Annotated in this window: 39 protein-coding genes and 1 pseudogene; 33 read left to right on the forward strand and 7 right to left on the reverse strand. The window is 72.0% G+C overall.

Translation table 11 applies throughout. The features are described 5' to 3' along the window. From TR48_RS00005 to TR48_RS00045, 9 genes are all read left to right on the forward strand, one after another. The coding region (locus tag TR48_RS00005; RefSeq protein ID WP_052442287.1) for a RelA/SpoT-related domain-containing protein at positions 1-1,818 on the forward strand (1,818 nt) is incomplete at its 5' end. Positions 1,819-1,845: 27 nt separating this feature from the next. Next, positions 1,846-3,390 carry a GTPase HflX gene (gene hflX, locus TR48_RS00010; protein WP_042363677.1) on the forward strand — a complete coding sequence of 515 codons (1,545 nt, stop codon included), beginning with the start codon at positions 1,846-1,848 and terminating at the stop codon, positions 3,388-3,390. A gap of 344 nt (positions 3,391-3,734) precedes the next feature. Next, the gene (locus TR48_RS00015) at positions 3,735-5,306 is read left to right on the forward strand and encodes a diaminobutyrate--2-oxoglutarate transaminase family protein (RefSeq protein ID WP_084728671.1); all 1,572 of its coding nucleotides are present in this window, start codon (positions 3,735-3,737) and stop codon (positions 5,304-5,306) included. A gap of 503 nt (positions 5,307-5,809) precedes the next feature. Beyond that, positions 5,810-7,390, forward strand: coding sequence for a pyridoxal phosphate-dependent decarboxylase family protein (locus TR48_RS00020; protein WP_063770857.1), 1,581 nt, complete (start codon positions 5,810-5,812; stop codon positions 7,388-7,390). Beyond that, positions 7,387-9,381, forward strand: coding sequence for an IucA/IucC family protein (locus TR48_RS00025; RefSeq protein WP_063770858.1), 1,995 nt, complete (start codon positions 7,387-7,389; stop codon positions 9,379-9,381). Before TR48_RS00020 ends, TR48_RS00025 begins: the two co-directional genes overlap by 4 nt. Then, on the forward strand, positions 9,378-10,154 hold the full coding sequence (locus TR48_RS41460; RefSeq protein ID WP_052442288.1) for a GNAT family N-acetyltransferase: 777 nt from the start codon (positions 9,378-9,380) through the stop codon (positions 10,152-10,154). Before TR48_RS00025 ends, TR48_RS41460 begins: the two co-directional genes overlap by 4 nt. A 212-nt stretch (positions 10,155-10,366) precedes the next feature. Further along, the gene (locus TR48_RS00035) at positions 10,367-12,043 is read left to right on the forward strand and encodes a lysine N(6)-hydroxylase/L-ornithine N(5)-oxygenase family protein (protein WP_063770859.1); all 1,677 of its coding nucleotides are present in this window, start codon (positions 10,367-10,369) and stop codon (positions 12,041-12,043) included. Between the two features lie 33 nt (positions 12,044-12,076). Next, a complete protein-coding gene (locus TR48_RS00040) occupies positions 12,077-12,931 on the forward strand; it encodes a carbon-nitrogen hydrolase family protein (RefSeq protein WP_042363678.1) in 855 nt (284 codons plus the stop codon). A 12-nt stretch (positions 12,932-12,943) separates the two neighbouring features. Further along, positions 12,944-15,061, forward strand: coding sequence for an ATP-dependent DNA helicase (locus TR48_RS00045; protein WP_084728640.1), 2,118 nt, complete (start codon positions 12,944-12,946; stop codon positions 15,059-15,061). Positions 15,062-15,375: 314 nt separating this feature from the next. On the opposite strand, the gene lexA is transcribed toward TR48_RS00045, so the two are convergent. Next, the gene (gene lexA / locus TR48_RS00050) at positions 15,376-16,209 is read right to left on the reverse strand and encodes a transcriptional repressor LexA (RefSeq protein WP_152627723.1); all 834 of its coding nucleotides are present in this window, start codon (positions 16,207-16,209) and stop codon (positions 15,376-15,378) included. Between the two features lie 420 nt (positions 16,210-16,629). On the opposite strand from lexA, the gene nrdR reads away from it, so the two are divergent. The 6 genes from nrdR (at position 16,630) to TR48_RS00080 (ending at position 22,809) form a co-directional block, all read left to right on the forward strand. After that, positions 16,630-17,112 (forward strand): transcriptional regulator NrdR, encoded by a 483-nt coding sequence (nrdR, locus tag TR48_RS00055; RefSeq protein WP_042363679.1) that lies wholly within the window; start codon positions 16,630-16,632, stop codon positions 17,110-17,112. Positions 17,113-17,254: 142 nt separating this feature from the next. Then, positions 17,255-20,143, forward strand: a complete 2,889-nt coding sequence (locus TR48_RS00060; RefSeq protein ID WP_042363680.1) for a vitamin B12-dependent ribonucleotide reductase — start codon at positions 17,255-17,257, stop codon at positions 20,141-20,143. 139 nt (positions 20,144-20,282) lie between these two features. Beyond that, positions 20,283-21,059 carry a hypothetical protein gene (locus tag TR48_RS00065; protein ID WP_042363681.1) on the forward strand — a complete coding sequence of 259 codons (777 nt, stop codon included), beginning with the start codon at positions 20,283-20,285 and terminating at the stop codon, positions 21,057-21,059. 75 nt (positions 21,060-21,134) lie between these two features. Continuing rightward, positions 21,135-21,803 (forward strand): DinB family protein, encoded by a 669-nt coding sequence (locus TR48_RS00070; RefSeq protein ID WP_236651933.1) that lies wholly within the window; start codon positions 21,135-21,137, stop codon positions 21,801-21,803. 43 nt (positions 21,804-21,846) lie between these two features. Beyond that, positions 21,847-22,479: a histidine phosphatase family protein gene (locus TR48_RS00075; RefSeq protein WP_042363682.1), complete on the forward strand. Its 633-nt coding sequence runs from the start codon at positions 21,847-21,849 to the stop codon at positions 22,477-22,479. A gap of 30 nt (positions 22,480-22,509) precedes the next feature. Next, positions 22,510-22,809, forward strand: a complete 300-nt coding sequence (locus TR48_RS00080) for a YciI family protein (RefSeq protein WP_042363683.1) — start codon at positions 22,510-22,512, stop codon at positions 22,807-22,809. On the opposite strand, the gene dapA is transcribed toward TR48_RS00080, so the two are convergent. Beyond that, a complete protein-coding gene (dapA, locus tag TR48_RS00085; RefSeq protein ID WP_042363684.1) occupies positions 22,785-23,690 on the reverse strand; it encodes a 4-hydroxy-tetrahydrodipicolinate synthase in 906 nt (301 codons plus the stop codon). The two genes, TR48_RS00080 and dapA, sit on opposite strands and share 25 nt — an antisense overlap. A 107-nt stretch (positions 23,691-23,797) precedes the next feature. Then, on the reverse strand, positions 23,798-25,315 hold the full coding sequence (locus tag TR48_RS00090) for an MFS transporter (protein WP_063770860.1): 1,518 nt from the start codon (positions 25,313-25,315) through the stop codon (positions 23,798-23,800). Between the two features lie 193 nt (positions 25,316-25,508). Here TR48_RS00090 and TR48_RS00095 point away from each other — a divergent pair, with 193 nt between their 5' ends. The 3 genes from TR48_RS00095 to TR48_RS00105 all read left to right on the forward strand — a co-directional run bounded on the left by TR48_RS00095 (position 25,509) and on the right by TR48_RS00105 (position 27,689). Further along, positions 25,509-26,111: a TetR/AcrR family transcriptional regulator gene (locus TR48_RS00095; RefSeq protein WP_236651934.1), complete on the forward strand. Its 603-nt coding sequence runs from the start codon at positions 25,509-25,511 to the stop codon at positions 26,109-26,111. 74 nt (positions 26,112-26,185) lie between these two features. Further along, positions 26,186-26,869, forward strand: coding sequence for a ribonuclease HII (gene rnhB / locus TR48_RS00100; RefSeq protein ID WP_042363685.1), 684 nt, complete (start codon positions 26,186-26,188; stop codon positions 26,867-26,869). A gap of 313 nt (positions 26,870-27,182) precedes the next feature. Then, a complete protein-coding gene (locus tag TR48_RS00105) occupies positions 27,183-27,689 on the forward strand; it encodes a hypothetical protein (protein WP_084728642.1) in 507 nt (168 codons plus the stop codon). A 125-nt stretch (positions 27,690-27,814) separates the two neighbouring features. On the opposite strand, the gene TR48_RS00110 is transcribed toward TR48_RS00105, so the two are convergent. Both TR48_RS00110 and TR48_RS00115 read right to left on the reverse strand, forming a co-directional pair. Further along, entirely contained in the window at positions 27,815-28,465 is a 651-nt protein-coding gene (locus TR48_RS00110) for a hypothetical protein (RefSeq protein ID WP_063770861.1), read from the reverse strand. A gap of 240 nt (positions 28,466-28,705) precedes the next feature. Next, positions 28,706-30,916: a RecQ family ATP-dependent DNA helicase gene (locus TR48_RS00115; protein WP_042363687.1), complete on the reverse strand. Its 2,211-nt coding sequence runs from the start codon at positions 30,914-30,916 to the stop codon at positions 28,706-28,708. A 182-nt stretch (positions 30,917-31,098) separates the two neighbouring features. On the opposite strand from TR48_RS00115, the gene TR48_RS00120 reads away from it, so the two are divergent. The 7 genes from TR48_RS00120 (at position 31,099) to TR48_RS00150 (ending at position 39,657) form a co-directional block, all read left to right on the forward strand. Next, on the forward strand, positions 31,099-32,310 hold the full coding sequence (locus TR48_RS00120; RefSeq protein ID WP_052442289.1) for a DUF4192 domain-containing protein: 1,212 nt from the start codon (positions 31,099-31,101) through the stop codon (positions 32,308-32,310). 42 nt (positions 32,311-32,352) lie between these two features. Then, positions 32,353-33,099: an NUDIX hydrolase gene (locus tag TR48_RS00125; protein WP_042363883.1), complete on the forward strand. Its 747-nt coding sequence runs from the start codon at positions 32,353-32,355 to the stop codon at positions 33,097-33,099. Positions 33,100-33,211: 112 nt separating this feature from the next. After that, entirely contained in the window at positions 33,212-34,342 is a 1,131-nt protein-coding gene (locus TR48_RS00130) for an ATP-binding cassette domain-containing protein (protein ID WP_052442290.1), read from the forward strand. A 222-nt stretch (positions 34,343-34,564) separates the two neighbouring features. Next, a complete protein-coding gene (locus tag TR48_RS00135) occupies positions 34,565-35,368 on the forward strand; it encodes a hypothetical protein (RefSeq protein ID WP_042363688.1) in 804 nt (267 codons plus the stop codon). A 220-nt stretch (positions 35,369-35,588) separates the two neighbouring features. Further along, positions 35,589-36,533, forward strand: a complete 945-nt coding sequence (locus TR48_RS00140) for a FadR/GntR family transcriptional regulator (RefSeq protein ID WP_084728644.1) — start codon at positions 35,589-35,591, stop codon at positions 36,531-36,533. Between the two features lie 412 nt (positions 36,534-36,945). Continuing rightward, positions 36,946-38,595 (forward strand): RNA polymerase sigma factor, encoded by a 1,650-nt coding sequence (locus tag TR48_RS00145; RefSeq protein ID WP_042363885.1) that lies wholly within the window; start codon positions 36,946-36,948, stop codon positions 38,593-38,595. A gap of 270 nt (positions 38,596-38,865) precedes the next feature. Further along, positions 38,866-39,657, forward strand: a complete 792-nt coding sequence (locus TR48_RS00150; protein ID WP_042363690.1) for a S1 family peptidase — start codon at positions 38,866-38,868, stop codon at positions 39,655-39,657. Between the two features lie 268 nt (positions 39,658-39,925). Here the strand turns inward: TR48_RS00150 and TR48_RS00155 are convergent, their stop codons facing one another. Next, positions 39,926-40,159, reverse strand: coding sequence for a DUF7455 domain-containing protein (locus TR48_RS00155; protein WP_042363691.1), 234 nt, complete (start codon positions 40,157-40,159; stop codon positions 39,926-39,928). A gap of 594 nt (positions 40,160-40,753) precedes the next feature. Here TR48_RS00155 and TR48_RS00165 point away from each other — a divergent pair. The 4 genes from TR48_RS00165 to TR48_RS00180 all read left to right on the forward strand — a co-directional run bounded on the left by TR48_RS00165 (position 40,754) and on the right by TR48_RS00180 (position 45,579). Next, the gene (locus TR48_RS00165) at positions 40,754-42,859 is read left to right on the forward strand and encodes a DNA gyrase/topoisomerase IV subunit B (protein WP_042363693.1); all 2,106 of its coding nucleotides are present in this window, start codon (positions 40,754-40,756) and stop codon (positions 42,857-42,859) included. A gap of 181 nt (positions 42,860-43,040) precedes the next feature. Continuing rightward, positions 43,041-43,547, forward strand: a complete 507-nt coding sequence (locus TR48_RS00170) for a CcdC protein domain-containing protein (RefSeq protein ID WP_042363694.1) — start codon at positions 43,041-43,043, stop codon at positions 43,545-43,547. 52 nt (positions 43,548-43,599) lie between these two features. After that, positions 43,600-44,751, forward strand: coding sequence for a sensor histidine kinase (locus TR48_RS00175; protein ID WP_042363695.1), 1,152 nt, complete (start codon positions 43,600-43,602; stop codon positions 44,749-44,751). A 42-nt stretch (positions 44,752-44,793) separates the two neighbouring features. Then, positions 44,794-45,579, forward strand: coding sequence for a response regulator (locus TR48_RS00180; protein WP_042363696.1), 786 nt, complete (start codon positions 44,794-44,796; stop codon positions 45,577-45,579). Positions 45,580-45,657: 78 nt separating this feature from the next. On the opposite strand, the gene TR48_RS44155 is transcribed toward TR48_RS00180, so the two are convergent. Further along, a complete protein-coding gene (locus TR48_RS44155) occupies positions 45,658-45,948 on the reverse strand; it encodes a hypothetical protein (RefSeq protein ID WP_052442291.1) in 291 nt (96 codons plus the stop codon). A gap of 33 nt (positions 45,949-45,981) precedes the next feature. Between TR48_RS44155 and TR48_RS41465 the strand changes: the two are divergent. From TR48_RS41465 to TR48_RS00200, 4 genes and pseudogenes are all read left to right on the forward strand, one after another. Beyond that, positions 45,982-46,272: pseudogene (locus tag TR48_RS41465) on the forward strand (DUF485 domain-containing protein); the annotation flags it as partial. Positions 46,273-46,315: 43 nt separating this feature from the next. Then, positions 46,316-47,875, forward strand: coding sequence for a monocarboxylic acid transporter (locus tag TR48_RS00190; RefSeq protein WP_042363697.1), 1,560 nt, complete (start codon positions 46,316-46,318; stop codon positions 47,873-47,875). A gap of 316 nt (positions 47,876-48,191) precedes the next feature. Further along, entirely contained in the window at positions 48,192-49,994 is a 1,803-nt protein-coding gene (locus tag TR48_RS00195; protein WP_063770862.1) for a sensor histidine kinase, read from the forward strand. Next, positions 49,991-50,695 (forward strand): response regulator transcription factor, encoded by a 705-nt coding sequence (locus TR48_RS00200; protein ID WP_042363698.1) that lies wholly within the window; start codon positions 49,991-49,993, stop codon positions 50,693-50,695. Before TR48_RS00195 ends, TR48_RS00200 begins: the two co-directional genes overlap by 4 nt. Positions 50,696-50,873 lie beyond the last annotated feature (178 nt).

Consider the following 50,873-nt stretch of genomic DNA (forward strand, 5'->3'; position numbering starts at 1 on the left):
GGCGTCGGTGCGGGCCGGGGCGTGGCGGACGGCCAGGCGGCCGGGCCGCTGGAGGCGTTCGCCGCCCAGCTGCGCCGCCAGCTGCGGGACGCGCGCGTCTCCGCCGAGGTCAGCGTCCGGCCGCGCCACTGCGTCTCGCTGCAGCGGGCCCGGCTGCGCCGCGGGGTCGAGCTCGGGCCGACGGATTTCGGCCGCCTTCTCGTCGTGGTCGAGGAGAACGCCGACTGCTACGCCGTCCTCGGCGAGCTGCACACCTGCTGGACGCCGCTGCCGGGCGAGTTCAAGGACTACATCGCGGCACCCAAGTTCAACCTCTACCAGTCGCTGCACACCTCCGTCGCGACGGGCCCCGGCGAGGTGGTGGAGGTGCTGGTCCGCACCGCGCGGATGCATCAGATCGCCGAGTTCGGCGTGGTCGCGCTCGGAGCCCCCGGAGCGCTCGGCGCGCTGGGCGCGCTCACTGCGTCCGACGCCGCCACGCCCGGCGGCGGCCAGACGGGAGCGGAGACCGCGGCCGACGGCGCCGCAGACGAGACCGAGGTACGCGACCCGCTGGACCACACCGACCCGGGCCGTCCCGGCTGGCTCGCCCGGCTGCTGGACTGGCAGCGCGACACGCCCGACCCGGACACCTTCTGGTCCCAGCTGACCGCCGACCTCGCCGGCGACGGGGAGATCACCGTGCTCGCCGGCGACGTGGGGGAGGGCGGACGGCCCGCCCGTCTGCAGCTGCCTGCGGGCGCCACCGGCGTCGACGCCGCCTACGCCCCGGGCGAGGAACACGGCCACCGATGTATCGGCATGCGCGTCAACGGCCGCCTCACCGCCCTCTCCACCCCGCTCCACGACGGCGACACCGTCGAGCTGCTCACCGAGCCGCCCGGCGAGGAGACGGCCGGGCCGGCCCCCGAGTGGCTCGCCCACGCCCGCACGCCCGGCGCCCGGATCGCCATCGAGCGCTGGCTGGCCGGACATCCGGAGCCGGAGCAGGCCGCCGGAGCCCCGCCCGCCTCGTCGGCTGACGCGCCGCGCGCCCGCCGTGCGGGTGTCGGAGCGCTGCTCGGCGGCGGGCCGGTCGACGCCGGTCGGGCCGTGATCACCGCTCCGGCCATGCCCGACGCCTCCGTCCGCCTGGCCCGCTGCTGCACCCCCGTGCCGCCGGACGAGCTGCTCTGCTTCGCGATCCGCGGCGGCGGCCTCGCCGCCCACCGCGACGACTGCCCCACCGGAACGGCCATGCACGCCGCCGGCCGCCCGCCCGTCGAGGCGCGCTGGCTGGAGAGCCCGACGCCGACCGGCTACCGGGTCACCATCCAGGCGGACGCGCTGGGGCGCCCGCGGCTTCTCGCCGACCTCACCGCCGCCATGTCCGGAGCGGGCGTGGACATCATCTCCGCCGAGGTCGAGCCCCCTCGTGAGCTGCAGGTCCGCCACACCTACACCGTCGAGCTCCCGGCGGCGGAGGCGCTGCCCGAGCTGATGCGGGCGATGCTGCGCGTCCCCGGGGTCTACGACGTCTACCGCGCCTCGGGGACGGGCGGCCGGGCCTCCGGCCGCGCGGCGGCCGACGCCGAGGCCGAGACGTTGCCGGAGGCCGACGCCCCGGCGGTGACCGCCGGGGTGGTGAGCCGGGCCGCCGGGCCCGCGATGGAGGCCGTCGGCACGCGAAATGATGGTGACCGGAGTCGGAGGGGCGTGCGACCATCGAGGGGAATGCGCGGCAGACCTGCCGCGTTCTCACCTCTGGGGGATTCCTCGGAGCTCCCGGTGGGCCACTCGCAGGACGAGTGCCCGGAGCCGGAGCTGTCGAGGGAGTAGGGCCCCGATCGACTGCCAAAGGATGCAATGACCTCCACGTTCGAAACCCGCGACGCCGACGCGAACGACGGCCGCGGCGCCCGCCGCCCGGCCGATCTGCGCGCAGAGGCACTGATGGACGAGGACCTCGCGGGAATCGACGGGATTCCCGGGCGCCTCTACACCAACGACTACGACGGTGAGCAGTACGACCGCTCCGACCGAGCGTCGCTGCGCCGTGTCACCGGGCTCTCCACCGAGCTCGAGGACGTCACCGAGGTCGAGTACCGACAGCTTCGTCTGGAGCGGGTCGTGCTCGTCGGCGTGTGGACGGACGGCACCGCCGAGGAGGCCGAGAACTCGCTCGCCGAGCTCGCGGCCCTCGCCGAGACGGCCGGTTCCCAGGTGCTCGACGGCGTGATCCAGCGCCGCGAGCGGCCCGACCCGGCCACCTACATCGGCTCCGGCAAGGCCGCCGAGCTGCGCGACATCGTGCTCTCCAGCGGCGCCGACACGGTGGTCTGCGACGGTGAGCTCTCGCCGGCCCAGCTGATCCACCTCGAGGACGTCGTCAAGGTCAAGGTGGTCGACCGGACCGCCCTGATCCTGGACATCTTCGCCCAGCATGCCAAGTCCCGAGAGGGCAAGGCCCAGGTCTCGCTCGCGCAGATGCAGTACATGCTGCCGCGGCTGCGAGGCTGGGGTCAGTCCCTGTCCCGGCAGATGGGTGGTGGCGGCTCCGGCTCCTCCGGCGGCGGCATGGCCACGCGTGGCCCCGGTGAGACCAAGATCGAGACGGACCGGCGCCGGATCCGCGAGAAGATGGCGAAGCTGCGCCGGGAGATCGCGGACATGAAGAAGGGCCGCGACACCAAGCGCCAGGAGCGCCGTCGCAACCAGGTGCCCTCGGTCGCGATCGCCGGCTACACCAACGCCGGAAAGTCCTCCCTGCTCAACCGGCTCACCGGAGCCGGTGTGCTGGTGGAGAACGCCCTGTTCGCCACCCTGGACCCGACCGTCCGCCGCGCCGAGACGCCCGGCGGCCGCGTCTACACCCTGGCCGACACGGTCGGTTTCGTCCGTCACCTCCCGCACCACCTGGTCGAGGCCTTCCGCTCGACCATGGAGGAGGTCGCCGAAGCGGACCTGATCCTGCACGTCGTCGACGGCGCGCACCCCGAGCCGGAGGCCCAGCTGGCCGCCGTGCGCGAGGTCGTCGTCGAGGTCGGCGCGCAGAACGTGCCGGAGATCGTAGTGATCAACAAGGCGGACGTCGCCGACCCGCTGGTGCTCGCGCGCCTGCTGCGCCGCGAGCCGCACGCGATCGCGGTCTCCGCGCGCTCCGGCGCGGGCATCGAGGAGCTGCTCGGGCTCATCGAGTCCGAGCTGCCGCGTCCGTCCATCGAGGTCACCGCGCTCGTGCCGTACACGCGCGGCGATCTGGTGGCCAAGGTCCACCGCGACGGCGAGGTGCTGGGCGAGGAGCACAACGGCGAGGGCACCGTGCTGCGCGCCCGCGTCGGCTCCGAGCTGGCCGCCGAGCTGGAGACCTTCGCACTCGCGCCGCTGGCCCTGGCGGCCGCCGAGGGCTGAGAGCGTTCGGCGCGCTGAGGGCCGAGCACAGCGCTGAGGCCCGCGCGTTCCGGGAACACCCCGGGACACGCGGGCCTCAGTCGTTTTCCGGCCTGCTCGCGTGCGGCTCGGTGCGGCATGGTGCAGCTCGTGTGCGGGGTTTGTGCAAGGCCGTTTCTCCGCGGTGCTCATGGTCGTTAGCCCGATGGAACGTCACCCGAAGGGGGTGCGTACCACCGCAACCGGGGCTGCTCGTTCGGGTGGTTGCCCGTCCGCGAGGAGGTACTGAGCCCATGTCCACCAGGGCCCCCATGTCGTCCACGTCGTCCATGTCGACCGCGATGCCGACCCCCGCCGCGCCCGCGATGCCGACCACCGCCCCGGCGGGGATGCCGCCCACCGCCGCGGCGGGGATGCCGCCCACCGCCGCGGCGGGTGGAAGCGCGGAGGCGATTCTGGGCAGACAGGCCGCTCGCGAGTCCGCCGCCCGCACGTACGCGCGGACCCTGCCGATCGTCCCGGTCCGCGCCCGCGGCATGACCGTCGAGGGCGCCGACGGTCGTCGCTACCTCGACTGCCTGGCCGGCGCGGGGACTCTGGCCCTCGGCCACAACCACCCGGTCGTGCTGGAGGCGATCCGCGCGGTCCTCGACTCCGAGGCCCCCCTGCACGTCCTGGACCTGGCGACACCGGTGAAGGACGAGTTCACCACCGCGCTCTTCGAGACGCTGCCGCCGTCGCTGGCTCGCGACGGGCGCATCCAGTTCTGCGGTCCCGCCGGAACGGACGCGGTCGAGGCCGCGCTGAAGCTGGCCCGCCTCGCGACCGGGCGCAACGGCCTGCTCACCTTCACCGGGGCGTACCACGGCCAGACCGCCGCCTCCCTCGGGGCCACGGGCGACGTGGCCGTACGCGCCGGGCTGGGCGAGGGGGGTGGCGCGGGGGGTTCGGTGACCCGGCTGCCCTACCCCTACTCCTACCGCTGTCCGTTCGGCGTCGGCGGCTCCGCCGGGGCCCGGCTGGGGACGCGGTGGGCCGCCTCCCTGCTGGAGGACCCGAAGGGCGGTGTCGACCTCCCCGCCGGGATGCTTGTCGAGGTCGTCCAGGGCGAGGGCGGCGTCATCCCCGCCCCCGACGAGTGGCTGCGCGAGCAGCGGGAGTTGACCGCGCGCCACGGCATCCCGTTGATCGTCGACGAGGTGCAGACCGGCGTCGGCCGCACCGGCGCCTTCTGGGCCGTGGAGCACTCCGGCGTCGAGCCCGACATCATGGTCGTCTCCAAGGCCGTCGGCGGCAGCCTGCCGCTGGCCGCGATCGTCTACCGCGCGGACCTCGACGTCTGGTCGCCCGGCGCCCACGCGGGCACCTTCCGGGGCAACCAGCTCGCGATGGCGGCGGGCGCGGCGACACTCCGCTTCGTCCGCGAGCAGGGTCTGGCCGCCCGCGCCGCCGAGCTCGGCACCCGCATGCTGGCCCGGCTGCGCGGCATCCAGCGCGAACTCCCCGTCATCGGCGACGTGCGCGGCCGGGGCCTGATGCTGGGCGTCGAGCTGGTGGACCATCAGGCCGCCCCCGACGACCTCGGCGCCCGCCCCGCCGCCCCGGAGCTGGCCCACACCGTCCGCAGTGAGGCGCTCCGTCGCGGCCTGATCCTCGAACTCGGCGGCCGCCACGGCTCGGTGGTCCGCCTGCTCCCGCCGCTGACGATGACGGACGAGCAGGCGGAGGCGGTGCTGGAACGCCTCGCGGACGCGATCGTCTCGGCCGGGCGCCTGCTCTACGGGCCCGGCTGGCTTTCCGCTGCGGCAGCCGCCGTGCCTGTCGCCGCACGGGTGGCCCCGATGCATGGCCCGCCCGTCCAGGCCCCGGTCGGCCGCGTTCCGGCCGCCCGGTCTGCCGCGCCCGAGTCGGTCCCCTGCCCCGGCGGTGCGGAGTGACCGCCGGGGCAGGGGATCGGAGCCGGGCGGACGAGCCTCCCGACACGCAGGCCACCGACACGCAGGCCACCGACACGCAGGCCACCGACACGCAGGCCACCGACGCCGGGTGCGGCGACCCCGGGCGCGGCGACCCCGTCAGGAGACGGCAGGGCGAGCCTCCCCGGGGCGGGGAGTCCCGCGCGTCCGGGCTGCGAGGTCCGGCCGTATCCGGGGGCGTTGCCGGGGTCGGGACCGGGGTCGAGGCTGAACCCGAGGTCGGGGCCCCGGCCGGGGCCGCGCCTGGGGACAGGGCCAGGGACAGGGCCGAGCTCGCGCGCGGGGGCAGTGGCAGGGCCGGAGACAGGGCAGAGCTGGCGCCCGGTCCCGGTCCCGTCCCCGTCGCGGCAGCCCTGCCCGTCACGGGAGACGCCCGCCGTGAGTGGTTGGAGACGCGGGCCGGGGGCGTCCTTGGGGGCGCCGGGACCGGGGGCCTTCCCCACGGGGCGGAGCTCGCGGGCGGGTTGGACGGGCCCGAGGCGCTGGCGCCGCTGTTGGCCCAGGTGCTGGGAGCGCTTCGGGTCGGGGCGGAGGCGCGCGGCGGCCCACTGCCCGCCGGTGGTCCGGCCGGAGTGGCCCGCCTGCTCCGCGAGTTGCTCAGCCCGGGCGCGCTCCTCCCCGAGACCGGCGATCCCGACGCCCTCGTCGAGCTGACCCGTGCGCTGGCGGCCACCGCGGCTGATCCCGCCGATCCCGCGTGCGCCGCCCACCTGCAGGTCCCGTCGCTCGCCGTGGCCGCCGCCGCGGACCTCGCCGTCGCCGCGCTGAACCCCTCCCTCGACTCCTGGGACCAGGCCCCGGGCGCCACCGAGATCGAGACGGCCGTGCTGCGGCTGCTCGCCGAGACGGTGGGCTTCGAACATCCCGACGCCGCGGCCGGCGTCTTCACCACCGGCGGGACCGAGTCCAACCTGATGGCTCTACTGTTCGCCCGAGACGCGGTGCTGGCGCGGGAGTTCGCCGTCCAGGGGGGTGGCGCGATCCCCGCCGAGGCGGCCGGCCGGCTGCGGATCTTCTGTTCGGCCGCCGCGCACTTCTCGCTCGCCCGCGCGGCCGCCGTGCTCGGCCTCGGCCCCCAGGCCGTGGTCCCGATCGAGGTGGCCGAGGACGGAGCCATGGACCCGCGGCTGCTCGACTGGAGTCTGGCCGACGCCCGTACCGGCGGGCACGTCCCGTGCTGTGTCGTCGCGACCGCCGGGACGACGGACCGGGGCGCCGTCGACCCGCTGCGCGCCGTCGCGGCAGTCGCCCGTCGACACGGTGTGCCGCTGCACATCGACGCCGCCTATGGGGGTGGCGCGCTCTTCTCCCGAACCCTGGCACCGCTTCTCGACGGATTGGGCCTGGCGGACACGGTCGGTCTCGACCTGCACAAGCTGGGCTGGCAGCCGGTCGCGGCCGGCGTTCTCCTGGCCGCGGACGCGGCGACGCTGACTCCGCTCGAGCAGCGTGTGGCGTACCTCAACCCGATGGACGACGAGGAGGCCGGGTACAGCTCCCTCCTCGGCCGTTCGCTGCGGACGACTCGCCGGCCGGACGCCTTCAAGGTCGCCGTCACCCTGCGGAGCCTCGGCCGGGACGGTCTCGGCCGCATGGTCGACCGCTGCCATGCGCTCGCCCGTCACGCGGCCCGCGTGATCACTGCCGAGCCGCGCCTGGAGCTGGTCGCCCAGCCGGTGCTGACCACCGTCCTCTTCCGCTACCTGCCCGATCCCGGCCCGGACGACGTCGGTGCCGGTGCTGCTGCCGGCGCTGGCACTGGCACTGGGGCCGGCGGACTGGGCGTCGTCGACCTCGTCAACGCCGAGCTGCGCCGACTGCTGCTCGCGAACGGCACCGCCGTCGTCGGCCGCACCGAACTGCCGGGAGCCGACGGAGGCGTGCGGCTGAAGCTCACCCTGCTCAACCCCCACACCACAGAGGCGGATCTCGACCGCCTGCTCGCTCTGGTCGTCGCGGCGGGCGCCGCGGTCGAGCGTGAACGGGTGGGCCGCGCCGGACCCGACCAGCAACGCCCGAGCAAGACCCAGGAGAAGCACGCGTGACCACCCTTCCCGCGCAGCAGTCCCTCGTCGCGCCGACCTCGACCGCAGCCGACGCCGAGATCACCAAGTTCGCCACCCCCGACCCGTTGCACCATCCTGACCCACTCTCGGTCGCGGACGCCGCCGCGACCGAGAGTCTGCTGCGTTGCTGGGTGCGTGAGACGGGCACCGAGGTCCCGGTTGCGGGGCGGAGCCTGGAGCTCCCGCTGGAGGACGGCCTGCTACTGCGCGCGCCGGTGCGCTACCGGTCGCCTGCCGGGTGGCATCGCTTCGGGCGCGCCGAGTTGGTGCGCCAGGCGGCCCCGGCCGCTTCCGGCGCGCCCACCGGCTCCGCCACCGAGTCGGCTCGCCCGGCCGACGCCGTCACCGTGGCCGCACTGCTGGCACGATCGGCCGTCGGGGACGAAGCCGGGGTGCGGTCCGAGCACGTCGCCGACCTGGCCGGGCGCGTCGCGGACTCGGTGCGGCGGACCGCGCAGTTCGTCGCCGAGAGGAGAGCCGCCGCCGAACCGGGGCCGAGCCTCACCCCGTTCCTCCGCTCCGAGCAGGCGCTGCTGCTCGGGCACCCGCTGCATCCGACGCCCAAGAGCCGAGAGGGCCTGGGTGAGGCCGAAGCCGCCGCCTACTCGCCGGAGTTGCGCGGTGCGCTGCACCTGCACTGGTTCGCCGTCGACCGCGAGCTCGTGGCTGCGGGCGAGGGGGTGCTGCCGCCCTGGGCCTCGTCCGGCGGACGCGACGTCGGCGCTTCGGACGGCCCGTCGGCGGACCTGCTCGGCGTGGCCGGAACGGCCCGGATCACCGCGTCCTTGCGCGGCGCCGACGCTCCGCCGCCGCCGGCGGGAACGGTCCTCCTGCCCCTCCACCCGTGGCAGGCACGGGAGCTGAGCAACCGCCCGGAGGTCCGCGCCCTCCTCGACGCCGGCCGCATGCACGACTTGGGCCAGGCGGGCGGGCTCTGGTATCCGACCTCCTCCGTGCGCACCGTTCACCAGCCGGGGACACCGTGGATGCTCAAGCTCTCCTTGGGGCTGCGCATCACCAACTCCCGCCGGGAGAACCTGCGCAAGGAGCTGCTGCGCGGTGCCGAGGTGCACCGGCTGCTGGAGGCCGGGTTGGGCGCCGAGTGGCGCGGCGCCCACCCCGGATTCGACATCGTCCGTGATCCGGCCTGGATCGGCGTCGACCTGCCCGGCGCGGCGGCGGACCCCGCCCGCGCGAGCGGCTTCGACACCGTCCTGCGTCAGAACCCCTTCGGCGCCCAGGAACGGGCTCACTGCCTGGCCGGTCTCGTGGCCGAACGCCCCTGGCCGGGCGGACACGCCTCGCACCTCGCCGAACTGATCCACCGCCTGTCCGCCCGAACCGGCCGTCCCGTGCCGACCGTGGCGGCGGAATGGTTCCTGCGTTACCTCGACGCCGTGGTGCTGCCCATCCTCTGGTTGGACGGACAGGCCGGCATCGCCCTGGAGGCGCACCAGCAGAACAGCGTGGTCCTGCTCGACGCGGAGGGCTGGCCTGTCGGCGGCCGCTACCGCGACAACCAGGGCTACTACTTCCGCGACTCCGCGGCCGCGGCGCTGGAGCGACGGCTGCCGGGCATCGGCCGTGCCAGCGACACCTTCGTCCCGGACGCCGTGGCGGACGAGCGGTTCGCCTACTACCTGGGCATCAACCACCTCCTCGGCCTGGTGGGCGCGTTCGGGGCCCAGGGGCTGGCGGGCGAGCGGGTGCTGCTCGCCGCGCTGCGGGGCTTCCTGGCGGGGCGGGGCGCGGCCACGGGATCGCCCCTGCCCGCCCGCCTGCTGGAGACGCCCGTCCTGCGCTGCAAGGCCAACCTGCTCACCCGCCTTCACGGCTTGGACGAGCTGGTCGGGCCGGTGGAGACGCAGTCGGTCTACGTCCCCTACGCCAACCCGCTCGTGCTCGCCGCACCGGCGTCGGTGCTGCCGTCCGTGCCGGGAGCCGACGCGCTCGCCGGGGCGGGCGCGTGAGCGACCAGCACCACGTGCGCGGCGCCTTCGGCGCCGCCACGACGCCGGAGGCGGCGCCGCCCACGCCCGCCGCCCCGCCGGTGCCCGCCGAGGCGGTCTCCGAGGGGTTCTCGGGGGTGCCGACGCAGCATCGCGCCTCCGCGCACCCGAGGACCGCTCATCCCCTGTGGCAGCGGCAGCACTGGGCCCGGCGGGGCGACCTCCTCGACGGCGTGGCCCGCTGGGGCGTGATGCCCACCCGGCACGGCGACTTCCGTCTCCAGCCCGTGCGGCTGCCCCGTGATCTGCCGCTGCTCGTGGACTGGATGAACGACCCGGTGGTCTCCGCGTTCTGGGAGCTCTGCGGTCCACCCGAGCTCACCGAGCACCACGTCCGTGCCCAACTCGACGGCGACGGACGCAGCGTGCCGTGCCTCGGCCTGCTGGACGAGCGGCCCATGAGCTACTGGGAGATCTACCGGGCCGATCTGGATCCGGTGGCCCGCCACTACGCCGCCCGCCCGCACGACACCGGCCTCCACCTGCTGATCGGCCCCGCGACGCAACGCGGTCGCGGAGTCGGCAGCTCCCTGTTGGCCGCGGTCGCCCGGCGCATCCTCCGCGAGAGACAGGCGGCCCGGCGCGTCGTCGCCGAACCGGACGTGCGCAACCTCCCGTCCGTGCGCGCCTTTCTGCGGGCCGGCTTCCGTCTCGAAGCCGAGCTGCAGCTTCCGGAGAAGCAGGCCGCGTTGATGGTCTACGACCGGCCCCTGGCGTACGACCGGTCGCGCTGAGCGGGTGGGCCGCCGAAGCCACCTGCTGCCTGGGGCGGCGCCTCGGGGGCACCGACGCGCCGCTGTGCGGGCCGCCGCCGGTCGCTGCCGTTCCGGCTTCTCGTTGCGTGCTTCTGCGCCCCCCTCCGGGCTCTTCCCCTCCCGTCTCTCCCGTCGTGCCTTCCCTTCCCTCCGATCCCTCCTTGCCCGTCACCGTTCGAAAGGAGCAGCCTGTGGACCCCTCGCGTTCACCGGGCGCAGCCGCCGCCCGTCCGTCGGCGCGGCCCCGCGCGTGCGCCGACGACAGCCGCACCGGTGAGGTCCATGACCTCGTCGGCGTGGGTCTCGGTCCGTTCAACCTCTCCCTCGCCGCCATGGCCGACCGGGTGCCGGACCTCAGGTCCGTCTTCCTCGAGGCCAAGCCGGAGTTCAGCTGGCACCCGGGCCTGATGATCGAAGGCGCCCGGATGCAGGTGCCCTTCCTCGCGGACCTGGTCTCGCTGGTGGACCCGACCAGCCCATGGTCCTTCCTCGCCTACCTCGGCGACCGGGACCGTCTCTTCCCCTTCTACTTCTCCGAGCAGTGGCATCTGACCCGCCGTGAGTACGCGGACTACTGCCTCTGGGCCGCCGACCGCCTGCCCAACTGCCGCTTCGACAGCCCCGTCAAGTCCGTCCGCTGGAACGCGGGTCGGAGTGTCTTCGAGGTCGAGGTACCGGGCCGGGAGCCCTACCTCGCCCGCCATCTCGTGCTGGGCGTCGGCACCGAGCCCGTCATCCCACGGGCCTTCGCCGACCTGGTGAACGCCGCCGGTCCGGCCGTCCACTCGAGCGAGTACCTCACCTCTCCCCGCTCACCCCTGACGCTAGCGCGGGGCACTGACAACGGCGGTGGACTCCGTTCGCTCAGGGACGTCACCGTGGTCGGCTCCGGCCAGTCCGGCGCCGAGGTCTTCCTCGACCTGCTGCGGCGTCGCGGCAGTGACGCCGGTCCGCACCTGCGCTGGATCACCCGCACCGCCGCGCTGGCGCCGATGGAGTACTCCAGGCTCGGTCTGGAGCACTTCACCCCGGACTACACCCGGTACTTCCACTCCCTCCCCGAGCCCACCAGGGACGGGCTCGTTTCGCGCCAGTGGCAGCTGTACAAGGCCGCCAGCGCCGAGACCCTGGCGGCAATCCACGAGGCCGTCTACGAGCGCACCACCGCGGGCGGGGCCGCGGACGTGGAGATCGTGCCCGGCACGGAGGTGCTCGCGGCCCGCGGCGGCGAGGGCCGCGCGAGCGGCCAGGGCGGCCAGGGCGGCGAAATCGGCGACGGCGGGATCGGCGGGATCGGCGGGATCGAACTGCGGTGCTCCCACCCGCAGTCGGGCGCCGAGTACGCGCTCCGCACCGACCTCGTGGTGCTCGCCACCGGGTACGCCGCCCGCAGGCCCGCGCTGCTCGACCCCGTCCGAGACCTGGTCCTCTGGGACGCCAAGGGGCGTTACCGGGTCGGCCTGGACCATCGGGTGGCCCTGCGGGCGGACGTCAGCGCCCGCCTGTACGTGCAGAACGCCGAGCTGCACACCCACGGCGTGGGCACACCCGATCTCGGCCTCGGCGCACACCGTGCCGCCGTGATCCTCAACGCCGTCTGCACCGAGGTGCTCGGCCACCCGGTGCACCGGCTCCCGGAGGCCACCGCGTGGACCACCTTCGGCCGTCCGCGCAGCGCACTGGACCTGCCCGCGGACGCCGCCGCGCATCCTGCGGCCCGCTCCGTCGCGCGTGCCGCCACCCGTCCGGCGACTGACTCCGCCGTCCGTTCCACGGCCCACGCACGGACCGCCGATCTCGCCGACGGCACCGTGCACGTCGCGCACCTCGCGGCCCCTGAAAGCCCCGCTGCCCTGGTTCACCCCTGACAGCCCCCCGCCCATGACGCTAGGCTCCGCGCCATGGATGATCAACTGTCCCTGCCCGCCCAGCCGCTGACCGTGGCCGCCGGGCAGGCCGCCTGCGCCTCGCTCGATCTCGTCGCCAACGCGGCCACCGCCGCCGACCTGGTCCGCCGCGCCGCCGATCGCGGCGCCGACCTGCTCGTCCTGCCGGAGCTCTTCCTCACCGGCTACGAGCTTCCGGGCATCACGACCGACCCGGACCGCCACACCACCGGCGCAGACGACCCGCGCCTCGACCCCCTGCGCGAGGCCTGCGCCGCCCACCGCACCGCCCTCGTCGTCGGCGCGCCGACCCGCGCCGAGGACGGCGCACCGCGCATCTCCGCGCTCGCCTTCGACCGTGACGGGAAGCTTGCGGCCACCTACGAAAAGCAGCACGCCACGCCGGGCGAGCGCGTCGCCGGGTTCACGCCGGGGGCCTGCGGCACCACCTTCGTCCTCGACGGCTGGCGGTTCGGTCTCAGCATCTGCTGGGACTCCTCCTTTCCGGAGCACGCCCGCGCCGCCGCCCTGGACGGCTGCCACGCCTACCTGAACGGCGCCATGTTCGGCCCCGACTTCTCGGTCAAGGCGAACTCCTTCCTGTTCCCGGCGCGGGCCATGGACAACACCTCCTACGTGGTGCTGGCCAACCACTGCGGCCCGAGCGGCCCCTACGACGGGGGCGGGCACAGCGCGATCTGGGGGCCGCTCGGCGATCTGCTCGCCGACGCCGGCGAGGCCGATCCGGGGCTGGCTGTCGCCGAGTTCGTCCCCGAGGTGCTGCGCGCGGCCCGCGCGGCGGAACCCGTGCTGGTGGATCCAAGCCTGAGCGCACCCGTCCGGCCGCGATTTGTCGGTGGCGCCCTCTAGGGTGGGAGGGCCATGAGTGACAGCATCCTTGAGCCCGACCCGGCCGATTCCGGCGCCGCCTCCGAGCCGTCCGGCGCGCAGCCCGACGCGTCCGCCGGTGAGGCCGCCCCCACCGGCGCGGACGCCTCCTCGCGCATCCGCGAGCTGCTCCACGCCGCCGTGACGTCCGTGGGCGGGACGGAGCGTCCCGGCCAGGTGGCGATGGCGGAGGCCGTCGCCACGGCGGTCGAGAACGGCGAGCAGTTGCTCGTGCAGGCCGGCACGGGCACCGGTAAGTCACTCGCCTATCTGGTTCCTGCCCTGGCCCACGGCGACAAGGTGGTCGTCGCCACGGCCACGCTGGCCCTGCAGCGGCAGCTGGTCGAGCGCGATCTGCCGCGCACGGTCGACGCGCTGCGTCCCCTGCTGCGTCGCAAGCCCACCTTCGCGATGCTCAAGGGCCGCTCCAACTACGTCTGCCTGCACCGGGTCCACGAGGGCGCACCCAGCGACGACGAGGCCGGCCTCTTCGACCCCGCCGAGGTGCTGGGCGGTCCCAGCAGCAAGCTGGGGCAGGACATCGTCCGCCTGCGCGACTGGGCGGACGAGACGGAGACGGGCGACCGCGACGACCTGTCACCGGGCGTCTCCGACAAGGCCTGGCAGCAGCTCTCGGTCAGCTCCCGGGAGTGCCTCGGTGCGACCAAGTGCCCCTACGGCGGCGAGTGCTTCGCGGAGAAGGCGCGGGAGCGGGCCAAGCTCGCCGACGTGGTGGTCACCAACCATGCCCTGCTCGCGATCGACTCCCTGGAGGGCGCGCCCGTCCTGCCCGAGCACGGCCTGCTGATCGTCGACGAGGCGCACGAGCTGGTCTCGCGGGTCACCGGCATCGCCACGGCCGAGCTCACCACGACGGGGGTGAACCGTGCGGTCAAGCGCGCCGCGAAGCTCGCCAACGAGAAGGCCGTGGACAAGCTCCAGGCCGCCGCGGAGAACTACCACGGCCTGATGGAGATCGCCGACGGAGGACGCGTCGAGGAGCTCCCCGAGAACCTCTACTTCGCGGTCGCCGCGATCCGGGAGGCCTCGCGCGAGGTGATCACCTCGCTCGGCGAGATCCGCGACCGCGGCGTCAGCGACGAGGACGCCGTGCGCAAGCAGGCGATGGCCTCGCTGGAGACCATCCACGACACCACGGACCGGCTGCTCGAGGGCAGCGTCTACGACGTCGTCTGGATCGACCGCAACGACCGGTTCCTGGCAGCCCCGGCCTCGTTGCGGGTGGCCCCGCTGAGCGTCTCCGGGCTGTTGCGCGAGAACCTCTACACCGATCGCTCGGTGGTGCTGACCTCGGCCACGCTCAAGCTCGGCGGCGACTTCACCGGCGTCGCGGCCTCGCTCGGCCTCTCCTCCACGGGCAGGGACGACGTGGGGGAGAAGATCGAGGGCACGGAGGGCGCCCCCGTCTGGCGGGGCCTCGACGTCGGCTCGCCCTTCGACTACCGCAAACAGGGCATCCTCTACGTCGCCCGTCATCTGCCCCCGCCGGGACGCGATCCGGAGCGCCCGGAGATGCTGGACGAGCTCGCCGACCTGATCGGCGCGGCGGGCGGTCGCACTCTCGGTCTCTTCTCCTCCATGCGTGCGGCGCAGGCGGCCGCGGAGGCGCTGCGCGATCGCGTGCCGGGGGAGATCCTGCTCCAGGGCGAGGACACGCTGGGGGAGTTGATCAAGCGCTTCGCGGCCGACGCGGAGTCCTGTCTCTTCGGCACGCTCTCCCTCTGGCAGGGCGTGGACGTGCCGGGCTCGGCCTGTCAGTTGGTCGTGATGGACCGGATCCCGTTCCCACGCCCGGACGACCCGCTGATGAGCGCACGCCAGAAAGCCGTCGAGGAGCACGGCGGCAACGGCTTCATGGCCGTGGCGGCCACGCACGCCGCCTTGCTGATGGCCCAGGGCGCCGGCCGCCTCGTCCGGTCCGCAGACGACCGCGGCATCGTCGCCGTGCTCGACTCGCGCCTGGCCACGGCCCGGTACGGCGGATTCTTCCGCTCCTCGATGCCGGAGTTCTGGTACACCACGGACCGCAACCAGGTCCGTCGCTCACTCGCCGCGATCAACGCCTCGGCGCCACCCGTGCGAGCCCGCTGAGGCAGGGGAATCCGGTCCGGGGGGAACAGGTCCGAGCCGGAACAGGTCCGGGCGGGACGGGTCCGGGCGGGACGGCCTGGTCGCAGCCGGCCTGCAAGAAACTGGCCTGGCCGGACGACGGACGGTGCGGGCTGCCCGGTCGGGGACGAGAACACCCAACGGCATGTGCCCGGAATCTGTGGCGGCCGCGAGCGGAATCCGGAGCGTCCGAAGCACCCGGATTCGGCCGCGCCGTGCTCGCCAGGGTGCCCCGGCCGACATGTGGTCGTCGGTCGGGGCCCAGGTTGTTCGGGCCCCGGAAGAGGAGCCTTGGGTCAGAGGCGGCGCAGGACCGCGACGACCTTGCCGAGAATGGTCGCGTTGTCGCCGGGAATGGGCTCGTACGCGGCATTGTGTGGCATCAGCCAGATATGTCCGTCCTCGCGCTTGAGGCGCTTGACGGTGGCCTCGCCGTCGATCATCGCGGCGACGATGTCGCCGTTCTCCGCGACGGGCTGACGGCGCACGGTGACCCAGTCGCCGTCGCAGATCGCGGCCTCGATCATCGAATCGCCGCTGACCTTCAGTACGAACAGCTCACCGTCGCCGACGAGCTGCCGCGGCAGCGGGAAGACGTCCTCGACGGACTGCTCGGCGAGGATCGGGCCACCGGCCGCGATCCGGCCGACCAGCGGGACGTAGGACGTGGCCGGACGGCCGCTGTTGGCCTCGGGGACCGGGCGGGCCACCTCCATGCCGCGCACCTCGTAGGCGCGTGGGCGGTGCGGATCCCGGCGCAGGAAGCCCTTGCGCTCCAGAGCCATCAACTGGTGGGCGACCGAGGAGGTGCTGGACAGGCCGACGGCCTGACCGATCTCCCGCATGCTGGGCGGATAGCCGCGTCGCTGCACCGAATCCCGGATGACCTCGATGACGCGGCGCTGGCGCTCGGTCAGCCCCGCCTCGTCCGTGCGGATGCCTGGCGGGCGCCCCGGGAGGGAGCGCGCGGGGCTTTCTTGAATATCCAAGGAGTGTCCCGAGGAGTGCGTGACGGAAGGACCGCTAGCCTGGTCCGGAACGAGACCGGAGGCGGGGTTTCGCGATTCTTCCTGGGTGGCGAACTGGGAGCGTTCCTGCACCGGGACGGTGCTGCTTTCGGCGATGGTCACGGCGGCCCCTCTCTACCTACGGACGTTCTCCCTTGAATAGGCCAACGGTAGGTCCTATCGAAAGGTTGCGCCAAACACACGTTCGAGTGAATTATTGCCAGAAACCCTGAACTGATCAAGGTTTCGGGTGTATTTCTACTCGCTCGTACGATCGCTTGTTCGAGTCGAATCCTCTCATGGATCACCTCCGAGCGTGCTCGAAACCCCCTCTTCGCCCCTTTGCGCGCGTCGTTTCGCGGGTCGTCACGGGGGCTCGACGGGTGACCTGCGCCGATCGCGAAGCGTGAGACCACCGACACGACACGCGGTGGCGAGGTGGTGCGTGACACACCAGATCTAGTGGTTAGATAGGGGACCGCAGCCCACAGATTGTGGTCTGCAGCGGAGTGAGCACAGCAACATCCAGGAGGGGAGCGGGACGTGCACTGCCCCTTCTGCCGTCACGCGGACAGCCGAGTCGTGGACTCTCGTACCACCGACGACGGCAGCTCGATCCGACGCAGGCGCCAGTGCCCCGACTGCAACCGCCGGTTCACGACGGTGGAGACCGCTGCCTTGATGGTGGTGAAGCGCAGCGGGGTCACCGAGCCCTTCAGCCGCGACAAGGTGATCAACGGGGTCCGCAAGGCCTGCCAGGGCAGGCCCGTCACCGAGGACGCCCTCGCGCTGCTGGGCCAGCGGGTCGAAGAGGCGGTCCGCTCCACCGGGAGCGCCGAGCTGTCGGCCCACGACGTCGGCCTGGCCATACTGGGCCCCCTCAAGGAACTGGACGTCGTGGCCTACCTCCGGTTCGCCTCGGTGTACCGGGCCTACGACTCGCTCGAGGACTTCGAGGCCGCCATCGCCGAGCTCCGCACCGAGCTCCCCGGCGAGCGGCCCCCCGTGCCCGCGCCCACGCCCTGAACCCTCGGCGCGTTCCAGGGTGCGCGGCACCTTCTCAGCACTTCGTTCGCAGCACGTGGTGCTGAATCAGCCAGACACGAACCAGCAGGCGACCCCGGGAAGCAGCGGGGCGCTCAGGGCGTTTGCCCAGGAGGAGGCGGCAATGACAGACACCACGAGCGGCTCCCGCGCCGGCCGGAACGGGGCGGCCAAGGGCAAGGCCGACGCCAAGGCCAAGGCGGGCGCCGGGCTCACCGTCGAGCGCATCTTCACGACCCCGGGCGTGCACCCCTACGACGACGTGACCTGGGAGCGTCGTGACGTCGTCATGACCAACTGGCGTGACGGCTCGATCAACTTCGAGCAGCGCGGCGTCGAGTTCCCCGACTTCTGGTCGGTGAACGCGGTCAACATCGTCACCAGCAAGTACTTCCGCGGCGCGGTCGGCACCCCGCAGCGCGAGTGGAGCCTGAAGCAGATCATCGACCGGGTGGTGAAGACCTACCGCGCCGCCGGTGAGCAGAACGGCTACTTCGCCACCGCCGCCGACGCCGAAGTCTTCGAGCACGAGCTGACCTACGCCCTCCTCCACCAGGTCTTCTCGTTCAACTCGCCGGTCTGGTTCAACGTCGGCACCGCCCAGCCCCAGCAGGTCAGCGCCTGCTTCATCCTGGCCGTCGACGACTCCATGGAGTCGATCCTCGACTGGTACAAGGAAGAGGGCATGATCTTCAAGGGCGGCTCCGGCGCGGGCCTGAACCTCTCCCGCATCCGCTCCTCCAAGGAACTGCTCTCCTCCGGCGGCAACGCGTCCGGCCCGGTCTCCTTCATGCGCGGCGCCGACGCCTCCGCCGGCACCATCAAGTCCGGTGGCGCCACCCGCCGCGCCGCCAAGATGGTCGTGCTCGACGTGGACCACCCGGACGTCGAGGCCTTCATCGAGACCAAGGTCAAGGAGGAGGAGAAGATCCGCGCCCTGCGCGACGCGGGCTTCGACATGGACCTGGGCGGCGACGACATCACGTCGGTGCAGTACCAGAACGCCAACAACTCCGTGCGCGTCTCGGACGAGTTCATGCAGGCCGTGGAGACGGGCGGCCAGTTCGGTCTGCGCGCCCGCATGAGCGGCGAGGTCATCGAGACCGTCGACGCCAAGGGCCTGTTCCGCAAGATGGCCGAGGCCGCGTGGGCCTGCGCCGACCCGGGCATCCAGTACGACTCGACGATCAACCACTGGCACACCTGCCCCGAGTCCGGCCGCATCAACGCGTCCAACCCCTGCTCGGAGTACATGCACCTGGACAACTCCAGCTGCAACCTCGCCTCGCTGAACCTGATGAAGTTCCTGCGCGACGACGACAGCTTCGACGCGGTGACCTTCGCCAAGGTCGTCGAGCTGGTCATCACCGCGATGGACATCTCCATCTGCTTCGCCGACTTCCCGACCGAGAAGATCGGCGAGACCACCCGCGCCTTCCGCCAGCTGGGCATCGGCTACGCCAACCTCGGCGCCCTGCTGATGGCCACCGGCCACGCCTACGACTCCGAGGGCGGCCGCGCGCTCGCCGGCGCCATCAGCTCGCTGATGACCGGCACCGCCTACAAGCGCTCCGCCGAACTGGCCGGCATCGTCGGCCCGTACGACGGCTACGCCCGCAACGCCGAGCCGCACCAGCGCGTCATGCGCCAGCACGCGGAGGCCAACGACGCCGCCAAGCGCATGGACGACCTGGACACCCCTGTGTGGGCCGCGGCCACCGAGGCCTGGCAGGACGTCGTCCGCATCGGCGCGCAGAACGGTTTCCGCAACGCCCAGGCCTCCGTGCTGGCCCCGACCGGCACCATCGGCCTGATGATGGACTGCGACACCACCGGCGTCGAGCCCGACCTCGCCCTGGTGAAGTTCAAGAAGCTCGTCGGCGGCGGCTCGATGCAGATCGTCAACGGCACCGTCCCGCGGGCGCTCAAGCGCCTCGGCTACCAGGACGAGCAGATCGAGGCGGTCGTCGACTTCATCAGCGAGCACGGCAACGTCGTCGACGCCCCGGGCCTCAAGCCCGAGCACTACGAGGTCTTCGACTGCGCCATGGGCGAGCGCTCCATCTCGCCGATGGGCCACGTCCGCATGATGTCCGCGATCCAGCCCTGGATCTCCGGCGCCATCTCCAAGACCGTCAACATGCCGGAGAGCGCGAGCATCGAGGAGGTCGAGGAGATCTACTTCGAGGCCTGGAAGCTCGGCGTCAAGGCCCTGGCGATCTACCGCGACAACTGCAAGGTCGGTCAGCCGCTGTCGGCCAAGACGAAGTCGACGGAGACCAAGGCCGTCGAGCCCGCGACCGCGGCGGCCCCGGCCCCGGTGGCGGAGAAGGTCGTCGAGTACCGCCCGGTCCGCAAGCGCCTGCCCAAGGGCCGTCCCGGCATCACCACCTCCTTCACGGTGGGCGGCGCCGAGGGCTACATGACCGCCAACTCCTACCCGGACGACGGTCTCGGCGAGGTCTTCCTGAAGATGTCCAAGCAGGGCTCGACCCTCGCGGGCATGATGGACGCCTTCTCCATCGCCGTCTCGGTCGGTCTGCAGTACGGGGTGCCGCTGGAGACCTACGTCTCGAAGTTCACCAACATGCGCTTCGAGCCGGCCGGTCTGACCGACGACCCGGACGTGCGGATGGCGCAGTCGATCGTCGACTACATCTTCCGCCGCCTGGCGCTGGACTTCCTGCCCTTCGAGACCCGCTCGGCGCTCGGCATCCACTCTGTCGAGGAGCGCCAGCGTCACCTGGAGACCGGCTCCTACGAGCCGGCCGACGAGGAGGACGTCGACGTCGAGGGCCTGGCCCAGTCCGCCCCGCGCGCCTCTTCGCCGGTCGTCATCCAGACCACCCCGGCCGTCGCGGCCCCGGCCCCGCACAACACGGCGGAGCTGCTGGAGATCCAGCAGGGCGTCAACTCCGATGCCCCGCTCTGCTTCTCCTGCGGCACCAAGATGCGCCGCGCCGGCAGCTGCTACGTCTGCGAGGGCTGCGGCTCGACCAGCGGCTGCAGCTGATTCCCGCTATCGCCGACCTGTCGGCGTGGCGACCGCTGTACTGATTGACCACGATTGACCGCCTGTGTCCCCCGGAGCCGCGGCTCCGGGGGACACACGTGCATTGCGGCGCATCAGCGCAGGTCACTAGGGTGCGCGCGTGACTCAGGAGCAGCAGGGGACGGGCGACGAGCTCTGGGACGAGTTCGTCCGGCAGCACGCGCAGAGCAGCGGCATACACGAACCGAGCGCCGCCGAACGCGCGGCCGCCGCCTGGCGTCCCCGGCGGAGGTGGCGGCGTTGGGCCATGATCGGCGGAGTCGGGCTGGGCGTGCTGGCCGTGGTGGCGGGCGTCGGCCTCGCGCGGACCTCGTCGAAGTCGCCCGTGGCCTCCGGGCGGTCGACGACCAGCGCCGGGGCGGCGGCCACCAGGCCGGCGGCCGCGGCTCCCATGGTGACGGAGGCCCAGGCGTTTCCCGCCGCCGTCGCCGGTTTCACCAAGGTCAAGCAGTCCGGCGGTCCGAACTGCGCCGGTTCTGGGATGGTCGGCCCCAACCTGATCGCCATGATCGATCAGAGCAAGGGTTGCCGAGGCGTCATCGGCGCGCTCTACAAGGACGCGCAGAAGAACGAGTACACCATCGTCGTTTTCGGGATGAAGGACCCGGATGACGTCGTGCACATGGTCACCGCCCTGTCCATGAATCCCACCGACTACGAGGTGGGCGTGCTGGAGCCGCCCACCGGGTCCGGGCTGATGGCGCTGCCTGCCGACAGCGGCCTGGTGCAGGCCTTCGCCGGCTCGCGCGGACTGATGGTGGTCGGGCTCGCCCAGTGGTCGGACGGACGGGCGGTGGATTTCCAGGCTCTGACGGACAAGCTCCAGCCGCTGCTGGACGCAGTCACCAAGCAGGCCGCCGCACACGATCAGGGTTGATCATCGGCCGAGGCTGAGCATTCGCCGGCGTCCCTCGCCGCGCACGTCCCCCTGCCTATCGCCGACGGGAGAGCAGTGAACACGACCGACATCCACCATCCCGGCTCGCACCCGGGGCCGGTAACGGCTGACGATCTCGCGCTCGGGGTCGGGCTCGCGGTGGCGTTGCTGCGGCAGCCTGCCGCGCTCGCGGCCGACTGGGGCAGAGCGGCGGGATCTCTCAGCTGGGACTGCTGGGAGACGGCGGAGCATCTGGCCGACGACCTGTTCGCCTACGCGGCGGAGCTCGGCTCCCCGGCGGCAGGCGGGGAGCCGTCGCCGGTGCCGTTCGTCGTCGTGCGACAGGCGGAGGGGAAGCCCCGGAGCGCGATCTTCGCCGAGCGGGAGTCGGGGCCCGAGGGCCTGGTCCGCGTACTGGAGGCGTGCGGGGCCCTGCTGGTCGCCATGGTGCGAACCGCGGCTCCCGAGGCCAGGGCGTTCCACGTCTTCGGCGCCGCCGACCCGGCGGGTTCGGCGGCCATGGGGCTCGTCGAGACCCTGGTGCACGCCGATGACCTCGCCCGGGGGCTCGGGCTGGAGTGGGAGCCCCCGGCGGATCTGTGCCTTCGGGTGTTGCACCGGCTCTTCCCCGAGGTACCGGGCGGTTTCGACCCGTGGGAGACGTTGCTGTGGGCCACGGGGCGCGGCGAGCTGCCGGGCCTTGCCCGGCGCGAGCGCTGGCGCTGGGACAGCTCGGTGCGGTGAGACGGCGAGGCTCCTCGGTGCGCCCTGGGTTACCGTGGCCGGTATGGCGCGGCCGAGGCGAATTGTCCTGATCCGACATGGTGAGTCGGAAGGGAACGTGGACGAGACGATCTACGAGCGTGTTCCCGACCATGCCCTCACCCTGACCGCGCGCGGGCGTGAGCAGGCCCGCGCGGCCGGTGCCGAGCTCCGCGAGCTCTTCGGCGTGGAGCGGGTGCAGGTCTACGTCTCGCCCTACACCCGCACCTGGCAGACGCTGGAATTGCTCGGCCTGGACGCGGCCCGAATACGGGTGATGGAGGAGCCCAGGCTGCGCGAGCAGGACTGGGGGAACCTCCAGGACGTCGAGGACATTCGCAGACAACGCAAGCTGCGGGACGAGTACGGCCACTTCTACTACCGGTTCACGCAAGGAGAGTCGGGCGCCGACGCCTACGACCGGGTCAGCGCCTTCTTCGAGACCCTGCACCGCAATTTCCAGCGGGCCGACTATTCGCCGAACGTGCTGCTGGTCTGCCACGGGCTGCTGATGCGGTTGTTCTGCATGCGGTGGTTCCATTGGAGCGTGGACGAGTTCGAGGCGCTGTCGAACCCGGACAACGGAGAGATGAGGACCCTCAATCTCGGTCCGGACGGGCGCTATACGCTTGATCGTCCGTTCGACCGCTGGACCTGATCTCGGTCCACCTGGGCAGGGAGCCTCACCGTGTTCGTCGTCACCCTCTCGTACACCGCGCCGATCGAGCAGGTGGATGCGCTGCTGCTGGACCACCGGGCCTGGCTGGACGAGCAGTACGCCAACGGCGTCCTGCTCGCCTCCGGTGCGAAGGTGCCGCGCACCGGCGGGGTGCTGCTGGCGGGCGGCCTCGATCGGGGCACGCTGGACCAGGTCCTCGCCGAGGACCCGTTCGCCAAGGGCGGGGTCGCCCAGTACGACGTGGTCGAGTTCACCGCGACCAAGACGGCGGAGTGCCTCGCCGACTATCGCGAGCAGCCGGCTTCCTGAAGCGCGCTGCGGAGCTGGTCGAGCAGCGGCTGGTCGGCGTCCACCAGCGGCAGCCGGACCGGGCCCGCGGGCAGGCCGGCGTCGTTGAGCAACGCCTTGGCGGTGACGGTGCCGGGCGCGTCGTCCATCATCGCCTGCACCAGCGGCAGCAGTTGCTGGTGCAGGCGCAACGCTTCGGCGTTCGCACCCCTCGCGTGCGCGTCCAGCACGTCCCGCGTCCTGGCCGGGGCGACGTTGGCGACGGTGCTGACCACGCCCACGGCGCCGATCGCGAGCAGCGGCAGGTTCAGCTCGTCTGCGCCGCAGTAGTAGTGCAGACCTGTCTGGGCGATGACGCGTGCGGCCGCGGCGAGGTCGTAGCTGACGTCCTTGACCCCCACGATGCGGGGGTGCTCGGCCAGCGCGTGCAGGGTCTCGACCGAGAGCCGGGTCCCGGTGCGGTGCGGGATGTCGTAGAGCATGACCGGGAGCGACACCGCGTCCGCGACGGTGCGCAGATGGCGTCGCACCCCCTCCTGCTGGGGCCGACTGTAGTACGGCGTCACCACGAGCAGGCCGTCGGCGCCCGCACGCTCCGCCGCGCGGGCTGCCCGGGCCGTGTGGGCGGTGTCGCTTGTACCCACCCCGGCGATGACCCTGGCGCGTCCGCCGACGGCCTCGACCACGGAGCGGACGAGGCTCTCCTTCTCCGCGTCGCTGGTGGTCGGGGACTCGCCGGTGGTGCCGCTCAACACGAGGCCGTCGCAGCCGGAGTCGACCAGGTGGACGGTCAGCTTCTGCGCTCCGTCGATGTCGAGGGATCCGTCGTGCCCGAACGGGGTGACCATGGCGGCCAGGCAGCGGCCCAGGGGGAGATCGTTCCCGGCGTGGGTGTCGTTCATGCACTCAAGCCTGGGCTGCGACAGCCGTGAAGCACCAGCGATGATTGCTGCACGAGACCGTTCACGCCTGCTAACGAGTGCGCTGCCCGCCCGCGCCGGGAGTATCCTCAGGCGGCTTTGACGTGCGGCGGATCCGAGGAGGTCGGCGGTTCGGCCGGTGGCGTCGGTGGCGCGGAGACGCCCAGCTGTTGCGGCGGCTTCATGACGAACAGCGCCATCAGCAGCGCGACGAAGGTGAAGGCCAGGGCCGCATAGAACGCGGTGGTCATGCCGTGGACGAAGACCTGGTTGGGATCGTGACGGGGGAAGATCGCCTTTGCCTCGTTGCGTTGGGCGGTGGCGAAGACCGTCACCAGGATGGCCAGCCCGAGGGACCCGCCGACCTGCTGGGTCGTGTTGAGCAGCCCGGTCGCGGAGCCTGTCTCGTGTGGCGCCACTCCCGAGACGGCGGTCAGCATCACCGGGACGAAGATGAAGCCCATGCCGAAGCCGAAGATCATCGTCGGGCCCAGGACGCCGCCGAGGTAGCTGCTGTGCACGTCCAGCTGCGTGATCCAGTACGCCCCCGCGTTGACGAGGATCGTACCGAGGATCATGAACGGTTTGGCCCCGAACCGCGTCTGCAGCCGCGCCGAGACCTGGGCGGCCACGATGATGGACAGGCTCATCGGCAGGAACCCGAGGCCGGCCCGGATGGGACTGAACCCCAGGACGTCCTGGATGAACTGAGTCATGAAGAAGAAGATCCCGAACATCGCGGCGGCGAGGCACAACATCAACACGTAGGCACCGGAACGATTTCGGTTGCGGAACATGTGCAGCGGCGTGATCGGCTGCGTCGTGCGCGACTCGATCAGCAGGAAGGAGACCAGCAGGACGACGGCGGCGGCGAACGAGGCCAGCGTCCAGACGTCGGTCCATCCCTTGTCGGCGGCGCGGATGAAGCCGTAGACCAGGCTGACCATGCCGAGCGTCGAGGTCAGCGCGCCGGGCAGGTCGAAGCGCCCGGGGTGGCGTTCGGAGTCGTTGATGTAGAGGGGCGCCAGCGAGGCCAGGGCCAGGCCGATCGGGACGTTGACGAAGAGGACCCAGCGCCAGGAGAGCCAGGACGTCAGCAGGCCGCCGAGCAGAAGTCCGATCGCGCCGCCCGCGCCCGCCACGGCCGAGTAGACACCGAAGGCCCGGTTGCGTTCGGGGCCCTCCTTGAAGTTGGTGGCGATCAGCGCGAAGGCGGTCGGTGAGGCGATGGCGCCGCCGATCCCCTGGAGCGCCCGCGCGGCCAGCAGCATCCAGGACGCAGTCGCGAGGCCGCCGAGCAGGGAGGCGCAGCTGAATATCAGCACGCCCGTGATCAGCGTAGGTCTGCGGCCGAGGATGTCGCCGATGCGCCCGCCCAGGAGAAGCAGGCCGCCGAAGGTCAGCGTGTAGGCGTTGAGCACCCAGGACAGGCTGGTCGGTGTGAAGTGCAGGGCGGTCGAGATGTGCGGTAGCGCGATGTTGACGATGGTGATGTCCAGCACGACCATCAGCTGCGTGGTCGCGATGACCGCCAGGGAGATCCCCGGATGCTGACCACGCCTGGCCTGGGCCGGAACGCTGCGGGTGAGGGTCTTCGAAGTGGCCACGGGTCCCCCTGGGATGTGCGCCACGGTGGCTGGGAAAGGGAAAGGGAAAGGCTTGGAATGAACGGAGCCGTTCACTAACCTCGACACTAGACCCGGACAAATCGGGACACAACCCTCCGCCTAGCCTGCTGCCCGGTCAGGTGGCGCCATGTTCGGGGGTGAGCAGGGAATGCGCAGGACGACCTACCCCGTCGTGGTCCGGCGTCGCGGCCCGGCGCTGGAACAGGCGATCTTCGAGGCCGCCCTGGAGCAGTTGATCGCCACGGGCTACGCCCGGTTCAGCATGGAGGCGGTGGCCGCCGCCGCCCAGACCGGGAAGGCCTCTCTCTACCGGCGCTGGGGCAGCAAGGAACAGCTCGTGCTGGACGCGTTGAGCGCCAGCCTGCCGCGGGCTCTGGAGCCGCCGGACACTGGCAGCCTGCGCGCGGACCTCCTCGCCGTCATCGGGGCCCTGTCTGCGGCGATGACCTCACGTACGGGCTGCGCCGCCCGCGCCGTGATCAGTGAGCTCGACCACGAGCGGGCCGCGGCTTTCGTCGGCCTGATCCACAAGCAGATCCTCGACCCTGCGCATCTTGTTCTGTTGCAGGTGGTCAGGGCCGCGGTGGACCGCGGTGAGGCCGATCTGGAGGCGGCGACGCCGATGGTGCTGGACGTCGTGCCCGCGATGCTGCTGTACCGGGGCAAAACCCAGCAGGGGCGCTTCACCGAGGAGGATGCGCGGGCTCTCGTCGACCAGGTGCTGCTGCCGGCCCTGTTGCGCCCCGCGCCGCCGCCCGAGGATGGCGGGGGCTGATCGGATCTGATCGGCTCCGACCGGGTGCGCATGCGGCGGCGTTCGGGGCCCGGCTGGGCCGTTAGGCTGAGTGCATGCCCGTCGATCCGCCCTCCCATTCCGTCGAGCGCTCCTTGCGCCGCACCGGCGCCCGGCTGGTGGCAGGTGTCGACGAGGTGGGACGCGGGGCCTGGGCCGGGCCGGTCACCGTCTGTGCCGCGATCACCGGCATGCGCAAGCCGCCTCCCGGGCTCACCGACTCGAAGCTGCTCACCCAGCGGCGCCGCGAGGAGCTGGAGCCGGTGCTGGCCGGCTGGGTTCACGCCTTCGCCCTCGGGCACGCCAGCCCGGGCGAGTGCGACCAGCTCGGAATGACCGCCGCGCTCAGGCTCGCGGCGGTGCGGGCCCTGGAAGCGCTGCCGGAGCAGCCCGACGCTGTCATCCTGGACGGCAAGCACGACTACCTCGGCGGCCCCTGGCGGGTCCGTACCGTGATCAAGGGCGATCAGTCCTGCGTCGCCGTCGCGGCGGCCTCGGTGATCGCCAAGGTGCGCCGTGACGCGATGATGGCGGAACTGGGTGAGCAGTACCCCGACTTCGCCTTCGCCGACAACGCCGGCTATCCCTCGCCGGTGCACCGCGCCGCGCTCGAACGGCTGGGGCCGACCGGGCAGCACCGTCTCTCCTGGGCCTACCTGGACGAGCTGCCGGAGTGGCGGCACCTGCGCGTGCAGCGCGAGCCGGTCGACGCGGGCGAGCAGCTGTCGCTGGGGTTCTGACGGCGCGTCGCAGAGCGGTGGCGACCGTTCCGCTACCCGGCTTCGATGGCCGGGAAGCGACCGGTGACGGGCCTTCAGGAAGCCGCCGGATGCATGTTCGGCCATCGTTCGGCGCAACGGGTGGTCCCCCCTATCGGCTGCTCACAACCAACGAGTAAGCTCTGGGGCGCTGTGCGGCGCCGTCGAGTGTGTCGCCAGAAATCGTGCCGAGGAGCTGGAGATCCACAAGACCGACTCGGGCCAGGGCGTTCCTTCCACCGACGAGACGGACCCGGCCCGCACCGCCGCGACCACAGTCCCTTCCCCCACCAGCGTGGCCGCCACGCCGCGACCCGGGCCCCGGCCCGGACCGCCGGCCCGGCGTCCCGTCCCCGGCCCTCCGGCCGGTCCCACGCGCACCCCCAAGCCGAGCGCTCAGGCCCGTCGGGGCGCTGACGCACTGCCCACCCTGCCTGAACTGCAGCTGCTCCCGGCCACGCCGGAGGCCGCGCTGGACCGGGCGGACGAGGCAGTCGACCTGCTGCTCGACACGGGACGTGTCCCGGGACAGATCCTGGTGCTCACCACCGCCGAGCCGCACCCGTGGCAGCAGCACGAGCAGAGCTTCGGAGCCGAGCGTTACTGGGCCCAGCTCGAGGCGGCGGACGACGTGTTCTACGCCTCCGCCGCTGACTGTCGGCCGACCCGCCGCGAGGTCGTCGTGCTCGCCGTGAACGGTGGCGCCACGGGTGCCGTTCAGGACGCTCTCGCGGTGGCGCTGGCCCGTGCCGGCTCGCTGCTCGTCGTCTGCGGCGAGACCCCGCTGCCCGTCCAGCGGTAGGAGAGCCCAAGGGCGCCTGCGGACAGGCGCCCGGCAGGGGATCAGACTGGGAGCACAACGCGCGTGCTCCCCGACCCGGCGGCGTCCGGGCCCCGCCTGTGGTGTTCAGGCCCGGCGTGACGCGATCACGGCACCGCCAGCTGTGCGACCGGCGCCGCTGGTAGCAGCTCCGCCCGAGGCCGGCTCTCCGTGGCGGCGGTCAGCGCCGGCAGGTGTTCTCTGCTGGGCAGTTCACGGACCGTGCTCATCGTCCGTCGGGCCCAGGACCCTGCCTGGGGGCTGCGGCCCTGGCGGCTCTCGCCCATAACCTGCCAGCCGTTCTCGGTCAGGGTGATATACGCGCCGCAGCGCAGACCGTGCAGAACCGACGCGTCGCGTAGCGCCCACATCCAGGCGCCGTCGAGTTCGGTCCAGTCGGACGGGGTGTCGCGGCACTGGAGTACGACCGCGCTGTGCATCGGAGAACGCCGACGCAGACCATGCGGAACGACGTGACGCAGGTGCGCGAGCAGGACGTTCCGCAGGTGCCATCCGTCGGTGATGCGCTCGGGCACCACGAACGAAGCGCCGGCTGCCACGCGTCCGTCGGCGGTCAGCACGCCGAGAACGGTGACTCCGGGGTGGGGGAGGTGGATCCGGTGCAGCTCTCCCACCACTGATCGCGGGTCGAGCAGCGTGGGAAGCCCGGCCTCCGTCCAGGTGGTCAGGTCGACCGAGCGCGCTGGAGACGACGTGTGCGGCTCCCTGGACAACTCGAGGGGATGGCCGATGCTCAAGATCCTCCTTCCCCGTGCCCGGGTGCGGGCACCTCGCACACCAGCCATGGACGGACCGTCTGGCCGGGATACCTGCCAATTCTCACCGGCTCCGAGCAGACCGGCAACGGTGATCCCGCCGGAAGTGTCCCTGCTTCTGCCGTTCCGACAGATAAGTCCCATCGGCGTGCCGTTCCGTCTCCACCGTTCGGCTCTCGGCCGTTCGGCTGTGCCCGCCCTCAGTTGGGCGTCGGCCCGAGTTCAGGACGACTGTGCGAGAACCAGCGGGAGGACCCCGGACGCCCCGGCCCTGCGCAGCAGGCGGGCGGCGACGGCGAGGGTCCAGCCGCTGTCGGAGTAGTCGTCGACCAGCAGCAACGGCCCGCCGGCCGCCCCCGCCTCCTCCTGTGCGGCCAAAGCCGACGCCAGCTCGGGTGACAGGACGAAGGCGTCGTGGAGCTGATGGAGACGCCGGGCGCTGTTGCCGCGCCCGCCCCGGCGAGGGTCGGCCCCGGGGGCGTACTCGACCTGGCCGAGGAGCGGCAGCCTGCCGATTCGGGCGATCCCTGCGGCCAGACTGCCGATCAGTTCGGGCCTGGTACGCGAGGCGATCGCCACGACGGCCGAGGGGCGCTGCTCCCAGGCGGAGGGACCTCGGGACCAATCCGCCAGAAGGGTGACGACGCCGTCCAGCACCTGAGGCGGGACGGGGGCGTCGGGAGCCTCCGGTGAGAGCAGGGCCCGCAGCCTGGTGCCCCAGCCGATATCGGACAGGCGCCCCAACGCTCGCCCGGCTGCGGCTTGTTCGCCCGCCGGGATCCGGCCCTTGAGCTGGACGCCGACCGCGGGCATGCCGGTCGGCCACATGCGGCGAGGCTCGATTTCCAGGCCCGGTCGGCCGAGCGCGGCTCGTGCGGCCGCCAGGGTCTCGGCCGAGACCTCCGTGGAGCGATGCCCGCCGGTGCAGTTGTCGCACCGCCCGCAAGGCGCCGCCTCCGGGTCGTCCAGTTGGCGACGGAGGAACTCCATCCGGCACGTGCCGGATGCCGCGTAGTCGAGCATCGCCTGTTGCTCGGCGGCCCGGGTCTCGTTGACCCGGGCGTAGCGGGCGGCGTCGTAGGCCCAGGGCTGCCCCGTGGCCACCCAGCCGCCGCGCACGCGACGCACCGCGCCGTCCACGTCCAAGACCTTGAGCATGGTCTCGAGCCGGGTGCGCCGCAGGTCCACCCGTGCCTCCAGGGCTTGGGTGGAGAGCGGGAGCGGCTCTCCCGCGGGGGTTGTGTGAGCGGCCAGCGCCTCCAGCGTCGTGCGCACCTGCTCCTCCCCGGGAAAGGCGAGGGAGGCGAAGTAACGCCAGATGGCGGCGTCCTCGGCCCCCGGCAGGAGGAGCACCTCCGCGTGCTTGATGCCGCGCCCGGCCCGGCCTACCTGCTGGTAGTAGGCGATGGGGGAGTTGGGCGACCCCAGGTGGACCACGAAGCCGAGATCCGGCTTGTCGAACCCCATCCCTAGGGCGGAGGTGGCGACCAGTGCCTTGACCCGGTTGGCGAGCAGATCCGCCTCAGCGGCCTGCCGCTCCGCGTCCTCGGTGCGGCCGGAGTAGGAGGCGACCAGCTGGCCGCGCTGGCGCAGGAAGGACGTCACCTCCTCGGCAGCGGCCACGGTGAGGGTGTAGATGATGCCGGAGCCGGGGAGCTCGTCCAGCCGGTCGGCGAGCCAGGCGAGCCGGTGCGCGGGATCGCCCAGATGCAGGACTCCGAGGCTGAGGCTCTCCCGGTCCAGCGGACCGCGCAGGACCAGGGCCTCTTCTCGGGCGCCGGCCCCCGCAGCGGGACCGGCGTGGGTGCCGAGTTGTTCGGCGACGTCGGCGGTGACCCTCGCGTTGGCCGTGGCCGTCGTGGCCAGGACCGGGACACCGGCCGGGAGATCCGCCAGCATGGTGCGCAGCCGACGGTAGTCGGGGCGGAAGTCATGGCCCCAGTCGGAGATGCAGTGTGCCTCGTCGACCACCAGGAGACCGGTGGCGGCGGCGAGCCGGGGCAGGACCTCGTCCCGGAACTCCGGATTGTTCAGCCGCTCCGGGCTGACCAGAAGGACGTCGACCTCTCCGCCGGCGATCTCGGCGTGGACCGACTCCCACTCCTCGGTGTTGGAGGAGTTGATGGTGCGCGCCGTGATTCCCGCGCGAGCGGCGGACTCGACCTGGTTGCGCATCAGGGCGAGCAGCGGCGACACGATGACCGTCGGCCCCGCCCCGGCGGCCCGCAGCAGGGCCGTGGCGACGAAGTAGACGGCGGACTTGCCCCAGCCCGTGCGCTGCACGACCAGGGCCCGCCGCCGGTCGACGACGAGCGCCTCGATCGCGCGCCACTGGTCCTCGCGCAGTCGGGCGTCGCCGCCGGCGAGCGAGCGCAGCACCCCGTCGGCCTGCGCCCGCACAGCGGTGCGGTCCTGGAGTTGGGTGTCATCCATGCGGTCATTGATAGTCGGCCGCGCCGACAAAGGCGAACCCGGGACGTCAAGCCTGTGGAGAAACGAATCGTCTCCTTCGAAGCCCACTCGATCGGGTGGCCGGGTTTTCCACACCCCGGGGTTGTCCACAGACCTGCGGTCGGCTGGGTGCGCGAACTTCCGCCTCTCGACACGCTCGCCGCATGAACGAACACAGCACCCCGCCCCCGTCGGAGTCCTCGCAACCCCCCTCGAACGAGTCGCACGAGAGGGTCCCGGCCTTCTCCGCCTTCGAGCGGCCCGTGGTCCGGATGAAGAGCCCGGCCGACATGGCCGACGCGTTGCCCTACCTGCTGGGCTTCTATCCGAGCGACAGCGTGGTGGCGCTCGGCCTCCAGGGGTCCAGGCGCCGGCAGGGCGGCTCCGTCCGGGTCGACATCCCGGCGCCGGCGGCCTGGCCGGCGGCGGCGCAGGAGGTGGTCGGCTTCCTGCTCGCACTGTCGGAGCAGCGGGACCGTCCTCCGGACGCGGTGATCCTCTACTTCTGCCAGGATCCCGAGCCCGGCGGCAGCGCGCGGGAGGTGGCGGAGCGGCTGCGTCCACTCGCGGCGCTGCTGGCCGAGGGCTTCAGGGCGGCCGGCGTCCCCGTGCACGAGTCCTTGTGCGTGTCAGAGGGGCGGTGGTTCTCCTACACCTGTGTCGACCCGGCCTGCTGTCCGCAGGAGGGCGCGCTGGTCAGGCCGCCGGGCAGCACGTCGGCCGTCGCCGCAGCCGCGGCCTTCGCCGGGATCCAGGTCCGCGGCAGTCTGCGCGATCTGCACCGGGAGCTGGAGCCGCTGGCTCCGGAGTCGGTGGCGACGCTGCTGCACGCCTTCGAACGGGAGATGCCCGTTGTGGCGGCCGAGCTGGACCGGGAGGGCGGACGCGAGCGGCTGCGGGAGGCGACGGCGGCCCTGGTCGACGCGGCCGTGTTGCGCTTCGGCCGGGGCGACTGCGAGTTGGACGATCACGACGCGGCGCGGATCGTCCTCGGCTTGCAGGACCGACTCGCCCGCGACCGGGCGGCCGAATGGCTCGATCCGCCCGACGTCGGGCACGCGGCCAGACTCTGGCGGTACCTGGCCCGCCGCTGCGTGGGCCCTTTCGAGGCCCACGCAGCGGCCCCGCTCTCGCTCCTCGGCTGGACGGCCTGGGTGACCAGCGACACGGTCACCGCCAGGGTGGCGCTCGGGCGTGCGCTGGCCGTGGACCCGACGTACACCTTCGCGAGCCTGCTCTACGAAGCGATCAACTGCGGCGCGATGCCGGACACACTCTGCGCCACCCTGCGGGCCGAGCGAACGGCCCGCTCCCGTCGGCCTGCTCGACGCAGACGCGGCAGGCTGCCGCGCTGTTTGGGCCGATCGAGCGATTAGGGCCCACTGTTTATCGTCACTGAGACGACTATGATGCGGCGCATGTCGCGTTACGATCCGTCGGCCTTCCCCCCTTTCGCGGTCACCGTTGACCTGGTGGTCCTGACCGTGCGCGACCATGCCCTGTGCGCATTGATGGTCCGCAGGGGTGAACCGCCGTTCCAGGGCTTCTGGGCGCTGCCCGGCGGCTTCGTCCGACCCGACGAGGGGCTCGTCGAGGCGGCCGCCCGCGAGCTGGCCGAGGAGACCGGCCTGCGCGCACACGGCGCCCCCGGGCAGGGGCCCGGCGTCGGCGCCCACCTGGAACAGCTGGCCACCTACGGAGCCCCGCAGCGCGATCCGCGGCTCCGAGTGGTGAGCGTGGCCTACCTGGCTCTCGCCCCGGACCTGCCGACCCCGAGGCCCGGCGGCGACGTCCGCAGCGCCCGCTGGGCGCCGGTCGAGGAACTGCTCGGGGGCAAGGACGACGACGGGATGCTGCTCGCGTTCGACCACAGTGCGATCCTGTCGGACGGCGTGGAGCGGGCCCGGTCCAAGATCGAGTACTCGGCGCTGGCCACGGCTTTCTGCCCCGAGGAGTTCACCGTCGGCGAGCTGCGCCGGGTGTACGAGTCCGTCTGGGGCGTGCAGCTGGACCCGCGCAACTTCCACAGGAAGGTGACGGGGACGCCCGGATTCCTGCTCCCGGCGGGCGGCACGACGACCCGTCAGGGCGGTCGGCCCGCGCAGCTGTTCCGGGCCGGCGGGGCTACGGTGCTCAATCCGCCGATGCTGCGTCCCGAGAGCTGAGCCGGACGACGGACGGGGCCGCCTACGCGCCGTAGAGGTCAATGCCACGCAAAGTCACCCTGTCCGTCTATCGTGCTGGGGTTGGGGGTGATCAGCGCGGAGGTGTCCGACCGTGGCTCAGGCTCAGACTGTCCAGACCCAGACCGGCCCGGCCGTTCGGGACCAGCAGGTGCGGCAGGTCCATCATCCGTTCCAGGCGATCGGTCTGACCAAGGCGGGCAGGCGCGGCCGGTCGGCGGTGCTGCTCGACCTCTCTTTCGACGCACGCGCGGGCCAGGTCACGGTTCTGCTCGGTCCGGAGGGGTCGGGCCGCACCACGGCTCTGCGGCTGGCGCTGGGCCTCGAACGAGGCCAGGGGACAGCGCTCTTCCACGGGCGCCCCTACCGGCGGTTGTCCCGCCCGGAGCGTGAGGTCGGCGTGGTCCTCGGCGAGGCCGACCGGCCCGCGGGGCACCCGGGGCGACGGGCGCGGGCGCACCTGCGCATGATGGCGGCGGCGGCCGGGGTGTCCGCCCGCCGGGCCGACCAACTGCTGGAGCAGACGCGCCTCGCCCCCGCCGCCGAGCACCGGCTGCGCACCTACTCGCCCGGGATGAACCGGCGCCTGCAACTGGCACAGGCGCTGCTGGGCGATCCGAGCACACTGCTGCTGGACGAGCCCACGGAGGGCCTGTCGCCCAAGAACGTCGAGTGGTTCCACGCCTTCCTGCGCGCCTTCGCGGCGGGCGGCGGGGCGGTCCTGGTGACCTTGCGCAGCCCGCAGCAGGCGGCGCAGCTCGCGGACCGCGTGGTCACCCTCGAGCTCGGCCGGCTTATGGCGGACCAGCCGGTGGAGGAGTTCCGCCGGACCCGGCTGCGTGACGAGGTCAGCGTCCGTGGGCCGCAGGTGGCCCGGCTGGCGGATCTGCTCGCCGCGGCCGGGGCCGCGGTCCGGCACGAGGGCGGCAACGTGATCTCCGTCGAGGGGCTGGCCAGGACCGAGATCGGCGAGCTGGCGTTCCAGCACGGCATCCTGCTCCACGAGCTGGCCGACCGGGTTGTCGAGCACGCCCCCGCGCCCGGCCCGCGGCCGCCCGAACCGGCAGGCGCATCGCTTGCCAAGGCCACCGTCGCCCTCGGGCCGGGCGAGACGGTCACCACACAGGTGGTCGTGCCCACGCCGCCCGCTCCCGGTGGCCATGTGCTGCCCGCTCGGCGCGAAACGCGGGTCCTGCACCCGCTCCTCTTCGACGAGGACGACTGAGCGGAGCGAGCCCCCAAGGCCCGGCCTCCGGGCGGCCGTGCGAGGGTCCGGCGCCCCGCCGCGCGCCTGGGCGCACCGCGCGCCGCCAAGGCTGTGGGGTTGCCTGGCCACAGAGATGCCGGGTGCCCGGGCACGCCGACGCGGCGGCACCACAGCACCACGTCAGCACAGCAGCAGAACCACGACCGCGCGAGAGCGCGGGAACACGAGAGCGAGCGACCCGTGCACGCACTGACCTACGAGCGCCGGCGGCTGTCCGGCGTGCGTTCCAGCTGGCTGGTTCCGGTCGTGGTGCTGGGCGCCAGTGCCGTGGTGGCGGTGCTGACGGTGCGGCAGGGCGCGGCGGCGGGGTCGCCCGCGGCTGATCCGCTCAGGGTGCTCACGGCGGGCCTGCCGCTGCTCCCCCTGCCGATCGCCGCGCTGGGAGCGGGGGTGGTCGGGGCGCTGTCGGCCGGACACGAATTCCGGCACCCCGCACCGCTCGCGCTGCTGCGGCCGCTGCGCCGGCGGCTGGCGTTGCTGCTGGCCAAACTGGTCACGGTCGGCGTCTTCGCAGGGCTGCTCGGGGTGGGCACGCTCGTCCTCGACGCGGTCGTGCTGCACCTCGGCCACCACACGGCGGCGGCCCGGCTGGAGGCCGCAGTGCTCCACGGTCACGTGCCGGTCGCGCTGGGCGGCTACCTCGCCCTGGTCGTGGCGGGCGGCTGGATCGGCCTGCTCGGGGCCGTCCTGCTGCGCAGCGCCGCTGCGGGGATGCTCGTCCTGATCATGGTGCCGGTGCTCGTCGAGCCGGTCGCCTCGGCCCTGCTCGGCAGCGGCGCGGCACGCGGCGGCGGGGACGGCGTGCTGCGCTGGCACCGGTTCTTCCCCGTGGACGGCACGCACGCGTGGCTGTACGGCGCGCTGTCGGGGCTGCACAGCGGGACCACCGTGTCGGACGCCGGTCTCGCGGTTGCGGTGGCGGCGCCCGTGCTGATGCTGCTGCTGGCCTACCTTGTCCTCCTGCCGCGCCGCAGCGCGCTCTGAGGGCCGCTGCCGTCCGAACCGGGGGCGGACCGGGGGTGTACCGAGGGCGCGAGTGACGTCCGGACGGCGTGTGCCGGTTCGGGACCTGAGAGCGCCGGCGGTCGGCGCGGAGGCGGGTCGAGGGCGCGTGGAGGGCACGGAAGGGCGCACCGGGGCACCAAAGGGGCAATAACAGCCGATATGGCGTCAATTGTGTAGGGATGCGCGATCACCCTTTCGTGTGCTTTTCACGAAATTCCTCAAGGGTCTGCCCGCCATCGCCGACAAAGGAGACGTGAGTACCGTTGCGCACCCCACGATGCCCCCCGCCCAGATGACGTCCACTCAGCTGGACCGCTTCCCCGTGAGCGCCTCGCACAGCTCGGCCCCTGGTGTGTCCCACGCCACGAGCGGTGTTGCGCTGCACTGGGAGAGCGCCGAACCCGAGCTCGGCCGCGTCGGCCGCCGTGCCGCCGGAAGCCGCGGACGCGGACTGCACGGTCAGCTGGTCCAGCAGCTCGGTCAAATGATCGTTTCCGGTGATCTCGGAGCCGACCGTCCCCTCGTGCCCGAGGAGATCGGGCAGCGGTTCGAGGTCTCCCGCACCGTCGTCCGCGAGTCACTGCGCGTGCTGGAGGCCAAGGGCCTCGTCAGCGCCCGCCCCAACGTCGGAACCCGGGTTCGCCCCGTGGCGGACTGGAACCTGCTCGACCCGGACATCATCGAGTGGCGAGCCTTCGGGCCGCAGCGCGACGACCAGCGTCGTGAGCTCTTCGAGCTGCGCTGGGCCATCGAGCCGCTGGCCGCCCGGCTCGCCGCCGGACACGGCCGGGACGAGAGCCGTCAGCGCATGCACGACATGACCGAGATCATGGGTCACGCCGCCGCCCAGGGTGACGCGCTCACCTACAGCCGGGCCGACGCCGAGTTCCACGCGGTCCTGATGGATCTCGCCGGCAACAAGATGCTGGAGCACCTCGCCGGGATCGTCGCCTCGGCGCTCCAGGTCTCCGGCGGTCCGGTCACCGCCTGCGACCGGCCTTCCGAGCCCTCGGTCGGTCTGCACGTCCGGCTCGTGGACGCCCTGGCCACGGGCGACGGCACCGCTGCGGAGTCCGCGATGCGCTCCCTGCTCACGGTGCACCCGGACGTCGACCCGCTGGTCCCCGGTCCGCGCGAGCACTGAACCCGCGCCGCTGCCGGTCGCGAACACCGAGGCCGTCCCGCCCCGCATCTCCCCGCAGGCCGCCGCCGTCATGAGCCGCCACCACGCCATGACCGCGGCGGCCTGCTCTGTGCTGATCAGCGGTGGTCGGGGGTCGCGGGCACGGCGCTCACCGGGCTGCTCGCGCTACCCGATTCAGGCGACACTCGGAATGAGCCCGGATCTGGCATCGTTGAACGGGGTACACCTCCGTTGACAAGAGGCTCTCGCACTATGTGACCTGCGCCACGTAAGTAGGGCGTAACGCTTTGCCGTGCGGAGCGATGTGTACCAGGGCGGTGACAGATCCGTACTGATCCGCCAGTTCAAGAGCTTCAGCAGGTTCCAGAGGGCCGCCAAGCGGCCGGCCTTCTGTCCACTCACGTCCGAGAGGTTGTTCGTGTCGGCCAGCACATCCCGTTCTCTCCCTCCCGAGATCTCCGAGTCCGCCGCTCTGATGGCGCTCATCGAGCGGGGTAAGGCTCAGGGGCAGATCGCCGGTGATGACGTGCGGCATGCCTTCGAGGTGGACCAAATCCCGGTCACCAAGTGGAAGAACGTCATGCGCAGCCTCAACCAGGTCCTCGATGAGGAGGGTGTGACGCTGATGGTGAGCGCTGCGGAGTCGTCCGCCCCCAAGCGCCCCCGGAAGAGCGTCGCGGCGAAGAGCACTGCCACGAAGACGACGGCCACCAAGCCCGTCGCTCCGCGCCCTGCGGCTGCCGCGAGCACGACCCGTACCGTTGCTCCGCGCGTCGCCGCCGCGGCGCCGGTGACCACGTCGGTCACCGAGTCCGTCGCATCCGTCGGAGTCGAGGCGACCCTGGTGGCCGCTCCGACCGAGGCGGCGAAGAAGGCCGTGGCCAAGAAGGTCGTGGCGAAGAAGGCCGCTCCGGCCGCCAAGAAGACCGTCGCCAAGAAGACCGCCGTCAAGGCCGCTCCCGGGAAGGCCAAGGCCGAGGGTGCGGAGGGCGAGGAGGAGCTGCTCACCGACGAGGAGCTGCTCGAGGACGCCGCCGCACCGGCTGCCCCCGAGGGCGCCGAGCCGGCCGAGGGCGAGGAGGAGTCCGAGGGCTTCGTGCTCTCCGACGAGGACGAGGACGACGCCCCGGCGCAGCAGGTCGCCGTGGCCGGCGCCACCGCTGACCCGGTCAAGGACTACCTCAAGCAGATCGGTAAGGTCCCGCTGCTCAACGCGGAGCAGGAGGTCGAGCTCGCCAAGCGCATCGAGGCCGGTCTCTTCGCCGAGGACAAGCTGGCCTCCGAGGACAAGCTCGCGCCGCGTCTGCAGCGTGAGCTGGAGATCATCGCCGAGGACGGGCGCCGCGCCAAGAACCACCTCCTGGAGGCCAACCTCCGTCTGGTGGTCTCGCTGGCCAAGCGCTACACCGGCCGCGGCATGCTCTTCCTGGATCTGATCCAGGAGGGCAACCTCGGTCTGATCCGTGCGGTCGAGAAGTTCGACTACACCAAGGGCTACAAGTTCTCCACCTACGCGACCTGGTGGATCCGCCAGGCGATCACCCGCGCCATGGCCGACCAGGCCCGCACCATCCGTATCCCGGTGCACATGGTCGAGGTCATCAACAAGCTGGCCCGCGTCCAGCGCCAGATGCTCCAGGACCTGGGCCGCGAGCCCACCCCGGAGGAGCTGGCCAAGGAGCTGGACATGACGCCCGAGAAGGTCGTCGAGGTCCAGAAGTACGGCCGCGAGCCCATTTCGCTGCACACCCCGCTCGGCGAGGACGGCGACAGCGAGTTCGGTGACCTCATCGAGGACTCCGAGGCCGTGGTCCCGGCCGACGCGGTCAGCTTCACCCTGCTCCAGGAGCAGCTCCACTCGGTGCTGGACACCCTGAGCGAGCGCGAGGCCGGCGTGGTCTCCATGCGCTTCGGTCTGACCGACGGTCAGCCGAAGACGCTGGACGAGATCGGCAAGGTCTACGGGGTCACCCGTGAGCGCATCCGCCAGATCGAGTCCAAGACCATGTCGAAGCTGCGCCACCCGTCGCGTTCGCAGGTCCTGCGCGACTACCTCGACTGACGAGACCGACAAGGCCCCCGCTCCGCCGTTTCGGCGGAGCGGGGGCCTTTCCGTTTTCCGGGCCGCCCCGGCTCGCAACCAGCGGCCCGACGAACCGTCACCCGGGGCACAGATGTGCCCAGGGTGAATTGTGCGCGGCGGCCAGACACGCAGCGTCTCCGCATCGCTACCCTGAGGCGCGACAGGAGTGCGGGTCGCGACGGAAGGATCAGGGTGGGAGCCAGGCTGACAATCCCCGGCAGGCGGACATTCCCTGGGCGCAGGCGGACCATGATGGTGCTGTTTGCGGCGCTGCCGGCGGCATTGGCGGTCCCCGCGGCACCGGCGGAGGCGATCGTCGGCGGGGTGGCGGCGAGTACGTCCGACCACCCCTGGATGGTCGCCGTCGCCAGTCGCTCCGTATACGGCGACTCGCGCTCCGGCCAGTTCTGCGGCGGCACGCTGGTGAGCCCGACCAAGGTGGTCACCGCCGCGCACTGCCTCTACGACGAGACGACGGGGCAGCGGGTGAACCGGCCCGACCTCTCCGTGGTCCTGGACCGCACGGATCTCGGAGGCTCCGCCGGTCGGGAGGTGTCGGTCGTCGACACGTGGGTGGATCCGAACTACGACCTGCCCACCAACGAGTGGGATGTGGCGGTCCTCACGCTCGCCGAACCGCAGAATCCGAGCAGCGTGCTGCCGATGGTGGGTCAGGGCGCGACGGCGCCCTACGCCGCGGGGACCAATGCCACCGTCTTCGGCTGGGGCGATCTGCACGGCAACGGGAGCTACCCGACCACGCTGCACCAAGTCCAGGTGCCGATGATGGCGAACGCCACGTGTTCGGCCGACTACCACTCCGGTCCGTCGGGCACCTACGACCCGCGCACGATGGTCTGCGCCGGGCAGCAGGCCGTCGGCGGCCGCGATGCCTGCCAGGGGGACAGCGGCGGACCGCTGGTGGTGGCCGGGCGTCTGGTCGGCATCGTGTCCTGGGGCGAAGGCTGCGCCGAGGCCGCCCACCCCGGCGTCTACACCCGACTCTCGGCGATGGTGGACGCGGTCCGCGGTCAGCTCTGACCGGGCCTGGTCCCGGGCGATGCGGCCGTGCTGACGTGACGAATGCCACAGCTGGCAGTCGGCGGCGTCGGGCAGGGCGGCGGCGGGACGCGGCAGGAGACGACGGCAGCGAACGGAAGACGGAACGGCAGGGAACGACGGTGGGCGGCAGACCTTTCGGTCTGCCGCCCACCGTCTAAGACAGCTCTGTTCGTCAGTTCAGCTCGTCGTCAAAGGAGACGCTGAACCCGGGCCTGCGCACTGGGCGTGCCCGCGCGACCGCATCGGGTCAGCGCTCGTCCGTCGACGCAGGAGCCGAGGTGGCCGTCAGTCGGCCGCTCTCGTCCTGTATCTCAGCGGCGATCTTCTTCAGCTCCGGCTCGAACTTCCGGCCGTGGTGAGCGCAGAAGAGCAGCTCTCCACCGGACACGAGCACGACGCGGAGGTAGGCCTGAGCGCCGCAGCGGTCGCAGCGGTCGGCCGCGGTCAGCGGGGTCGCGGGGGTGAGAACGTTAGTAGTCACGTCGCCTCTTCTCTAGCTCGACGAGCTGTCTTACCAGGGTCAACATCCAACCAGGCCGGATTCGTTCCCGCGCGGTCTTTCTTTTTGAGCGGTGTCCCGGGGTGGGGATGGAGACGGCGGTCTTGGTAGCGATGCTGTCGTGGTGCCTTGTGCGGTGGTGCGTTGCGATGCTGTGTCGTTGTGGAGGACGTGCCCGGAGCGCGCACGGTTCATGCCTGCCGCCGTCGATGACCGACCTTCACTCGAACGTGTTATCGAACGCTCGTGCGAGGTGCGCGTAGCATAAGCCACGACGAGCGTGAAGCAATAGCCCCAGCCCACGCACCGGTAGCCTGCATCCCGGCAGCATTCCTGCCATGGTGCCTTGGCCCCCCGGTCGGAGGCCAGGGAAGGGGCTCGTGTTCGCAGCCAGCGGAAGTCGGCATGAGTTCCGTCACTCCGAACGCCGACTCCCGGACCGCCACTGGATTGACCGACACAGCCGTATCAGCACGAGCACTACGAGCACTACGAGCAGTACGAGCACCACAGCAACCGAAGCATCCGAAGTGACCGAAGTGCCCGAAGGTTCAGAAGGTTAAGGAGCAGGACCGCGTGACCGCCGAACAGACCGTGCCCGCCAGTGCCCAGCAGGACAGCTCCAACTACACCGCGCGGCACCTTCTCGTTCTCGAGGGGCTCGAAGCGGTCCGCAAGCGCCCCGGCATGTACATCGGCTCCACCGACAGCCGAGGCCTGACCCACTGCCTGTGGGAGATCATCGACAACGCCGTCGACGAGGCCCTGGCCGGCTTCTGCGACCACATCGACGTGCTGCTGCACGGTGACGGCTCCGTCGAGGTGCGCGACAACGGCCGTGGCATCCCGGTCGACGTGGAGCCGAAGACGGGCCTGTCCGGTGTGGAGGTCGTCATGACCAAGCTCCACGCCGGCGGCAAGTTCGGCGGCGGCTCCTACGCCGCCTCCGGCGGCCTGCACGGCGTCGGCGCCTCCGTCGTGAACGCCCTCTCCTCCCGCCTCGACGTCGAGGTGGACCGCAGCGGCCACGTCCACGCGCTCAGCTTCCGCCGCGGCACGCCCGGTTCGTTCAAGGGCGAGGGCCCCGACGCGGCGTTCACCCCGGGCAGCACCCTGGACAAGAGCCGCAAGGCCCCGCGCGGCAAGACCGGCACGCGCGTCCGCTACTGGGCCGACCGGCAGATCTTCCTCAAGGACGCCAAGCTCTCCCTGGAGAACCTGCACAACCGCGCCCGGCAGACGGCCTTCCTGGTGCCCGGCCTGACGATCGTGGTCCGCGACGAGCGCGGCGTCGACGGCGCACCCGTGGACGAGCAGGTGTTCCGTTTCGACGGCGGCATCGCGGAGTTCTGCGACTTCCTGGCGCCGGACCGACCCGTCTGCGACACGCTGCGCCTCACCGGGCAGGGCACCTTCAAGGAGACCGTGCCCGTCCTCGACGACCTCGGCCACATGACCCCGACGGAGGTCGTCCGCGAGCTCGGCGTCGACATCGCCCTGCGGTGGGGCACCGGCTACGACAGCACCGTCCGCTCCTTCGTCAACATCATCTCCACGCCCAAGGGCGGCACCCACGTCGCCGGCTTCGAGCGCTCGATGACCAAGACGGTCAACGAGGTGCTGCGGGCGATGAAGCTGCTGCGCGTCGCCGAGGACGACATCACCAAGGACGACGTCCTCGAGGGCCTGACCGCCGTGGTCACCGTGCGTCTCGCCGAGCCGCAGTTCGAGGGGCAGACGAAGGAGGTGCTCGGCACCTCCGCCGCCCAGCGGATCGTGGCGAACGTGGTGGCCAAGGAGCTCAAGGAGTTCCTGACCTCCACCAAGCGCGACGCCAAGGCGCAGGCGCGCTCGGTGATGGACAAGGTCGTCGCGGCGGCGCGCACCCGTGTCGCCGCCCGTCAGCACAAGGACGCACAGCGTCGCAAGACCGCGCTGGAGACCTCCTCGCTCCCGGCCAAGCTGGCCGACTGCCGCAGCGACGACGTCGACCGCAGCGAGCTGTTCATCGTCGAGGGTGACTCGGCGCTCGGCACCGCCAAGGTGGCCCGCAACTCCGAGTTCCAGGCGCTGCTGCCGATTCGCGGCAAGATCCTGAACGTCCAGAAGGCCTCCGTCTCGGACATGCTCAAGAACGCCGAGTGCGCCGCGATCATCCAGGTGATAGGGGCCGGTTCCGGCCGCACCTTCGAGATCGACCAGGCCCGCTACGGCAAGGTCATCATGATGGCCGACGCCGACGTCGACGGCTCCCACATCCGCTGCCTGCTGCTGACGCTGTTCCAGCGCTACATGCGGCCGATGGTCGAGGCCGGGCGGGTGTTCGCGGCCGTGCCGCCGCTGCACCGGATCGAGCTGACCAACCCGCGCAAGGGCCAGGAGAAGTTCATCTACACCTACTCCGACAGCGAGCTGCGCAACACGCTGCTGGAGCTCCAGCGCAAGGGCCAGCGCTGGAAGGACCCGATCCAGCGCTACAAGGGTCTCGGCGAGATGGACGCCGACCAGCTGGCGGAGACCACCATGGATCCGCGCCACCGCGTCCTGCGCCGGATCAACCTCGGCGACCTGGACGGCGCCGAGAAGGTCTTCGACCTGCTGATGGGCAACGACGTGGCGCCGCGCAAGGAGTTCATCGTCGACTCCGCGGCCCTGCTCGACCGCTCCCGCATCGACGTCTGACCTGCGACGTAACCGCCGTTCCACGGCGGATCCACCCGGGGGTGGAGAGGCGGCCGCGCCGCTTCTCCACCCCCGTCTCCATCCCTGCTCCGAGGCTCTGAGCGCGGCCGGTCCGTAGCTTCGTAGGTGTCGGCGGAACCCCGCCGGAACGCCGGAGAAGTCGAAGCAGGAGACGATCGAGATGCCCGCCGTTGCCAACGTTGTGCTCATCATCGCGGTGGTCGGATACGTGCTCTTCCGCCAGTTCCAGGCCCGCCGTTGGAACCCCAATCCGCGTAGGCTGCTGGTGGTCCCGGCGGTGCTCGCGTTCATGGCCCTGCGCGACCCGCACCTGCTGGACTCCCACCACGAGGCGCTGTCCGCGGCGTTCCTGATCGGCGGCGTACTGGTCGAGATCGGCCTCGGCGCGGCCTGGGGCTTCACCACCCGGGTCTGGGCCGACGCCGACGGGACGATCTGGTCCAAGGGCACCAAGGCCAGCTTCTTCGCCTGGATCGGCATGCTGGCCGTCCGGATCGGCCTCTACGCCGCGGCCGCCGCCCTGGGCGTCGCCCAGGGACAGGCCGGACTGCTGCTCGCACTGGCCGCGCTGCTCCTGGTCCGCGGGGCCGTGGTGACGTGGCGGGCACGGGAGTTCGCGCCGGCCCCGGCGTACGGTACGTACGGTGGCTCTGCCGGAATCCTCTGAGGTGCGGAATGCTCCAGAGGACACGGGGCAGGCCGTGAGCGGCAGGAGTGACGTGGAAAGCTGGACCGACTGGCCCTCCCGGGAGGCTCTCTCCCGGGAGGGCCTCGCCACGGCCCGGCGCTGGAGCGGCTGGGCGGGTCGGCTCGGCGGACTGGTGGGCGGGCTGTGGGCGACCTTCGCCAACGAGCAGCTGAACACCCAGCAGGTCCTCATCGTGCTGCTGCATACCGCCCTCGGCGTCTTCGCCTTCACCGGCTTCGTGCGCTCGACGCCCCGGATGAACCTGCGACGCAGCCTGGCCTGGCTGACGTTCGTGGCCGTCGAGGCCGTTCTGTGCGGGCTGAACCACGCGCCCGTCATGGGCATCATCTTCATGTGTGGCATCGCGGTTGGATCGTTCCAGCGGCTCCCGATCATCGCCGCCGCGCCCTTCACCCTGCTGTCCGCGGCCGTCTTCATGGTGGTCGTGCCCCACGACGTGCGGAACTGGGGCAACGCCGTCACCATCTTCGGGCTCGGCATCCTCGGCTACGTCACCCGGCAGGACTGGGAGGCGCGAGCGCAGACCCAGCGCACCCTCTCGCAGGAGCGGGCGCTGCGCACGGCGGAGGCCGAGTCGGCCGCGCTGGCGGAACGGGCCCGGATCGCAAGGGAGATCCACGACGTGCTGGCGCACAGCCTCTCCGCCCAGCTCGTCCACCTGGAGGCGGCCCGGTTGATGGTCGACGGCGGGGCGGAACGCGAGCAGATCCGCGAGCGCATCGTGGCTGCGCGCCGGATGGCCCAGGACGGTCTGCTGGAGACCCGGGCCGCCCTCTCGGCGCTGCGCGGCGAGTTCGCCCCCATCGGGGAGTACCTGGTCAAGCTGACCGGGGACGAGTCGGCCCGGCTCGAGGTGACCGGGACACCGCGCCCGCTCACCGCCGAGGCGGGCGTGGCGGTTCGGCGCACCGCCCAGGAGGCGCTGACCAACGTCCGCAAGCACGCGCCCGGAGCGGTCTGCACCGTCCGGTTGTCGTACCTGGACGATAGTGTCGAGCTCGAGGTGGTGGACGAGGGCGGCAAGAGCGGAGGAGAGCTCTCCTCCTCCGGCAGCGGCCTGGGGCTGCTGGGGATGCGGGAGCGCGCCGAGCTGCTGGGCGGCTCGCTGGAGGCCGGGCCGACGCCGGGTGGGTTCCGGGTGCTCCTGCGGATCAAGGGCTGACCCTTCGGCCGGTGCGGATTCCCGCCGGTTCTCTTGATTACGATGGGTCAGGTGAACGATCAGCCGGTGCGGGTGGTGGTCGCGGACGATCAACAGGTCGTGCGCGAGGGAATCGTCATGCTGCTCGGGCTGCTCCCGGGCATCGAGGTGGTCGCCGCGGCGGCGGACGGCGAGGAGGCGGTGGCCCTCGTCGCGCAGTACGCGCCGGAGGTCGTGCTGATGGACCTGCGCATGCCGCGGGTCGACGGGGTCGAGGCCACCCGCCGGATCCGGGCCGAGCACCCGGGCACGGCGGTGATCGTGCTGACCACCTATGCGGACGACGACTCACTCTTCCCGGCGCTGCAGGCGGGGGCACGCGGCTACCTGACCAAGGACGCGGGCAGCGAGGAGATCGCCCGTGCGATCCGCGACGTACGGTCGGGCGCGGCGGGGCTGTCGCCGCAGGTGCAGGCCCGGCTGCTGGAACGGCTCTCGACGAGTGAGCCGCCGGCGGCGCTCGGGTCCCAGCCCGCCTCGCAGCCCGGTTCCCAGCCCGCTTCGCAGCACGCGTCCCCGGCTGCGTCGGGCCCGGCGAGCGTACGGCCGGCCGAGGCGTCGGCCGCCACGCCGACGGCGCTGCCGGACGGGCTGACGGCCCGTGAGGCGGAGGTGCTGGGCCTGATCGCGGCGGGGCTGTCCAACCAGGAGATCGCCGCCCGACTCTTCGTCAGCGTCGCGACGGTGAAGACCCATATCAACAACCTTTTCGCCAAGACCGGGGTGCGCGACCGGGCCCAGGCGGTGGGCTATGCGTACAAGCACGGACTCCATCACCTGATGGGGTGAACGTCCGTACACCGGACCACGGCGGGCCCGTAGGCTGCCCATTCTTGTGACGTGAGTCCTCAAGAACTGGCCGCCGAGTCATCGGCCGAACAACTGTCGAGAGCTGAGCAGTCGAGATCCGCGGGGGAAGAGTCCTTCGACTGGTGGTCCGCGCCGCCCGAGGCGCGGGAGAAGCAGGAGCAGCGGCGCGAGGCCGAGCCGGGCGCAGGTGCCGAGTCGGGCGACGACTCCGGCGCGCAGGCCGGTGCCGACGATGTCGATGCCCGCGTCCACGCTGACGTCCGTGCCGATGCCGATGCCGATGCCGAGGTCGATGCCGACGCCGAGCCCGACGCCGAGCCCGACATCGACCTTGACCTCGAGGCTCATGCGGCTCCCGACGAGGCCGCCATCTACCGGGCCGTGCACGAGAGCCCGGAGTTCCGGGAGATCCGGACCCGGTACCGGCGGTTCGTGCTGCCCGCCACCGCCGCGTTCCTGCTGTGGTACCTGCTCTATGTCGTCCTGGCCGTCTCCGCGCCCCGGTTGATGGCGCGTCCGATCGCGGGACCGCTCAACACCGCCTGGCTGCTGGGGCTGCTCCAGTTCGTCAGCACCTTCCTGCTCGCCTGGCTGTACGCCCGGCACGCCCGCGCCCATCGGGACCGCGCCGCGCTCGGCCTGCGCTGGGAGACCCAGGACCGACTCCGGTGAGGCCGCCGCGGAACGCGGCGGGCCCCACGAGGGAGGATTGACCATGGCCGCTGGCCTCTTCGCGTTCGTCGTGCTGGTGACGCTGGGCATCACTTTCTGGGCCGGCCGCCGCAGCCGCGCCGCCGAGGACTTCTACGCCGCAGGGCGGGACTTCAGCCCGTTGCAGAACGGCTTCGCCATCAGCGGAGACTACATGTCGGCCGCCTCCTTCCTCGGGGTCACCGGGCTGATCGCGCTGTACGGCTACGACGGGCTGCTCTACACCATCGGCTTCATGGTGGCCTGGCTGCTCGTGCTGATGCTGGTCGCCGAACTGGTCCGCAACTGCGGCCGCTACACGCTGGCCGACGTCCTGACGATGCGTATGCGCGAGCGTCCGGTCCGGATCGCGGCCGGGGTCTCCGGGATCGTGATCTCGCTGCTCTATCTGCTCGGGCAGATGGTGGGGGCGGGCACGCTGGTCTCGCTGCTGCTGAACCTGCACTCGGCGAGCGCACGCGCCGGTTCGATCGTCGGGGTCGGTGTGCTCATGGTCTTCTACGTCACGGTGGGCGGAATGAAGGCCACCACCTGGATCCAGATCGTCAAGTGCGTGCTCCTGCTGAGCGGAACGGTTCTGCTGACGGTTCTGGTGCTGCTCCGCTTCCACGGTGACGTCGGCTCGCTGATGCGTTCCGCCGCCCGAAGCAGCGGCCACGGGAACGCGTACCTCCTGCCGGGGCTGCGCTTCGGTCACGGGCTGACCGACCAACTCGACTTCGTCAGCCTGGGGCTGGCTCTGGTGCTCGGCACAGCCGGGCTGCCGCACATCCTCTCCCGCTTCTACACCGTCCCGACGGCGCGGGCCGCGCGGCGCTCGGTGATGTGGGCGATCGGCCTGGTCGGGGCCTTCTACCTGATGACGATCGTGCTCGGCCTCGGCGCCGCCGCGCTGATCGGGGCGCCCGCGATCAAGGCGGCCAACAGCGCGGGCAACACGGCGGTGCCGCAGCTCGCAGATTCGCTCGGTGGAACGGTTCTGTTCGGCGTGACCTCGGCCGTCGCCTTCGCCACCATCCTCGCGGTGGTGGCCGGCCTGACCATGGCCTCCTCCGCCTCCTTCGCGCATGACCTGTGGGCGCACGCCTTCCGCCGCCCGCAGGAGAAGCAGCCGACCGAGCGGCAGGAGGTGATGGTGGCCCGGATCGCGGCCGTCGTCATCGGCGGTGTCGCCATAGGCCTCAGCCTGTACGCGCAGAAGCTGAACGTGGCGACGCTGGTGGCGCTGGCCTTCGCGGTCGCGGCCTCGGCCAATCTGCCGGCCCTGCTGTTCACCCTGTTCTGGCCACGGTTCACCACACGCGGCGCGGCCTGGGCGATCTGGGGCGGGCTGGTCCCGGCGCTGGTGCTGGTCGTCCTGTCGCCGGTGGTCTCGGGCAACGCGGCCGCGATCTTCCCCACCGAGCACTTCGACTGGTTCCCGCTGCAGAACCCCGGGCTGGTCTCGGTGCCCTGCGGGTTCCTGGCCGGTTGGCTGGGCACGGTGACCTCGCGGGCCCGGGCCGAGTCCGACGCCTACGCGGAGCTGGAGGTCCGGGCGCTCACCGGCGCCGGCGCGGTGTGAACGGCCGGGCATCGGCCTGAACGGCCGGGCATCGGCTAACGGCCGGGGCATCGGCCTGAACCGCCAGGCATGGGCCTGAACGGACAAACGGGGCCCCCGGGCGCGACGGGGGAGGCGCGCCCGGGGGCTGACTTCCAGCGTAGCCCCCACCGGCCTCAGGGGTGTGGGAGTTGTGCATTTCTCGCGTTACCGAGGGTTCTGCGCATTCTGCGCACAGTGACGGGGGTAGGCAACGGCGGCCTCACCAGGCACAATCGCCGGGACATGGGCGTGGCAACGGGGCTTTCGCCCCAGTTCACCCCGGTTGGAGGAAGCCTTGTTCTCGCGACGCAAGCTCTCCGGCCGGATTCTGGTGAATCAGCTGGTCATCCTCGCCGTCACCAGTGTCATCGGCTTCGTGCTGCTGGCCTTCGCCCAGCGGTCCCAGATCGACCACGTCAACGAGCAGCGCGCGCTTGCGATCGCACAGATCGCCGCCGCTGACCCGCAGATCGTCACGGCCATGAGCGCCGGGGATCCGGGCAGAGGGCCGCACGGCCCGGTGCAGACGGCGGCGACCCGGATCATGAACGCCGCCCAGGCCCGCTACGTCGTGGTGATCGACCGCGGGGGCATCCGGCACTCCCATCCGATCGTGGGAGAGATCGGTCAGAGAGTCACCGAGCCCGTCGTGGCGCTCGACGGCAGTGACCACTTCTTCATCGACAACGGTTCGCGGGGACGGTCCGCCAACGCGCGGACCCCGCTGCGGGACCCCTCGGGCCGGATCATCGGCGAGGTCTCCGTAGGCATCGACGAGCGGGACGTGGTCCACAGCCTGCTCGGTGAGCTGTCCGTCTTCGCGCTCTACATCGGCATCGCGCTGGCCGTCGGTGTGCTGGCCTCCTACGCGCTGGCGTGGCGGCTCAAGCGCACCACCTTCGGGCTGGAGCTGGAGGAGATCGCCGGGCTGCTGCAGGACCGCGAGGCGATGCTGCACGGCATCCGCGAGGGCGTGGTCGCCTTCGACCAGAGCGGCAAGGTGAGCGTGGTCAACGACGAGGCCCGGCGCCTGCTCGGCCTCGGCACCGCGCTGGGCTGCCGGCTGGAGGACCTCCTGCCGGAGGGACGCCTGCGGCGGGCCCTGGCGGGCGAGCTGGGGCCGGACGAGATCCATGTCCTCACCGACAGCCACTGTCTGGCGATCAACCGGATGCCGGTGGTCCTGCACGGCCGCGCCCTGGGCGCGGTGGTCACCGTCCGGGACCGCACCGAGATCGTCGGCATGCTGCGCGAGCTCGACTCGGTGCGGGGCCTTACCGACGCGCTGCGTGCGCAGCAGCACGAGTTCGCGAACCGGATGCACACCCTCGCCGGCCTGCTGGAGCTCGGTGAGCAGGAGCAGGCGCTGGAGTACGCCGTCGAACTGGCCTCGACCGACCGGACGCAGGCGGCGGAGATCCGCGAGCGGATCGCCAACTCGCTGATGGTGGGGCTGATCGTGGCCAAGTGCACGGTCGCCGCCGAGCGCGGCGTGCGGCTCACGCTGGACCCGGCCTCCAAGCTCGGCGCCGAGCCGGGCCATCTGCGGCGGCTGCTCACCGTCGTCGGCAACCTGCTCGACAACGCCGTCGACGCCGCAGGCTCACCCACGCCGCCCTCTCAGGCCGTGGCGGCCGAGCATGTCGTGCCCGCCGCGAGCGGTCCGCCCCGGGTCGAGCTGCTGATCCTGGAGACCGCGGACGCCATCACGGTCCGCGTCTCCGACAATGGTCCGGGTGTTCCGGACGAGGCCCGCGCGCACATCTTCGAGGACGGCTGGTCGACGCGGCCCGACCGTGGAACCGCCCGCCGCGGGTTGGGCTTGGCCATGGTCCACCGGCTGGTCACCCGGCACGGAGGAGAGATCTCGGTGAGCGAGGGACCAGGGGCTGTCTTCACCGTCCTCCTGCCGCTGCCCGACACCGAACCCGCCCCGCTCGGGGCGGTGTTCATCTCCGCGCCGCCGGTCGTCGAGCTGGAGGCGGGAGGCAGCGGGGCGGGCCTGGGCAGTGCGCTGGGCGCAGGCACCGCGGTGGGCACGGGAAACGCGGGAAGACGCACGACGGCAGGACCGAACTCGGGAAGGACGCGCTGGTGATCAGAACTCTGGTCGTGGACGACGACTTCCGGGTGAGCGGCATCCATGCGGCATACGTCGGCAAGGTGCCCGGCTTCGACGTGGTCGGGCAGGTGTCGACCGTCGCAGCGGCGGAGGAGGCGGTCCGCACACTCCGTCCGGACCTGCTGCTGCTCGACGTCTACCTGCCCGACGGCACCGGTCTCGACCTGCTGCGGCGCCTCGCGGCGCAGCCGCCGGACCCGTCGCTGTCTCATGCCGCTCGCCCCGACGCCATCATGATCACGGCCGCCCGCGACCTGCACTCGGTGCGTGAAGCCATGCAGCTCGGCGCCGTCGGCTATCTGGTCAAGCCGTTCGGCTTCGCCGCGTTCGAACAGCGGCTGGTCGCCTACGCGGAGCTGCGGCAGCGGATGGAGGCGCTCCTCGACGCGGAGGAAACCGACCAGGCGGACGTCGACGCCCTGTTCAGCGCGGGCCGTTCCGCGCCGCTCCCGACGGTCCCGCCGAAGGGCCACTCCGCACCCACCCTCGCCCTCGTCCGCGACGCCGTCCGCACCGCGCGGCGGGACCTCTCGGCCGCCGAGGTCGCCGAACTCACCGGCGTCTCCCGGGCGACGGCCCAGCGCTACCTTTCCTACTTGGTGCGCGAGGGCATGGCCCGCCTCGAACTGCGCTACGGCTCCACCGGCCGCCCGGAGCACCGCTACCGCGCGGCCTGATCGGTCGCCTGGCGGGCAGGGCATCCCGCCCTCATCAGTCCACCCTGCGGGCCCCGGCGCCCCGGGCCTCTCATCCCGGGCCTGATCGGTCCCGCCCCGCGCCGAGCCTCCTACGCCCCGCGCCAAGCCTCCTACGCCCCGCGCCGAGCCTCCTACGCCCCGCGCCGAGCCTCCTACG

Origin of the sequence: Streptacidiphilus neutrinimicus (genome assembly GCF_000787815.1) — a bacterium.
GTDB classification, from domain to species: Bacteria; Actinomycetota; Actinomycetes; order Streptomycetales; family Streptomycetaceae; genus Streptacidiphilus; species Streptacidiphilus neutrinimicus.

Coding starts and splice junctions, on each gene's coding strand:
- hflX (WP_042363677.1), top strand. CDS start 1,846: ATGACCTCCACGTTCGAAACCCGCGACGCCGACGCGAACGACGGCCGC.
- TR48_RS00170 (WP_042363694.1), top strand. CDS start 43,041: ATGCCCGCCGTTGCCAACGTTGTGCTCATCATCGCGGTGGTCGGATAC.
- TR48_RS00075 (WP_042363682.1), top strand. CDS start 21,847: ATGGCGCGGCCGAGGCGAATTGTCCTGATCCGACATGGTGAGTCGGAA.
- TR48_RS44155 (WP_052442291.1), bottom strand. CDS start 45,948: ATGAGCCTCGAGGTCAAGGTCGATGTCGGGCTCGGCGTCGGGCTCGGC.
- dapA (WP_042363684.1), bottom strand. CDS start 23,690: ATGAACGACACCCACGCCGGGAACGATCTCCCCCTGGGCCGCTGCCTG.
- TR48_RS00045 (WP_084728640.1), top strand. CDS start 12,944: ATGAGTGACAGCATCCTTGAGCCCGACCCGGCCGATTCCGGCGCCGCC.
- TR48_RS00180 (WP_042363696.1), top strand. CDS start 44,794: ATGGGTCAGGTGAACGATCAGCCGGTGCGGGTGGTGGTCGCGGACGAT.
- TR48_RS00015 (WP_084728671.1), top strand. CDS start 3,735: ATGCCGACCACCGCCCCGGCGGGGATGCCGCCCACCGCCGCGGCGGGG.
- TR48_RS00190 (WP_042363697.1), top strand. CDS start 46,316: ATGGCCGCTGGCCTCTTCGCGTTCGTCGTGCTGGTGACGCTGGGCATC.
- rnhB (WP_042363685.1), top strand. CDS start 26,186: ATGCCCGTCGATCCGCCCTCCCATTCCGTCGAGCGCTCCTTGCGCCGC.
- TR48_RS00115 (WP_042363687.1), bottom strand. CDS start 30,916: ATGGATGACACCCAACTCCAGGACCGCACCGCTGTGCGGGCGCAGGCC.
- TR48_RS00040 (WP_042363678.1), top strand. CDS start 12,077: ATGGATGATCAACTGTCCCTGCCCGCCCAGCCGCTGACCGTGGCCGCC.
- TR48_RS00120 (WP_052442289.1), top strand. CDS start 31,099: ATGAACGAACACAGCACCCCGCCCCCGTCGGAGTCCTCGCAACCCCCC.
- TR48_RS00060 (WP_042363680.1), top strand. CDS start 17,255: ATGACAGACACCACGAGCGGCTCCCGCGCCGGCCGGAACGGGGCGGCC.
- TR48_RS00125 (WP_042363883.1), top strand. CDS start 32,353: ATGTCGCGTTACGATCCGTCGGCCTTCCCCCCTTTCGCGGTCACCGTT.
- TR48_RS00150 (WP_042363690.1), top strand. CDS start 38,866: ATGATGGTGCTGTTTGCGGCGCTGCCGGCGGCATTGGCGGTCCCCGCG.